The 57,671-nt window shown below is 62.7% G+C and carries 37 protein-coding genes and 2 pseudogenes (1 of these 39 running past the window's edge); 15 read left to right on the top strand and 24 right to left on the bottom strand.

Annotation, left to right across the window (positions count from 1 at the left end):
* Nucleotides 1-454 carry the 5' portion of a histidine phosphatase family protein gene (locus VJZ71_09505; GenBank protein ID HKQ48290.1) on the bottom strand. 152 nt of this gene lie to the left of the window's left edge, so only the first 454 of its 606 coding nucleotides appear in the window; the start codon lies at nt 452-454; its stop codon lies off the left edge, out of view.
* A gap of 121 nt (nt 455-575) precedes the next feature.
* On the opposite strand from VJZ71_09505, the gene ppk2 reads away from it, so the two are divergent.
* From ppk2 to VJZ71_09490, 3 genes are all read left to right on the top strand, one after another.
* Nucleotides 576-1,349 (top strand): polyphosphate kinase 2, encoded by a 774-nt coding sequence (gene ppk2 / locus VJZ71_09500; protein HKQ48289.1) that lies wholly within the window; start codon nt 576-578, stop codon nt 1,347-1,349.
* A 217-nt stretch (nt 1,350-1,566) separates the two neighbouring features.
* Nucleotides 1,567-2,763 carry an efflux RND transporter periplasmic adaptor subunit gene (locus VJZ71_09495; protein ID HKQ48288.1) on the top strand — a complete coding sequence of 399 codons (1,197 nt, stop codon included), beginning with the start codon at nt 1,567-1,569 and terminating at the stop codon, nt 2,761-2,763.
* 59 nt (nt 2,764-2,822) lie between these two features.
* On the top strand, nt 2,823-6,026 hold the full coding sequence (locus VJZ71_09490; protein ID HKQ48287.1) for a multidrug efflux RND transporter permease subunit: 3,204 nt from the start codon (nt 2,823-2,825) through the stop codon (nt 6,024-6,026).
* Nucleotides 6,027-6,038: 12 nt separating this feature from the next.
* Here the strand turns inward: VJZ71_09490 and VJZ71_09485 are convergent, their stop codons facing one another.
* The 5 genes from VJZ71_09485 to VJZ71_09465 all read right to left on the bottom strand — a co-directional run bounded on the left by VJZ71_09485 (nt 6,039) and on the right by VJZ71_09465 (nt 12,464).
* Nucleotides 6,039-9,227 (bottom strand): multidrug efflux RND transporter permease subunit, encoded by a 3,189-nt coding sequence (locus VJZ71_09485; GenBank protein ID HKQ48286.1) that lies wholly within the window; start codon nt 9,225-9,227, stop codon nt 6,039-6,041.
* Complete coding sequence (locus VJZ71_09480) at nt 9,224-10,468, bottom strand: efflux RND transporter periplasmic adaptor subunit (GenBank protein ID HKQ48285.1); 1,245 nt, start codon at nt 10,466-10,468, stop codon at nt 9,224-9,226. The genes VJZ71_09485 and VJZ71_09480 overlap by 4 nt, the downstream gene beginning before the upstream one ends.
* A gap of 69 nt (nt 10,469-10,537) precedes the next feature.
* Nucleotides 10,538-11,191: an NAD(P)H-dependent oxidoreductase gene (locus tag VJZ71_09475; GenBank protein ID HKQ48284.1), complete on the bottom strand. Its 654-nt coding sequence runs from the start codon at nt 11,189-11,191 to the stop codon at nt 10,538-10,540.
* A gap of 25 nt (nt 11,192-11,216) precedes the next feature.
* Nucleotides 11,217-11,915 (bottom strand): pirin family protein, encoded by a 699-nt coding sequence (locus tag VJZ71_09470; protein HKQ48283.1) that lies wholly within the window; start codon nt 11,913-11,915, stop codon nt 11,217-11,219.
* 72 nt (nt 11,916-11,987) lie between these two features.
* Nucleotides 11,988-12,464: a MarR family transcriptional regulator gene (locus tag VJZ71_09465; protein ID HKQ48282.1), complete on the bottom strand. Its 477-nt coding sequence runs from the start codon at nt 12,462-12,464 to the stop codon at nt 11,988-11,990.
* Nucleotides 12,465-12,637: 173 nt separating this feature from the next.
* On the opposite strand from VJZ71_09465, the gene trpS reads away from it, so the two are divergent.
* The 6 genes from trpS to VJZ71_09435 all read left to right on the top strand — a co-directional run bounded on the left by trpS (nt 12,638) and on the right by VJZ71_09435 (nt 17,209).
* The gene (gene trpS, locus VJZ71_09460) at nt 12,638-13,609 is read left to right on the top strand and encodes a tryptophan--tRNA ligase (GenBank protein ID HKQ48281.1); all 972 of its coding nucleotides are present in this window, start codon (nt 12,638-12,640) and stop codon (nt 13,607-13,609) included.
* A 53-nt stretch (nt 13,610-13,662) separates the two neighbouring features.
* Complete coding sequence (locus tag VJZ71_09455; GenBank protein ID HKQ48280.1) at nt 13,663-14,640, top strand: segregation/condensation protein A; 978 nt, start codon at nt 13,663-13,665, stop codon at nt 14,638-14,640.
* Nucleotides 14,641-14,646: 6 nt separating this feature from the next.
* Complete coding sequence (locus VJZ71_09450) at nt 14,647-15,114, top strand: RidA family protein (GenBank protein HKQ48279.1); 468 nt, start codon at nt 14,647-14,649, stop codon at nt 15,112-15,114.
* Nucleotides 15,115-15,149: 35 nt separating this feature from the next.
* Nucleotides 15,150-16,250: an S-methyl-5-thioribose-1-phosphate isomerase gene (gene mtnA / locus VJZ71_09445; protein HKQ48278.1), complete on the top strand. Its 1,101-nt coding sequence runs from the start codon at nt 15,150-15,152 to the stop codon at nt 16,248-16,250.
* A 257-nt stretch (nt 16,251-16,507) separates the two neighbouring features.
* Nucleotides 16,508-16,813, top strand: a complete 306-nt coding sequence (locus tag VJZ71_09440; protein ID HKQ48277.1) for a hypothetical protein — start codon at nt 16,508-16,510, stop codon at nt 16,811-16,813.
* A 60-nt stretch (nt 16,814-16,873) separates the two neighbouring features.
* Nucleotides 16,874-17,209 (top strand): hypothetical protein, encoded by a 336-nt coding sequence (locus tag VJZ71_09435; GenBank protein HKQ48276.1) that lies wholly within the window; start codon nt 16,874-16,876, stop codon nt 17,207-17,209.
* Nucleotides 17,210-17,417: 208 nt separating this feature from the next.
* Here the strand turns inward: VJZ71_09435 and gspE are convergent, their stop codons facing one another.
* A complete protein-coding gene (gene gspE, locus VJZ71_09430; protein HKQ48275.1) occupies nt 17,418-19,175 on the bottom strand; it encodes a type II secretion system ATPase GspE in 1,758 nt (585 codons plus the stop codon).
* A gap of 191 nt (nt 19,176-19,366) precedes the next feature.
* On the opposite strand from gspE, the pseudogene VJZ71_09425 reads away from it, so the two are divergent.
* Nucleotides 19,367-20,005, top strand: a pseudogene (locus tag VJZ71_09425) (DedA family protein).
* A gap of 183 nt (nt 20,006-20,188) precedes the next feature.
* On the opposite strand, the gene VJZ71_09420 reads toward VJZ71_09425, so the two are convergent.
* From VJZ71_09420 to VJZ71_09365, 12 genes are all read right to left on the bottom strand, one after another.
* Entirely contained in the window at nt 20,189-22,003 is a 1,815-nt protein-coding gene (locus VJZ71_09420; protein ID HKQ48274.1) for a hypothetical protein, read from the bottom strand.
* 69 nt (nt 22,004-22,072) lie between these two features.
* Nucleotides 22,073-23,761, bottom strand: a complete 1,689-nt coding sequence (locus VJZ71_09415) for a TolC family protein (protein ID HKQ48273.1) — start codon at nt 23,759-23,761, stop codon at nt 22,073-22,075.
* Between the two features lie 702 nt (nt 23,762-24,463).
* The gene (locus tag VJZ71_09410; GenBank protein HKQ48272.1) at nt 24,464-27,130 is read right to left on the bottom strand and encodes an O-antigen ligase family protein; all 2,667 of its coding nucleotides are present in this window, start codon (nt 27,128-27,130) and stop codon (nt 24,464-24,466) included.
* 337 nt (nt 27,131-27,467) lie between these two features.
* Complete coding sequence (locus VJZ71_09405; GenBank protein ID HKQ48271.1) at nt 27,468-29,222, bottom strand: endonuclease; 1,755 nt, start codon at nt 29,220-29,222, stop codon at nt 27,468-27,470.
* Between the two features lie 54 nt (nt 29,223-29,276).
* The gene (locus VJZ71_09400; protein ID HKQ48270.1) at nt 29,277-30,431 is read right to left on the bottom strand and encodes a ChaN family lipoprotein; all 1,155 of its coding nucleotides are present in this window, start codon (nt 30,429-30,431) and stop codon (nt 29,277-29,279) included.
* Nucleotides 30,428-31,492, bottom strand: a complete 1,065-nt coding sequence (locus VJZ71_09395) for a hypothetical protein (GenBank protein HKQ48269.1) — start codon at nt 31,490-31,492, stop codon at nt 30,428-30,430. Before VJZ71_09395 ends, VJZ71_09400 begins: the two co-directional genes overlap by 4 nt.
* Before the next feature lie 61 nt (nt 31,493-31,553).
* Nucleotides 31,554-35,432, bottom strand: a complete 3,879-nt coding sequence (locus VJZ71_09390) for a glycoside hydrolase family 38 C-terminal domain-containing protein (GenBank protein ID HKQ48268.1) — start codon at nt 35,430-35,432, stop codon at nt 31,554-31,556.
* A 75-nt stretch (nt 35,433-35,507) separates the two neighbouring features.
* Nucleotides 35,508-36,503 carry an ABC transporter permease gene (locus VJZ71_09385; protein HKQ48267.1) on the bottom strand — a complete coding sequence of 332 codons (996 nt, stop codon included), beginning with the start codon at nt 36,501-36,503 and terminating at the stop codon, nt 35,508-35,510.
* Complete coding sequence (locus VJZ71_09380; GenBank protein ID HKQ48266.1) at nt 36,500-38,008, bottom strand: sugar ABC transporter ATP-binding protein; 1,509 nt, start codon at nt 38,006-38,008, stop codon at nt 36,500-36,502. The genes VJZ71_09385 and VJZ71_09380 overlap by 4 nt, the downstream gene beginning before the upstream one ends.
* Before the next feature lie 4 nt (nt 38,009-38,012).
* A complete protein-coding gene (locus VJZ71_09375; GenBank protein ID HKQ48265.1) occupies nt 38,013-38,933 on the bottom strand; it encodes a substrate-binding domain-containing protein in 921 nt (306 codons plus the stop codon).
* Nucleotides 38,934-39,012: 79 nt separating this feature from the next.
* The gene (locus VJZ71_09370) at nt 39,013-41,427 is read right to left on the bottom strand and encodes a tetratricopeptide repeat protein (GenBank protein ID HKQ48264.1); all 2,415 of its coding nucleotides are present in this window, start codon (nt 41,425-41,427) and stop codon (nt 39,013-39,015) included.
* A 53-nt stretch (nt 41,428-41,480) separates the two neighbouring features.
* Entirely contained in the window at nt 41,481-42,095 is a 615-nt protein-coding gene (locus VJZ71_09365; protein ID HKQ48263.1) for a sigma-70 family RNA polymerase sigma factor, read from the bottom strand.
* Nucleotides 42,096-42,259: 164 nt separating this feature from the next.
* On the opposite strand from VJZ71_09365, the gene VJZ71_09360 reads away from it, so the two are divergent.
* From VJZ71_09360 to VJZ71_09350, 3 genes are all read left to right on the top strand, one after another.
* Nucleotides 42,260-45,211, top strand: a complete 2,952-nt coding sequence (locus VJZ71_09360; GenBank protein HKQ48262.1) for a S8 family serine peptidase — start codon at nt 42,260-42,262, stop codon at nt 45,209-45,211.
* 138 nt (nt 45,212-45,349) lie between these two features.
* Entirely contained in the window at nt 45,350-48,574 is a 3,225-nt protein-coding gene (locus VJZ71_09355; GenBank protein HKQ48261.1) for an immunoglobulin domain-containing protein, read from the top strand.
* 111 nt (nt 48,575-48,685) lie between these two features.
* Nucleotides 48,686-49,591 (top strand): SDR family oxidoreductase, encoded by a 906-nt coding sequence (locus VJZ71_09350; protein ID HKQ48260.1) that lies wholly within the window; start codon nt 48,686-48,688, stop codon nt 49,589-49,591.
* 131 nt (nt 49,592-49,722) lie between these two features.
* Here VJZ71_09350 and VJZ71_09345 read toward each other — a convergent pair whose 3' ends face one another.
* Nucleotides 49,723-50,721 carry a BON domain-containing protein gene (locus tag VJZ71_09345; protein HKQ48259.1) on the bottom strand — a complete coding sequence of 333 codons (999 nt, stop codon included), beginning with the start codon at nt 50,719-50,721 and terminating at the stop codon, nt 49,723-49,725.
* Between the two features lie 283 nt (nt 50,722-51,004).
* Here VJZ71_09345 and VJZ71_09340 point away from each other — a divergent pair, with 283 nt between their 5' ends.
* Complete coding sequence (locus tag VJZ71_09340; GenBank protein ID HKQ48258.1) at nt 51,005-51,649, top strand: 2-dehydro-3-deoxyphosphogluconate aldolase; 645 nt, start codon at nt 51,005-51,007, stop codon at nt 51,647-51,649.
* Here VJZ71_09340 and VJZ71_09335 read toward each other — a convergent pair.
* The 3 genes from VJZ71_09335 to VJZ71_09325 all read right to left on the bottom strand — a co-directional run bounded on the left by VJZ71_09335 (nt 51,622) and on the right by VJZ71_09325 (nt 54,870).
* The gene (locus tag VJZ71_09335; protein ID HKQ48257.1) at nt 51,622-52,668 is read right to left on the bottom strand and encodes a hypothetical protein; all 1,047 of its coding nucleotides are present in this window, start codon (nt 52,666-52,668) and stop codon (nt 51,622-51,624) included. The two genes, VJZ71_09340 and VJZ71_09335, sit on opposite strands and share 28 nt — an antisense overlap.
* A gap of 176 nt (nt 52,669-52,844) precedes the next feature.
* Complete coding sequence (locus VJZ71_09330; GenBank protein HKQ48256.1) at nt 52,845-53,489, bottom strand: hypothetical protein; 645 nt, start codon at nt 53,487-53,489, stop codon at nt 52,845-52,847.
* 52 nt (nt 53,490-53,541) lie between these two features.
* Nucleotides 53,542-54,870, bottom strand: coding sequence for a hypothetical protein (locus tag VJZ71_09325; GenBank protein HKQ48255.1), 1,329 nt, complete (start codon nt 54,868-54,870; stop codon nt 53,542-53,544).
* Nucleotides 54,871-55,041: 171 nt separating this feature from the next.
* On the opposite strand from VJZ71_09325, the gene VJZ71_09320 reads away from it, so the two are divergent.
* On the top strand, nt 55,042-56,202 hold the full coding sequence (locus VJZ71_09320; GenBank protein HKQ48254.1) for an alpha/beta hydrolase fold domain-containing protein: 1,161 nt from the start codon (nt 55,042-55,044) through the stop codon (nt 56,200-56,202).
* 558 nt (nt 56,203-56,760) lie between these two features.
* Here the strand turns inward: VJZ71_09320 and VJZ71_09315 are convergent.
* Nucleotides 56,761-57,192, bottom strand: a pseudogene (locus tag VJZ71_09315) (Clp protease N-terminal domain-containing protein).
* Between the last annotated feature and the right edge of the window lie 479 nt (nt 57,193-57,671).

Here is a 57,671-nt window from a genome sequence, read left to right as displayed (position 1 = left end):
CCGTTGTGCCCAGCATGGTCGAGCCGACGTTTCCGACGAACAGCACGGTCTGTCCGGCGTAGTTCGCGAGGATGTCGTCGGCGACGGCCGCCGCGAAAGCTCCGGTGCTGCCGTACGACGCGTTGTTCCAATGCTTGATTTCGATTCCCAGATGCGCGGCGATCGGCTCCACCGTCTGCATATTGCGGATCAGCTCCGGCGAGAAGATCGCCGTCACGCCGTGCTCGCTCAACACCTCTTTCAGCACCTGGGCCCGCGCCTGTCCCTCGGCGTTCAGCGGCGGGTCCGCCCCGGGGTCACGCTCGGCGTGGCGGATGAGAATGAGCGTCGTGGTCGTGCCCGGCGGCGAATTGGCGAAGCTGATCAGGTTGAGCACGTCGCAGCTCGTGGAGGCGACCGACAGACTGGCGGCGACAAGCACGACAAAAACAAACCGGCGTTGACCCAGGCACATGTCAGAACCCTCCGAGAAATCGATTAGTGGTAAAGACGCTCCGCTAACGGCTATTATGTACGCGAGGACCCGCGGGCGCGAAGCCCCGCCCCATCGCGGCGATCCCGGAGGGCAATGGCCAATGAAACGCAAGGAATATGAAAAAGAACTCCGCAGACTCCAGGCCGAGCTTTGCACCCTCCAGGAATGGATCAAGCACAAGGGCCTCCGCGTGGTCATCGTCTTCGAGGGCCGCGACGCCGCCGGCAAGGGCGGCACGATCCGGGCCATCACCGAGCGCGTCAGTCCCCGCGTTTTTCGCGTGGTCGCCCTGCCGGCCCCGAGCGAGCGCGAGAAGAGCCAACTTTACATCCAGCGCTACATCCCGCACTTCCCCGCCGCGGGCGAGGTCGTGATCTTCGATCGAAGCTGGTACAACCGCGCCGGCGTCGAGAAGGTCATGGGCTTCTGCACCCCGGAGCAATGCGAGCGCTTCCTGGAGTTGTGCCCGATGTTTGAAAAGCACGTCGTCGATGGCGGCGTCCAGTTAATCAAATACTGGCTGGAGGTCGGCGACGACGAGCAAAAGCGCCGCTTCGAGGCCCGGCTGGATGACCCGATCCGCCAGTGGAAGCTGAGCAACATGGACCTGCCATCGCGCGAAAAGTGGTACGACTATTCACGGGCCCGCGACGAGATGCTGGAGGCTACGGACACAAAATTCGCCCCGTGGCATATCCTGCGCTCCGACGACAAGCGCCAGGCCCGGCTGAACTGTATCACGCACCTGCTCAGCCTGATTCCCTACAAGGAAGTAGCCCGCGAAAAAGTATCGCTACCCAAGCGATCTGAAAAGCACGCGTACGACGATCAAGCATCACTCAAGGGGCGGCGCTTCATTCCGGAAGTTTTTTAGAGACGATTTCGCAAGTCCCCGGTCTCCGAGTATGGGCTGGGCCTTCCCCTTGACACCCTGACAGGCCGCCATTGTAATTCCATCAGGAGCGAGGATTACTTCAAGAGCTTGTTCCACCACTCGCCAGGAACCGCCTTTGCGACCGCCGCTCCGAGGTGGACATCTCATGGCGGCAACTCTTCCCCGGGTCCGATCCTGCCTCCTATTGATGACTTTTATGGTCGGCAGCGCAGGCTGCGAAGGTAAGCCGGCGCCCGCCGCGGCAATGCCCGCCGAAGTGACCGTCTGCCAGCCCCTGCAACGCCAGATCACTGACGCCGTCGAGTACACCGGCACGACGTCCGCGCCCGAATCGGCGGACGTCCGCGCCCGCGTAACGGGATTTCTGGAGAAGGTCCTTTTCGAACCGCGCGCCCGCGTCAATGCCGGTGACCCCATTTTCGAAATCGACGCGCGGCCCTTCAAAGCGGCCCTGGAGCGCGCCGAGGCGGACGTGAAGGCCAACGAGGCGCAGCTCGTCAAGGCCGAGTTCGACGCCGAGCGGATTATCGAACTGCAGGAGAAAGGCGTGGCGTCGCCCAGCGAGTTCACCAAGGAGATCGCCAATCGCGATATGGTTCGCGCCTCCCTGGCCGCGTCCAAGGCGATCGCGGAGCAGGCCGCCCTTGAGTATTCCTGGTGCAAGGTCACGGCCCCGATTACCGGGCGGATCAGCCGCAACTACATCGACACCGGCAACATCGTCACGGCGGACCAAACGGTCCTGGCGCGGATCACGAACGACGATTCACTTTTCGCCTATTTCAATTGCAGCGAGCGCGATGTTCTGACGCTCCGTGAGTGGGCCCGAAAGGAGTACGTCGGCGACGGCGGTTCTCCAACCTCCATGCCGGAGATCCGCCAGGTAAAATGGCCGATGTACCTCGGCTTGATGACCGAGGAAGGCTTTCCGCACGTCGGCGTCATGGACTACACGTCCCCCGAGGTAGACGCCTCGACCGGGACGCTTCAGGTTCGTGGAGTCTTTCCTAATTCTAACAACATATTGATCCCCGGCTTGTTCGTTCGGCTGCGTCTCCCGATCGGGAAACCCTATCCCGCGACGGTCGTCCCGGAACGCGTCCTGGGTTCGGACCAGGGGCAACGGTACCTGTTCGTGGTCAATGCCAAGAACGTCGTGGAGTACCGCCCCGTGGCGGTCGGGACGCTTGATGCCGGTCTGCGCGTAATTACACAGGGTATCAGCGATAGCGATTGGGTCATCGTCAGCGGCATGCAGCGCGTGCGGCCCGGCGCGTCGGTCAATGCCCAGCGCGTCCCCATGGAATCGGTGTTGAAACCCGGCACGGCGGGAACAGCCGCGACGACGCAAACCGCGGAGCGCATCGAATCGCGGGGTGATACGCAACTGTGAGCCACGCTGTCCATTTGGCGTAGAGCGGCCGCCCTCGGCTGCTCTGCCGGAGCCTTTTCTTGATCTCCCGTTTCTTCATCGATCGCCCCGTCTTCGCGGCCGTGACATCGATTGTCATTACGATCGCGGGCGGCGTCTCGCTTTTGGTCCTGCCGGTCGCGCAATACCCGGAGATTACGCCGCCGACGGTGCAAGTGACCTGCACGTATCCGGGCGCCAACGCGAACGTCGTCACGGAGACCGTCGCGGCCCCTATCGAGCAACAGGTCAACGGCGTGGAGGACATGCTCTACATGTCGTCCATCTGCACGAATGACGGCGCCTACACCCTCACCGTGACCTTCAAACTGGGCGTGGACCTGAACATGGCCCAGGTGCTCGTGCAGAACCGCGTCTCCATGGCCCTGCCGACACTGCCGGACGTGGTCAAGGCGACCGGCGTAACCACCAAGAAGAAGTCGCCGAACATTCTGCTGGTCGTCAACCTCTTCTCACCGGACCGCCGCTACGACCAGCTTTACATCAGCAATTACGCGACGATCCAGATCAAGGACGAATTGGCCCGCCTGTCCGGCGTCGGCGATGTGTCCTACCTGGGCCAGCAGGACTACAGCATGCGCGTCTGGCTGGACCCGGAGCGCATGGCGGCCCGCGATCTCACCGCAACGGACGTGGTCAACGCAGTCCAAGAACAGAACGTGCAGGTCGCCGCCGGCCAGATCGGCCAGCCGCCCATCCCCGCCGGACAGGATTTTCAGTACACGATGAGCACGCTGGGACGCCTGACGGAGACGGATCAGTTTGCCGACATCATCGTGAAAACTGGGCAAAAGGGAGAAGTCGTCCGCCTGCGCGACGTTGGAAGGATCGAACTCGGCGCCAAGAATCAGGACCAGTCCTGCACCCTGGACGGCGGACCGGCGGTGGGTTTGGCGATCTTTCAACTACCGGGTTCCAACGCCCTGGCGACCGCCGATGGTATCCGCGAAAAGATGGAGGAGCTCAAGAAGCGGTTTCCCGCCGGGATGGATTATGCCATTGTCTACGACACGACCCCCTTCATCGACGAGTCGATTCACGAAGTCTTCAAGGCCCTCCGCGACGCGATCATCCTGGTCGCCATCGTCATCCTCGTGTTCCTCCAGAGCTGGCGCTCGACCGCCATCGCGCTGATCGCCATCCCCGTCTCCTTGGTGGGCACATTTGCCGTCATGGCCGTGCTGGGCTTCAGCCTGAACAATCTTTCGCTGTTCGGCATCGTCCTGGCCGTGGGAATCGTCGTGGATGATGCGATTGTGGTCGTCGAGAACGTCGAGCGCTGGATCGAGCAGGGCCTGTCGCCGAAGGAAGCGGCCTACAAGTCGATGGACGAAGTGACCGTCGCCGTCATCGCCATCGCCTTCGGGCTCAGCGCGATTTTCATCCCGACCGCGTTCCTGTCCGGCATCACGGGGCAGTTCTTCCGTCAGTTCGCCCTGACCATCGCGACGTCCACGCTGATCTCGGCCTTCAATTCGCTGACCCTGAGCCCGGCTTTGGCGGCCCTGATGCTCAAGCCGCATGGGGCCAAGAAGGATCCCTTCGCCCGGCTGCTTGATCTCTCGCTCGGCTGGTTTTTCCGGGGTTTCAACAAGCTGTTTAATCGGTGTACCGAGGTCTATGGCCGGATGGTCACCCTTTGCCTCCGCGGCGCGGCGGCTGCCATGCTGGTCTACGTCGGCCTGCTGGGGTTGACCTATTTCGGCTTCATGAAGATCCCCATGGGATTTATTCCGCAGCAGGACAAGGGCTACGCCCTGATTAACATCCAGCTTCCGGACGCGGCGTCACTGGAACGCACCCAAGCCGTCCTGGCGCAGGTGAATGACGTGGTCCTCAAGACGGCGGGTGTCAAGCACACGATGGGGATCGCCGGTCAGTCCTTTCTGCTGAACGCGAATGGGTCCAACTTCGCGTCCATGTTCGCGGTCTTTGATGAATTCGAGCATCGTCACGATCCCGGCGTTGGGGCTCCTGCCATCATCCAGAAAATCAAACGGGAATGTGACCGGCTCATCCCGGACGCCGTCGTATCGGTGTTCGGCGCGCCGCCCGTGGACGGCCTCGGCACGGCGGGCGGATTCAAGTGCATGGTCCAGGATCGCGGCGATCTGGGACTGGAAATGCTCCAGGGGCAAACGGACAACTTCGCGGCGAAGGGGAGCCAATTGCCGGGGATGCTGGGGATGTTCTCCATGTTCCGCGCCAATACACCGCAGGTCTATGTCGACGTCGATCGCACGAAGTGCAAGACGCTGGGCGTTCCATTGAACGACGTCTTTCAAACGCTGCAGGTCTTCATGGGCGGCTATTACGTCAACGACTTCAACCGCTTCGGCCGGACGTGGCAGGTCAACCTGCAGGCCGAGCCGCGCTTCCGGGCAACCGTTGAGAGTATTCGTGCGCTAAAGGTGCGGAATCCGGCCGGCGAATCCGTGCCACTCTCAACGGTCGCCAAGATCGACGACATGACCGGGCCGGTCATGATCACGCGCTACAACATGTATCCGGCAACGGCGGTCAACGGCGCAACGCTGCCGGGCGTCAGCACGGGCGAGGCGATTGCCATGGTGGACGACTTGGCGAAAAGCGAATTGCCGGCGGCGATGAAGCTCGAATGGACGGAATTGACGTACATGCAGCTCCTGGCCGGCAACACGGCAATCTTGATCTTCCCGCTCTGCCTTCTGTTTGTGTTTCTGACCCACGCGGCTGAATACGAAAGCTGGCTGCTGCCGCTGGCCATCATCATGATCGTGCCCATGAGCATCTTGTGCGCCTTGGGCGGCGTGTGGGCCCGCGGGATGGACAACAACCTGTTCACGCAAATTGGGTTCGTCGTCCTCGCGGGTCTGGCGTGCAAGAATGCCGTCTTGATCGTCGAATTCGCCAAACAGAAACACGAGGAAGGCGACAACCGGTTCGAAGCCGCCCTCGGGGCGTCCAAACTGCGCTTGCGGCCGATTGTCATGACCAGCTTTGCTTTCATCCTCGGCGTGCTCCCGCTCTATGTGGCCAAAGGCGCCGGCGCGGAGATGCGCCAGACGCTCGGCACGACGGTGTTCTGCGGCATGCTCGGCGTCACGTTCTTCGGGATTTTCCTCACGCCCGTGTTCTATTACCTGCTGCAATGGTTCGCCGATCGCCGCGAATCCGCTCACCAGAGCGTCTCCTCTCCGGCAACCCACGGGGCCCATCACGTCGAGACCCCGATCGAAGCCTAACGCGCTTCCGAGTCAATGAACGACCGGCCCCGCGGACTCATGATGGCGGGCGTCTGGGGGCAGTACGTCGCGTCCCGTCCATCGGCGGATCACCGTGAAGAAGACCGGCGTAAGGAACAAGCCGAAATTCGTCACGCCCAACATGCCGAAAACGACGACCGTTCCCAGCGCCTGGCGCATCTCCGCGCCGGCGCCCCGGGCGAATAAAAGCGGAATCACCCCGAAAATAAACGCGAACGAGGTCATGAGGATCGGCCGCAGTCGCAGGTGCGCGGCTTCGATCGCCGCCTCAAAGCTGTTGGCGCCTTTTTCCTGCTGCTGTTTCGCGAACTCCACGATGAGGACGGCGTTTTTCGCACTGAGTCCCGCGAGGACGACGAACCCGATCTGCGTGAAGATGTTGTTGTCCTGTCCGAGCAGCCAGACCCCGGCGATTCCGGAGAGCAGGCACATGGGGACGATCAGAATGATCGCCGTCGAGAGTGCGAAGCTCTCATATTCCGCGGAGTGCACCAGCCAGACGAAGAAAACGCACAGAGGAAATATAAACAGCGCGGTATTGCCCGCCAGCTTTTCCTGGTAGGACAGTTCCGTCCATTCGTAGGAGTAGCCCGACGGAAGCGTCTGACGGGCGAGAACCTCCATGATGGCAATGGCCTGTCCGCTGCTGACGCCCGGAGCGGTGTTCCCCAGAATGTCGGCGGACTGGTACAGGTTGTAACGGTTGATCCGATCGGGCCCGATGATGTCCTTCAGGTTCGCGACGGCGCCGAGCGGGACCATCTTTCCGGCACGGTTGCGCGTCTTGAGTTGGGAAACCGCCGCGACGGTCGCGCGGAACGGGGCGTCCGCCTGTGCCTTGACGCGATAGGTGCGGCCGAGGTAATTGAAGTCGTTGATGTAGAGACTGCCGAGGTACACCTGCAACGTCTGGAAGACGTCGGTGACCTGCACGTCCTGTTTCTTGACCTTGGCGCGGTCGACGTCGGCATAAAGCTGCGGCACATTCGACCGAAAGGTCGTGAACACCGAAGTGAGTTGAGGATTTTTCCGCGCCTCGGCGATCAGTCGTTCGGTCACGGTCTGCAATTGTTGAGGCGTGGCGCGACCGGTATGGTCCTGGACCTGCATCTTGAAACCGCCGGCGTTGCCGATCCCGCGAACCGGCGGCGGCGGAATCACCAAGGCGAGCCCATCCTGAATCTGCGAGAACTCGCGCATCATCTTCGCGGCGATGGCGTCGGCGGATTTCTCCGAGTGCGCCCCGCGATTTTCGAAATAGTCCAGATTGACGAAGATTGTTCCGGCATTGGTCTGGTTCGTGCTATTGAGAATTGAAAAGCCGGAAATGGCGGCCGTCGCCCTTACGCCAGGGATACCCCGCGTAATATCCGCGAGCCGGCCCATGACTTTTTCCGTTCGGTCGATCGTGGCCGCGTCGGGCATTTGCAAGGCGACGATGAGATATCCCTGGTCTTGGGCTGGAATGAACCCGGTGGGAACCGACTTGAAGCCCCAACCCGTCAGGACGAGAAGCCCCGCGTACACCAGTAGCGCCATCGCCGATACGCGCACGACGCGGCGCAGGACGTTCGCATAAGTCCGGGCCCCCGCCTCAAAACTCCTGTTGAAGATTCTGAAAAACCAGCCAAGCAGTGCGTCGAGAAGCCGAGTGAACCAATCCCTCGAATGGCGCGGCCGCAACAAGATGGCGGCCAGCGCCGGACTAAGCGTGAGTGAATTGAAGGCCGAAAGCAGCGTCGAAAATGAAATCGTCAGAGCAAACTGGCGATAAAACTGCCCGGTAATCCCGCTGATGAATGCGACCGGAATGAAGACGGCCGACAATCCGAAGGCGATGGCGATCACTGCGTTCGTCACCTCGTCCATAGCCTTGTAGGCTGCGTCGCGAGGCGAATATCCTTTTTCGATCCAGCGCTCGATATTCTCGACCACGACAATGGCATCGTCGACGACGATTCCGATCGCCAGCACGATTCCAAAAAGCGACAGATTGTTGATGGAAAACCCGAAGGCCCACATGACGCCGAAGGCCCCGATCAGCGAGACGGGGATGGCCAGCAGGGGAATGAGAGCTGCCCGCCAATTCTGTAAAAAGACAAGCACGACAATGACAACGAGTCCGACGGCTTCGAAAAGGGTCCTGACCACGTCCTTGATGCTCGTTCGGACGAACACGGTGCTGTCATAGGGGTAGGCGTAATCCATTCCCTCGGGAAAAGTGCGTTTCAACTCCTCCATCTTGGCGTAAATGGCGCTGGCTGTTTCCAGCGCGTTGGAGCCGGGGAGTTGAAAAATCGGAATTCCGACCGACGGCTTGCCGTTATAGGCGATCGACGAGCTGTAGTCGGCCGCGCCCAACTCCACACGAGCGATGTCGCGCACGCGCGTGACCCGTCCGTCATCACCCGTCTTGACCACGATGTCTTCGAATTGCTCGGGTTCGATGAGCCGACCCTGCGCGGTCACGGTGTATTGAAAACGGGTCGTTTCGGGCGGGAGCGGCGGACCGCCGACGATTCCGGCGGCGACCTGGACGTTCTGTTCCTGCACCGCCTTGATCACGTCGCCCGCGGTCAGGCTGCGCGACGCCAATGCTTGTGGATCAAGCCACAGGCGCATGGAGTAATCGCGCGCGCCGAAGATAAAGAGATCGCCCACGCCCGGCAGTCGGGCGAGTTCGTCGCGAACCTGCAGCGTGGCGTAGTTGCTCAGATACAGCGTGTCGTAACGGTTGTCCGGGGAATACAGCGCGACAACGAGCGTGATGTCCGGCGACGCCTTTCGCACAACGATTCCCAGGCGCCGCACGTCTTCCGGCAGGATGGGTTCGGCAATGGACACGCGGTTTTGGACCTGCACCTGGGCGATGTCCAGGTCCGTGCCGAGCTTAAAGGTGACCGTGAGACGGTAATTTCCGTCATTCGAACTCTGGCTCGACATGTACAACATGTGTTCGACGCCGTTGACCTGCTGTTCAATGGGCGTCGCAACCGTCTCCGTGACCACCTTGGCGCTCGCGCCGGGGTAACTGGCCGTGACCGTAACCGTCGGCGGGACGATCTCCGGATATTGCGCGACCGGCAGGGTGAAGATGGCGAGCCCGCCCACCACCAATATGACGATGGAAAGCACGCTGGCGAAAACGGGGCGATCGATAAAAAAATGCGCGAATCTCATGGCGCAGTTCCCGTCGAGGGGGTCGACGTGGGCGCGGGAGTCGTCGCGGTAGCATCGTCGTCGTAAAACACCCGCGTGGTCGGTCGATCCGGCGATGCCGACTCAAACGCCGTCATCGAAATCTCCGCCTCGTGCGAACTGACTTTCGCACCGGGGCGCGCCTGCATCAGTCCGTTGATGATGATACGATCACTCGCACCAACCCCCGATAGAATCGCCCGCAAGTTTCCAAACAGGGCACCCAGCTTGACCGGGCGCGGTTGAACCACATCATCCGGACCGACCGTCATCACCAGCCGTTGGTCCTGGTCGGCGACGATCGCTTCGTCGGGGACCAGGACCGCCTGGTACTTACCGCTTCCGGGGATCCGGATGCGGCCGAAGAACCCCGGCAGGAGGTAGCCTTTGGGATTCTTAAAAACGCCTCGGCCCTGAATCGTTCCCGTGGTCGGATCGATCCGGTTATCGACGAAATCGATGTACCCTTCATGGGGAAAGTTCGTCTCGTCGGTCAATTGCAGAAAACAGGGTATGTATGCATCGCGCGCGCTCGTGCGCGTCCCCTCGCGCGACATGCGTTGATACTTGAGGACCGAACGTTCATCGGCGTCTACATAGCAATAGATGGGATCGATGGATGCGATCGTGGTCAACAGCGTTCCCGTGCCGCTTCCGCCGGTGATCAGGTTCCCCTCGGTGACGAGTTTTCGGCTTATTCGGCCGGCGATGGGCGCCGTGACCCGGCACCACTCGACGTTCAAGCGCGCCGACTCAACGTTCGCCTTGGCTGCCGATAGCAGCGCCTCTGCTTCTTTGAGTCTGGCAGCCGCCGTGTCGTATTCCGTGCGCGAGCGAGAATCTTTGGGTATGCCCTCGATCCGGTCGAAGTCGACTTTCGCCAAATCCACCTGCGCGGCGGCCTGGGCTTCCGCCGCGATTTTGGCATCCAGATCTGCCTGGAACGGCCGAACATCAAGCTCGACCAGCAGATCGCCCTCCTTCACGATCCCGCCTTCCTGAAAATGGGAGTACATGATCAATCCGCTGACGCGCGCACGAACCTCGACGAAGTCCACGGCGTCGAGATATCCCGTGTATTCGTCCCATTCGATGACTGTTCGCTCGACCGGCCTGGCGACCGTCACCGCCGGCGGGGGTGGCACAGGAGAATCCTTCTTGCGGCAGTTCCCCGATGCCGTCAGCAGTGCCCATGCCGCCAGAGATACGCAAATGCGATTCACGTTGAGGCTCCTAATCCCGCCCGCATTTGTGCCGTAGCATAGCGAGGGTCCGGCAGTCGAGCGAACGCCTTACGCGATTCGCTGAATGACGTCGCTCGCGGAAAATCGAACCTTCGGCAACAGTGCATATTTGTCGTCCGCCGCGCGATACCCTGCCGTCGCGACGACCTGTGCCGCATAGCCATCTTTGGGCAGACGGAGAATCTCGTCGTATTGGGCCGGCTCAATGCCTTCCATCGGACAGGTGTCAATCCCGAGCATCGCCGCCGAAAACATGAAATGGCCCAGTGCGATATAGACTTGTCGCGCCGACCAATCGTTGACGTCAAACCCCGCTCGTGGCGTCGTCAGGCTGCCCACCATCATCTTGCGGAAACCATCCAGCGCGTCGAGCCCCACACCGCGCACCGCGGCGACGCGCGACAGATAACGATCAATATCATCCGCGCTGAGGTTCCGCCGAATCGCGAACACCACGACATGGGACGCATCGGCCACCTGTCGTTGATTCCATGATGCCGCGACGAGCTGGTCTTTGACACGCTGATCGGTGACCACGACGAACCTCCACGGCTGCAATCCGAACGACGAGGGCGTCAGGACCAGCGCCTGTTCCAGCGTCCGCCAATCCTCCGGAGAAATCTTCCGCGTGGGGTCAAACTTTTTCACGGCATAACGCCATTGCAGTTGCTTCAAGACAATGTCATTGTCCACGGGTTTCATGATAATCCTCGTATTTTACGGGCGGCTAATTCAAATCGAACAACAATATTTCGGCGTCGCTGGCGGCGAGTAACTCGACATCAGACTGGTCAACCACCATCGCACCATCCCCTGCTTGCAGAGACTCTCCATTCAGCGTGGTGCTCCCGCGCAGCACCTGAACCCAGGCGCCCCGGCCCGCGGCCAGGCGATGCCTCGCGCCCTGTCCCGCCCGAAGTGTCGCGGCATGGAGTTCGGCGTCCTGTTGGATTTCGATGGAACCGCCGCGACCGTCCGCAGATGCCAGGAGCGTCAGGGACCCCGCCGCACTCAGCGAGGGAAACTTTCGCTGCTCATATCGCGGCAGCGTGCCCTTCCGATTGGGACGAATCCAAATCTGCATCAGATGCACCGAATCCGTTTTCGAGGGATTGAATTCGCTGTGCAGGATGCCCGTCCCCGCCGACATGTACTGCACCTCGCCCGGCTGAATGATCGAGCCGTTCCCCAGGTTATCCCGATGTTCGAGCGAACCCGAGAGCACATAGGTCAGAATCTCCATGTCGCGATGCGGATGCTCACCAAACCCCTGGCCCGGCCGGACGCGATCCTCGTTGATCACGCGCAGGGACCGGAAACCCATGAACCGCGGGTCGTGGTAATCCGCGAACGAAAACGAGTGGTACGTATCCAGCCAACCGTGATCGAAATGCCCGCGATCGTTGCCTCGTCGTATCGTCATCATGATCGTCAACCCTCAATTCCATCCCGCTCCACATACACTTGTTCAGACAACTAAACGTCGAAAAAAACCTGGTCAACCGGGAGCGGACCTTGCTTTCTCCAACAGCCGCGTGAGCGTCGCCAGTTCCGCGCGGTTCATGTGCCCCAACTGACGCAAATGAACCTCCCGCACCGGCGCTCGAAGCCGATCCACGAGTTTCTGCCCCCGGTCGGTAATTCGCAGAAGGACGACCCGGCGATCCTTCTCCGTCCGCTCCCGGCGGACGAGCTTCTGCCGCACCAGCTTATCGACGAGCCGCGTAATATCCGGCACCGGAGTGATGAGGCGATCCCGAACCTCCAGCACGGGTAGCCCGTCCACGCCCCCCGATTTTTCGCCGGCCAGGATGCGAAGAACGTTGTAATGCGCCCCGCAAAGCCCTTGTGCCCGAAAAAGGGGCTCGAACGCCGCGCCCACCCGGGCCGCCGTCCGAACGAGATTCAGCATCGCCTCCTGCTCCGGCGACTCAAAAGGGTCTCGTTTCTTGATTTCCCGGGCCAACGTCGACATCGCAACGAACTCCTATCCGTCTAAACAACTATACGATAAACAATAATTGTTGCAACACGTATGTGAAAGAAATTGCTAACTAATGACGATTTCACGGTTTACCGGGGCCCGACGAACCCGTGGTCGCGCCGGGGCCATTCACGAACCGCTTTCTTCGCCTTAAGATGCCCCCCATGCGAATCCTCAGCGGTGTCCAACCCTCCGGCAAGCTGCACCTCGGCAACTACTTCGGGGCGATGAAACAGCACATCGAGGCCCAGGAAAAGCACGAGTGCTTTATCTTCATCGCCAACTACCACGCCCTGACGACGATTCAGGACGCCGGGTTGCTCGCCGATCTCACGCGCGACGTGGCCATCGACTACCTCGCCCTCGGGCTCGATCCGAGCAAAGCGTGCCTCTTTCGCCAGAGCGATGTGCCGGAGGTCTGCGAACTGGCCTGGATCCTCTCGACCGTGACAGGCAAAGGCTTGCTCGAACGCGCCGTCAGCTACAAGGACAAGGTGGACAAGGGGCTGCCCGCATCGATGGGCCTTTTCAACTACCCTGTCCTCCAGGCGGCTGACATCCTCATTTACCGCAGCGACGCCGTGCCGGTCGGCAGGGACCAGGTGCAGCACATCGAGATGACCGCCGACATGGCCGGGTATTTCCATAACACCTATAAGTGCGAGGTGTTCACGATCCCCAAGGCGCAGCTCAATGACGCCGCGATCGTTCCGGGCATCGACGGCGAGAAGATGAGCAAGAGCTACGGCAACACGATCGACCTCTTCGACGAGGCCAAGATCGTGCGGCAGAAGATCATGTCCATTAAGACGGACAGCACGCCCGTCGCTGATCCGAAGAACCCGGACACCTGTAATGTCTTCGCGCTCCTGCGGCTCTTTGCCACGCCGGCCGAGACGGCCGAATGGCGCGAGCGTTATCAGAAAGGCGGCATGGGCTACGGCGACGCGAAAAAACGGCTGTCGGAGCTCTTTGAAGAACGCTTCGCCGTCCCGCGGGAGCGGCGGAGAAAGCTGGTGCAGGATGCGGCGCCCGTGGAGGCGATGCTCGCCGACGGCGGCCGCAAGGCGCGGGCCGTGGCCCAGCAGGTGATGGCGGACGTGCGAAAAGCCTGCGGCATAATCACGGCGAAATAACGCCTTAAGCACTTAACTCGCGGCGGTGGTGGGATTCCGGTAAAATTCGAAAAATGCCCGACTACTCCGTCCAAATCGACGTCTACAACGGTCCCCTCGACCTGCTGCTCTACCTCATCCGCCGCGAGGAAGTGGATATCTACGACATCCCCGTCGCGCGGGTTACGGAGCAATATCTCGCCTACGTCGACACGCTCAAGATCATCGATCCCAACATTGCGGGGGACTTTCTCGTCATGGCCGCGACGCTCATGGAAATCAAGAGCCGGATGCTCCTGCCGCACCCGCCCGCCGAGCAGGTCGAGGCCGAGGACCTCTCCGACCCGCGGCTGGAATTGGTCCGCCAACTGCTCGAATACAAGAAGTTCAAGGATGCGTCCCTGGAGTTGGGCTCGGCCGCCGAAATCGCCGCCCAGCGCTGGCCACGCGTCCCCGCGGGCGGGGCGCCTCAGCCGCAAAGCGAGATCGACCTCGAAGAAGTGCAGATCTGGGACCTCGTCGCCGCCTTCAACAAGCTCATGTCGGCCATCGGAGCCGGCGCCACCTCGCACGACGTCGTTTTTGACGACACTCCCATCGCCCTCCACGCCACGGACATCCTCGACCGCATCCAAGGCGAAGGCGGCGAGATGAGCTTCGAGCGCATCTTCGCCGGTCGCACCCGCGCGGAGATGATTGGTCTGTTTCTCGCGCTCCTCGAACTGATGCGCCAGCAGCGCGTCCGCATCACGCAGTCGGAAATCTTCGCCCCGATCATGATCGTCCTGCTCTCGGCCGAACCGATCCAGGTCGGCTCGGAGTGGGAACCGCGGACGGTGCTCGGCGCAACGACGACGCATGATCCGGGGCCCGCGCCGGGCAGTGCCGCCGAGGTGACCGAATCCCCGAAGCTCGAAACGGAGTCGTCCGAAGGGGCTGAAGAGGAAGAGGACGACGAGTCCTTCGCCGAGCTGGATCAGATCAAGACCGACGTCGATATCGACGCGATCCTCCGTGAAGAGCCGCGCGATTCGACAAAGGAAGGGAGCTAACGCATCATGAAGCCGTCAGAGAAACTCGCGTCGCTGGGACTGAAGCTCCCGCAGATGCCCGCCCCGATCGGCTCGTACATCCCGGGCACGCGGTGCGGCGGTCTCGTCCTGACCAGCGGCCAGCTCCCCTTCGTCGACGGCAAACTCACCGCAACCGGCAAGGTAGGGAAGGACCTCACGCTAGAGCAGGCCAACGCCGCGGCCAAGCAGGCCGGTCTCAACGCCCTCTCCATCGCCGCGCAGGCCGCCGGCGGCATCGACAACATCGCCCGCATCGTCCGCCTCGGCGTCTTCGTGAACAGCGCGCCGGGCTTCTTCGACCAGCCGAAGGTCGCCAATGGTGCGAGCGATCTCATGGTCGCGATCTTCGGCGAATCCGGCCGCCACGTCCGCGCCGCGGTCGGGGTCGCCGAACTGCCCATGAACGCGGCGGTGGAAGTAGAGCTGATCGCGGAATTGATCGGCGGGGAGTGACACGGCGGCCCACGTTCACTGGTCTTCATTCCAAGATGTCCCCAACAACACCAAAAGCCGACAACCTCCGCCCGCTCTGGTGGAATGACTCCATCCCGCCTCATGGCGCGCTGGAAATGATCGACCAGACACTCCTGCCCAACCAGGTTGTCACGATTCAGTGCACGAAATTGGAGCAGGTCTGGCAGGCGATCAAGCGGCTTCAAGTCCGCGGGGCGCCGGCGATCGGCGTGGCGGCGGCGTACGGCGTCGTCGTCGGCTGCGGTGAGGCGGCGCCAAGCGATTCGGCGTGGCTGGTTGCGTTCACCAAAGTCTGCGACCACCTGGCCACCAGTCGCCCGACGGCGGTCAACCTCTTCTGGGCATTGGACCGGATGCGCCGCAAAGCGACGACGCTCGTGGATAAACCGTGGCGCGATGCGCGGGCGGTGTTGCTCGCCGAGGCTCACGCCATCCGCGACGAGGACGCGGCAATGTGCCGGGCGATCGGCGCGGCTGGTCAGCACCTCATCCCCGAGGGTGGCGGCGTGCTCACGCATTGCAACGCCGGCGCGCTGGCCACCAGCGAGTACGGCACGGCCCTGGCCGTCATGTACGCGGCGCAAGAAAAGGGCCGGCGCTTCAAGGCCTACGTCGACGAGACTCGACCGCTTCTGCAAGGCTCGCGACTGACCGCCTGGGAGCTGCAGCGCGCGGGTATCGACACGACGCTCATCTGCGACAACATGGCCGCCGTCGTCATGGCCGAGAAAAAAGCGAACCTTGTGGTGACCGGCGCGGATCGCATCGCCGCCAACGGCGACACCGCCAACAAGATCGGCACCTACGGCGTCGCCGTACTGGCGAACGCGCACGGTATCCCGTTCTACGTCGCCGCGCCAAGTTCGACCTTCGATCTGTCCATCTCCGACGGCTCGAAAATCCCCATCGAGCATCGCGACCCCGCCGAGGTCCGCACCATCGCCGACCGGCCGATCGCCCCTGCGGACGTACCGGTCTACAGCCCGGCGTTCGACGTCACACCCGCCCGGCTGATCGCCGGGATCATCACGGAGCGAGGCCTCATCTCCCCGGTCACGACCGACAGGATTCAACAAGTGATCGGCGGACCGGCAAAGCGCGATAATCCCAGGTAAAACCGGCTATTTATGGGCCTTCCACGGGTAGTTTCGGATCGCCCCGAATCGCGAGAGATCTCCCGAGTCGGCGGTCGTCCCAACCGGCTCCAATTTCCGGACGAAGCGTTGCCAACTCGACGAGGCGGTGGCCTTGAAACGCGGGCCGCGTGGGGGTACGATAAGACGAGTGGTCAGGGAGTGTCCTCCGCGACCGGCCACGGTTGTGCCCCGCCAAACGAACCAACCCAGGGGAAGTGAAAGAGCGAGAACCTACCATGAACCGGCGTGTCAAAATCCTAGGCTTGGCAACGTATCTGACCGTGGGAACGTATCTGACGCAGCTCGGCGGTTGTTTCACCATCGGCGCGAACACGGCCGTCGCTTCGTTCCCGTTTTCGAGTCTCCTCGATGAGAACGAGCTGTTCCTGGGTGTCTTTGCGCCGTGCGGGACGCCGAACTTCGTTATCATCGATGAGAATGGAGCCCAGCAGGGCGAAATCTTCAATCAGGCCGATGACCTGATCTTCTTCTGTCCGGTTAGCGTGGTGGTGCAGACCGGCGGAGGCGACGGCGGCGGTTGACCCGGTCGCCGAAAGAGCATCGCGGGAATGATCGATAGTCCGAACCAAGTGGGAAACGCCATGAAAAATTACAAGTCGATTCGGAAGATCACGCTGGGGCTCACCGTCTTGTTGAGCGGCAGCACGGTCTTTGACAACGGATGTTTCAACACGATCGCCAGCATTAATGTCTGCGGCACGATCCTGACGTTCTGCACGCCGGGCGATCAGCTCAATCTCCTTTTCCCGTATTTGGAAGTGCCCGACTATGCGGCCGATCCATCCTGCACGATCCCGCTGGGCTGCGGGGACGGCGATCTCTTCCCGGACGAATTCACCCCGCCCAACTTCCCCGGCGGCGATGCACCCGATCAGCCGACGGACGATTCCGGCGGTGCCGGCGGCGGGGGCGGTTGATTACCGCGCGGTGATGGCCGCAAGGTCACCAGTCGCGGTTCGACGCCTTTGATCACGATTTCTTTCGCGCTGCGTCATCAGCCATGGCCGACTCCGCGCACCCGGCAACGACTCGACGAGGCGAGTTTCAGGCCCTGAATCGTCGCGCCGCTACGCTTTCCGCTCAAGCGGTTCCGTCCTGGGAATATGGCCCCCTGTGATTTCGGCGTCAGCCCTTCGTCGCCTGCACGACCTCTTTCAGCGTCGTGATCCCCTTGCGGACCTTGTTCCAGCCGTCCTCGCGGAGTTGGATCATGCCGCCCTTCTTCGCCTCGACCGTGATCTTCCCGGAGCTGGCCCGCTGTAATACCAATTCGCGAACGTCATCGTTCACGACCATCAGCTCGAAGATGCCCTTGCGGCCCCGATAGCCCGTATTACGGCACTCCCGGCAACCGCGTCCGCGATAGACCGGCTCGCCCTGGTAGTTGAAGTCCGGTGGCATCTCGATCTTTTCCGGCTTGTAGGCCTCCTTGCAGTCGGGGCAGATGACTCGGACGAGCCGCTGGGCCAACACGGCCTCGACGCTGCTGGCCACGAGAAAGGGCTCGACGCCCATGTCCAGCATGCGCGTGATCGCGCTCGGCGCATCGTTGGTGTGCAGTGTGGAAAGCACCAGGTGACCCGTGAGTGACGCCTGTACCGCCGTCTCCGCCGTCTCCAAGTCGCGAATTTCGCCGACCATGATGACGTCGGGGTCGTGCCGCAGGAAGGAGCGCATCCCTCGGGCGAAGGTCAATCCCGCCTTGATATTCACGCCCACCTGGTTGATGCCGTCCAGATGGTATTCGACCGGGTCCTCGACCGTCAGGCATTTAATCTCTTCCGACACGATGCCGTTGAGCGCGGCGTAAAGCGTCGTCGTCTTACCAGAGCCGGTCGGGCCGGTCACGAGCATGATGCCGTGGGGCTGGCTGATGATGCCCTTGAAAATCTCGAGCATGTCGTCGTCAAAACCGAGGTCGGTCAGCGACAGCAGGATGGACTGCTTGTCGAGGATACGCATGACGACGCCCTCGCCGAACACCATGGGGATGATGCTCACGCGAAGGTCGATCTCGCGGCCCTGCGCCCGAATCTTGAAGCTTCCGTCCTGCGGCAGGCGGCGCTCGGCGATGTTGAGGTTGGAGAGAATCTTGATGCGGCTGATGATCGCGGCCTGAAGCTGCCGAATCTGCGGCGGGACGTTCGTATTCCGCAGAACGCCGTCCACGCGATAGCGAATTTTGAGGTCGTTCTCGAACGGCTCAATGTGCACGTCGCTCGCCCGCTCGTTGATCGCCTCCAGCAGAATTTCGTTCACCAGCTTGATGACGCTGGCGTCCTGGGCCATCTCCGCCAGGTCGCCCGAAGACTCACCGACATCGCTGACAACTTCCAAGCCGTCCTCGTCGATGAGCTGGCTGACCGTGTCGCCGCCGACGCCGAAGTACTTCTTGATGATCTCGTTGATCTCGCTTTCCTTGGCGAGAACGGGTTTGACCTCCAGCCCGCAGAGCATCCGCAACTCGTCGAAGGCGTAAATCTGAAACGGGTCGGGCGTGGCCACCCGCAGCGAGCCGTTCACGCGGTCCAACGGGATCAGCTTGGCTCGATGCACCAGCTTGGACGGCATCTTGCGGAGCAGGTCCACGTTGACCGGCACGTCCGGGCCGACCAGGTCCACGACGTCGAAGTGATATAGCGACCCCAGCGCGGCGAGAACGTTCGTCTCGCTGCAATAACCCATCCGCACGAGCACGCGATCCAGCCGGTCGGTCGGACCGCACTGCTCGTTGGCCGCCTTGAGCTGCTCGGGCGTGAGGATTTTTTTTTCGAGCAGGATGTCGCCGAGATTCACGTCAATGCGCCCTTCATCGAAAAGCCACTTTTCGCCGGCCCGCCCTCCGCCCACCCTGGCTACGGACAGACCCCGACCGTGGTGCATGGAATCTTACCAAGAGCGGGGTAATGGGTTGCATGTCCTGACCGAAACGAAGGCGGACTTTGGGGTGACAGCCCCTATTATCGTGCGAATTCCCCGCAACTCTATCGGGATAAGGGCCGAAGCGATAAGATATTACCGCTGCCTCGGGCGTATGAGCTTACTGCCCTTTTGGGGATCCAAGGCCGTTCAGCATGGAATATCTCAACCAGCTCCTGGACATCTTCCTCCACATCGACCAGCACCTGCACGATCTGTGCACGACCTACGGCGGCTGGACCTATGCCATCCTGTTTCTGGTGATTTTCGCGGAAACCGGACTGGTCGTAACGCCGTTTCTTCCGGGCGATTCTTTGCTCTTCGCCGCTGGGGCCCTGGCGGGAAGAGGCTCGCTCGACGCCATCCTCCTGTTTGTCCTTTTGACGACCTCGGCAATTCTCGGCGACGCTGTCAACTATACGATCGGGAAGTACCTTGGGCCCAAGATCCTCAAGAACGGCAACTCGCGGTTCCTGAAGAAGGAGTACCTCGACAAGACCCACGCCTTCTACGAAAAGTACGGCGGCAAGACGATCATCATCGCCCGCTTCGTGCCCATCGTGCGGACCTTCGCCCCCTTTGTCGCCGGTATTGGCACGATGACCTACCGCCGCTTCTTCGCCTACAACGTGATCGGCGGCGTGGCCTGGGTCGCAAGCTGCGTCTCCGCCGGCTACTTTTTCGGCGGCCTGGAGTTCGTCAAGAAGAATTTCGAGCTGGTCATCCTCGCGATCATCTTCATTTCCATCCTGCCGATGCTGGTCGAGTACCTCAAACACCGTCTCGAAAAGCGCCGCGCACCCAGTGGCGGGTTTCCCGCAGTCGTTGACGACGATCTTGCTGCGGACAATCGCCGCCAGGCCGCCGCCGTATCTCCCCCCACGGATTAGTACCACTGGAAAGTTAATCCGCTTGCTAAATATCGTTCGAAAAGCGGCGTTTGAATTTTTGGCAGCGAACCTCTTAAGAGGCTTCCATCAACTGTCACCGGTCGCCGTTCCCGCAAGAGAATATCCCTGAAGATGCCAGGCCATGCGCCCCGACCCGCGGTACACGCTTGTCAACGACGCGATGAGCAGCACCGCTCCCAGAACAAGAAACGCGCGACGGTGTTCGCGGCGGCCGGCGAGACAATAGAGGGCGCCGAGCAGCGCGAGGGCAGTCGGTTGGACCCATTCGGCCGGCGGGGCCTCGCGGGAGAGCAATTCCGAAATTGCGGCCGCGGGAAGTACGAGCAGGGCGAGCCACCAGAGCGGCGCCGCAAAACTTCGCCAGCGATGCCTGCCGAGCGATTCAGATACGAGGAGCGCGGGGACGGCGAGGGCCGCCAGCACGACCGCCAGGTGCTGCAGGATCCAGCCGCGTAAAACTGGCGCGGGCATGCGGACAAAAAGAAAGATGATCCCCGCGGCCAGAAGAGCGACGGAAAGGGCGGCGCTGGAACCGGACGCTTCGCGGGCGGCATAGCGCAGCGTCATGGCCGTGAGCAGTCCGATGGCGACGAGGCCCGCGACGATCCGGCCGATGGAATCATCGGACTCGCTCGCGGCGACGAGAAGGGGCCACAGCGCCATTTCAAAGGCCAGTAACATGGCGAGCGCGCTGAGAATGAACGCGGTGCGGCGGCTATAGGGGATCATGCGCCCGGCGGTGGTCCATGGGACGTTGTCGAGAAGCTGCTGATTCCAGACTTTGGCCAGCCATCGCCACCAGGCGATCATGAGGGCGAGGGCGAAAAGTATCGCGTTAAAGAGCGCGGGGATCCTCGCCGCATACTCGGTCGATTCGCGCGGCGCGGTAAACAGGGCGGCCGGGACGCAGAACAGGAGCACGGCGGCGAGGCTGAGCAGGGACATGCCGAGACCGGCGGTGTTGGCGCTCCAGCGACGGTAGGTCATGAAGACACAGGTCGTGCCCGCCGCGGCGGAGACGATCGCGGCGGCCAGGGCGTGCGGCCAGACGGGAGGGGCGAATTGCACGATCTGGTACACCCCCAGGACGAGGATCACCGCGGCAAGAAACGCTTCGATCTGAATAAAGAGCGGCCAGAGCGAGTACGGTTCCAGGAGATCGTCGAGCCGGTCGGGCCAGGCGCGGTTGCGGCGAGAGCGGAAGCGAAGGTCCTGCAAGACGGCGGCGACGATCAGTACGGTCGTCAGCCCGAGCTGCATCTGGAAAATCCAGTTCCACCATACCGGTCCAAACCCGGGGGCCACGTTCTGGACTGGGGACGATGCGCCGAGGAAAGGGTGGATGCGCAGGCTGCTCCACCAGACGGCAAAGGCGCAAAGCACCAGCAAAAGGACCGGCTGCTGCGGGCGCGGTCCCGCAGCCGCCCAGAGGAGGACGGCGCCGAGCAAGGCGGCAATATCCCACAATACCCCGGTGTCCGCGACGCGCGCGGCGGCGCGCGGGACGTCGAGCACTCTGGTCCAGGTCAGAGCGGTCAGATGGTTGAGCGTCAGGATGGCGGCGACGATGCCGGCGACGAGAGCCCAGGCAAAGAAGGTGGCGGAAGAGGTCGGCGAAGGTTCGGGTGTGGACCGCTTCGCGGCCATCCAGCCCAACCCAGCCCAGATCAGGGACAGTGTCGCACAGAGGTGGCCGGCGGTCGGCAGGTTCCACGGCGTCGTGCCGCGATGGCCGTAGGCGACGAGGGTCACGCCGACGCTGACGGCGCCGACGAAGAGCGACGCGCCCAGGCCGGGCGGCATGCGGCGGTGAGAGAATTGAAAGAGAATGCCGAGGACAAACAGTGCAAGGGCGACAAGGTCGCTGGTGGCGAGTGGCATGATGCGCTGTCGATCCTCGGTCGCCGGCCATTAGACGACGGACAACGAGGGACGAAGTCTCGGCAAAGATTACGGTTCTTCAGCGAGAATCACGTTGTCGTATTCGAGGAGCGTACCCTTGGCCCGTTCCACGTCAACGATGCCCTGGTTGTAGGCGACGACGGCCTGAAGCAGGGCGCGGCGCGAGACGGCGAGGTTGAGCTGGGCGTTGAGGATGACGTCCAGTTCGGCGGGACTCTTTCGCTCCTGGCGCTCCTGAAGCGAGCGGAGGTTTTCGCTATTGGACGTGACGGCTTCGTGGCTGGGGGGGATCTGCTCGAGGTTGGTCTCCAGGTTGCGCAAGGCAACGCGGCAGTCGGTGATGATGTCGTCGAGCGCCTTTTTGTAGGCCACGACGGCCTGGGATTGCTGCAACTTGGCGATGCGGATGCCGGCCCGTTCGGCGCGCTCGCCGAAGTTCCAGGCGAACTCGACCCCGACGAACTGATCGACGAAGTTGCCCGTGGTCATTTCATCAAAGCCCTGGTCGGCGTTGCCGCCGACGCCATTGAGGGTCATGCGATAGACCGCGTCGAGTCGGGGCAGGGCCTGGTTCTTGGCGACGCCGAGCTGGATGCGCGTCGTGTCGACGATGTAACGGGCGCGAAGGATTTCGGGCCGGTGCTCCAGGGCGGTCTGCACGGCCTGGAAGCGATCGCGGAGAATGCTGACCGTGGTCGGGTTGTCGATGGGGATGATCTCGTAGTCCGCGGAGAGCGGCAGGTCGGGATCGTTGAGGAGATTGAGGAGCTGGTCCTCGGCGTTGCGGACGCGGTTCTTCACATCGATGTATTCAAACTCGCGGGCCTTCACGGCGGCTTGGCTGCGGTAAAGCAGGGTCTGGTAGGCGTCGAAGTCGATACGAGCCTGCACCTGCGAGAGCGTCAGGATGGCTTCGGCGAGCAGTTCGGCCGAGATGGTCACGTCGCGGCGCGCGCCCACGAGTTCCCAGTAGGCCCGTTCCGTGTTGTTGAGGGTCTCGATGACGCGGGCGCGAAAGGCCTCGCGGTTGGCCTCACGCTCGTTCTTGCGGATGTTGATCTGGGCTCGGTTGAAGTCGATGCCGAAGTTACGGAGGACGGGCTGCCGAAGCTCGGCGATAAAGTTCTGCGACCAGGTCGGATAGAAGTTGGTGTACTTCGAAGAGGGATTGTCGAGCCGGGTCATCTGCTGGGTGAGCGTCGCCGTCGCACCGGTGGCCAATAGCTTGCGAATACCGCCGTTGACGATGGTCGTGTCGTTCTCGAAGCCGCGTTGCTGCAGCGGGGTGCGAATCAGGAAGGGTTGCGGCTGATCGGTGTTGTTGCGACTGGCGTTGGCGAAAAAGGCCATGTCAAAGGCGGCCTCGGCCTGGACGATCTGGGCGGTGCTGATCGCCGGGGCGTAGCCCTCGATCTTGATGGCATAGTTGTGCGCGAGCATCCGCCGCAGGGCGTCGCCCAGTGAGATCGTGAAGACCTTCGGTCGCTCGATCTGCTTGATATAGGCGAGGGCATCCCGATAGATCCGCTCGTATTCGCGCTTGATGCTGTCGCTGAGGCGGGTGATTTCCAGCCGCTTCTTGAAAACCTCCTCGGCGTGGATCGGATCGGGCAATTGCAGCCAGATCGTGGTGTCGACGGCGGGTTGCGTGGCGGGAACTTTGCCGGTCAACTCGACCGGCGTGGGACCGCCCATTTGGGTGAGTTCGGGGGCGGGCTCGACTTGGTCGGCCGACATTCGGCCTTCGAAGCGTTCGGGAGTCGTCGAAGAAACGTCGGGCTCGGGCGACTGGCAGCCGGGCAACAGCACGGCCACCAGCGACAGCAAGTATATGTTTTTAATAATGTTATGGATTATCTGGTGCATTAACGGATTCGTCGGTATTCCCTTGATTGAGTGCGTCGGACGGCAATGTTACTGTGCCGATCGTGCCCGCCTCCGCCGGATCGGGGTGAAGCCGTTTGCTTCTAAAGAGGTCCCGGGCCGCTGTCAACGCAGTTTCCAATATTGATTCAACGGCAAACCGGGGGATCGTCCTGTAACCCGACTATCAGCGCAGTGAACGGGGCGGGCGGCGACGGTTCACGAAGCGGATCAGGAGCGGTCCAGCGCAGAAGCTGCGCATGGAGCAGAGGACTGCGTTGTTTGATGGAAACCACGGCAATCAAAGAGCTATCCGCGGGCCAGGAAGGTATATGATTGAATTGGTTGCCCTTTTGGAGGTTGACTGACCATGGCCAGGAAAAAGGCGGCACGAACAAGGGGGTCAAGAAAACGCGCAATATCGATCAAGCCCTCACCCAAGGCGGTGGACGAGACGCTTCGGGACGCCCTCAGCGTTCCACCATTGTTTGGCCGGGCTTCCCCAGGCAAACGAAAGGCCAAGAGCCCCCGCAGGCGAACCGGCCCGAAGCGCTGAGTGCGGCTGCCGGATTGGACCTAAGGGCTCGACCGTTCAACGGGCGCCGGGCGAGGGTAGTTGGCCAGGGCGACGAGATTCGAGAAGCTGGGCGGTCGGCGGGCGGATTCGAACGGGCTGAAGATCTCGACCAACTCGGCGGCGATTGAGCAAATCAGCGCGAGGCACTGCGGCGGCGATCGTTGACCATCGGGCAGACTCCATTCCGCGCGCACTTGCACCAGCCTCGGGTCGCTGTCGGCGGCGAGGTGAAGCATCGCTCCGAATCTCCAAAGAGGCCGGAGTCGCGACGGAAATTCGGCGGGGACCACCCGGCCGCCGACCCATTCGGCCTGCGGATCGGCCCCGTCGACGGCGCGCTGGGGTAGTCCGCCGAGGGCGAGTCGCTCCGCTTCGCGGAGACTCTCCAGAGCGGGGGCGGTACTCAAGGGCTCCGCAAGGAACCGGTAATTTGCGTGACGAAAAGAAGCATCGGCCTCTGCGAAGGCGATTCGGCGATAAGGAGAGTTTTCTTTTTCGAGCTGCGCGTAGGCGCGAACGGCAACGGCTTGGAGGCGCGCGGCCGAGGGGAAGTCGCCGACGGCAGCGAAGCGAGCCGCTTCCAGCCGCAGGGTTTCGGGGACGAGTGAATCCGCCCAATGTTTGCTGGATGCGGCACTGACCGACTGCAAGGCGGCAAGGACTTCGCCGGGCCAGGCTGCGGCGATATCCGGTGCCGCGAACGCCGCGGCCAGCGCCGGCTCCAGCGCGGTGGTCCACTCGCCATCTCGGAGCGCGCGGCGAACGTGTTCGAGGATCTCGTCGGGCGACACGCGGCATGCGCCGACGTACAGCGTATTGGCGGGCATGTCGTAGGCATTAATCGTGGAAAGGTACTGCTTCAGCGTTTCGCAGGCTGCGGAGGTGTCGCCCGCGAGTTGCTGCGCCTGAGCCAGTCGGATGGTTGCCCCGGGAAAGGCGGGACAAATTCGATGCAATTCTTTCCAGGTCCGGGCGGCTTGCGCGGCGTCGAATTGCGACGATCGCGCGGCGGCAAGTTGCGCGTCGGCCAGGTCAGCCCGCGCCGCCAGGGCCTGCCACGCGCCCAGCCGCCATCCGGCCTCACCGAGTGTTTGGGCGGCAAGCACGTCATCCTGACTTCTTTGCAAATTGCCGCGGGCATGGGCGATCCGGCGGCGGGCTTCGTTGGAGACACCGAGCGCCAGCGCCAGCGCCACGGCCACGGCACCGAAGCGTCCGACCTTTGACACGATGCGTGACTGCGCGGCTGCCCGGACCGGACGATCGACGCTCGCGCGCGTCCATGCCGCCACGGCGCCGATCAACGTCCAGTACCAGACGTTCATGCCTCCGCGTCGCAGGCAGATGCTCCCGAATTCGGACACGAAAACGGTGAGGAGACCGGCGGCGAGGGCCATCGGCACGGCTGGAAATCCCGTCGCAAGCGATCCGCTTTCGGATCGCCCCGTGCGCAGCCAATGGCGAGCGGCCAGATAGATGGCGATCAGGGGAATGGCCAGATAGACCAGACCCCCGGGCAGTCCGAGTTCGAAGATCGCCTGCAGCCATTCGTTGTGGGCCTCGGGGTCGATGCTGCCGTGCAGGACGCGGGGCATGCGGGCACGCTGCCCGGCGATAATCGCGGACATCTTGCACAAGAATGAGTCGGGGCCGTGGCCGAGCAACCAGGCCCCGCCGAGATTCGCGATGGTGTTCTTCCAATAGAGATAACGATAGGTGAGGGGGATACTGGCGCGCGGATCGGCGCTGCGGCTTTGTGCGACGACGTAGCTGATGGCGAGTGCGATGATGGCAGCAGCGGCCAGGAGAATGAGCGCTCGCGCGCGTTTCGTGGGCCAGGACCGCCATGCCACGAGGATTGCCGAAAGACCCGCGGCACCGATGACCGCGAGCCACGCGCCGCGCCGGGCGGCGATGAGCAGCATGAGGAGTGCGCCGACGCCGACCAGGCCCATCCAGACGACGCTGGGCCAGGTAACCCCGGCGCGCGCGGTTCGCGGGGCGGAGGCAATCGCGAAGGACAGGGCCATGCCCGCCCAGATCGCGGCCAGGCCCGCCGACAGGGTGACGGGCCCGATGGGCCAGGCGAAGTATTCGACGTGGTGCGTTTGTCGGTGCCAGAAGGAGAGCCCCATCGCGAGGACGGCGATCAGCGAACCGGCGACGAGAATTCGCCGGACCCCTTGTCGGTCGGCCAGACGCGCAATGAGAATCGCCCAGCCGCAGCCGGCGGCGAGCTGCAGGAGCCATCCACGCGAGATCAGCCAGGAGCCATTGGTGAAGGTCGAGGCGAGCGCGAAGGCGATGGCGGCGGCGGAGAGGAGTTCGAGCCAGTAAACCACGGCGACGCTCGCAGTGGGCCCGGCTGGCAAGGGTGTAGAGGCGGTGCGGACTCTCTTGGGCCAGGAGGGTGAGTTCGTCGCTGACGCACTTGTGGGAAACAAGGCCGCGATAAGAAGCAGTCCGGCGAGGCCGACCGGCAGAACCAGGAGCCGCAATTCGGCGGGCTGTGCCCGCGCGATCGGCATCAGCAGAAAATCGAGGGCGCTCGTTGATTCGGACGCGCGCGGAGCGGACCGTTCGTCCCCGGGGTTGGACAGCAGCAGCGTCGCGAGGATGAAGACGACGCCCGTCCAGCCGGTGAGTGCCCGGGCTCGCCAGGACATGGTTCACCGTCGGCTCTCCGCGCCACCTCGTACGAGACGCGCGCGGTCCGATACCATGGCCGCGACCGCGCATCCCCGCGCGGCCCAACCATCGGTATCATTCGAATTGTCTTCCCAGTCGGCCCTACGCTCGCCGACTCCACCACATGCCGGACGCCGTTCGATCGCCCGGTTGGCGGCGATCTTTGCGGCGCCCCTGTCGATTCTTCATTGCCGGCCGATTCACGCCGGCAAGTTACGTGACGAGATTTGCCAATGCCCGGAAACCGAACGAACGCCGGTGCCGGACTATAGAATCGTAACGGAAAGGTCTTGCCGATTACAAGTGACCGACGGGCTAAATGCCCAGGAGGGCGTCGACGAAGAGCTGGACGTCGGCCGCGTTGCGGAAGTTGTCGTTATTGGTGTCAACGGCGCAGGACGAGCAGGGGGAGGCCAGCTCCAACAGGACATTGACGAAGGGTTCCACGTCATCGAGCGTGACGCCATCCGCGCAGTTCGTGTCGGCGGCCGCGCAGGCCGAAACGACCTCACCGACAAGCGTCAGAACCAAATCCGACGTGGGCTGCGCGCCGGAGAGATCCTGGTCCGAGCCGCTGATCGTGTAGGTCGCCGAAAAACTGCCGACGGATGCGGAATCGAGCCAGGCGGTAAAGGCCTGGCCTGTACCTGCCGGAAGATTGCTCAGCGGCGCGGCGTCGGTCGTCAGCGCGGCGGTGTCGCCCGTTCCCCCGATCGCATCCAAATCGAGCGCGGCGGTGAAGCCCGGAGTCGATTCCAGGCTGTAGATGGTGAAACCCAGATTGTGAAGACCGGTGCCGGCGTCGACCGTGCCAAAGTCGAGGGTGAGCGTGTTTTGATCGACTGCGTCGTCAAAAGAACCGTTGGCATGATCGAGTACGCGAAGCGAGACGTCGGCGACATCGTCGCCGTCCGCATCCCCGCGACCAGCGCCCGAAGAGGTCAGGTCGGTATTGTTGACAGTGAGTTCGCCGGACTTGACGCCGGCAGTTGCGGTCGACGTCGTCAGGCCGACGGCGATGACGCGGTTTTGCACGCCGCCCAAGAAGGATTGTCGAGTCCCCGCCGCTGTCGAAGATCCGTCGCCGCTGAGGGCGATGTCGTACGTCGTGGGGTTCGTGCCCACTTTATTGAGGGTGACGTTTTGCGGTCCGGGAACCGTACCGTTGACGATGACTTCGCCGAGATCGACGGCAACGAGCGAGGCGCCGTCTCCCGGTTCGGTCGCGCCAAGGTAGAGCCGCGAGTCGTTGGGCGTCGGCCCCCAGATCGCCCATACATATTCGGGATGGTCGATGAACGGATTGCGATTCTGTTGAAACGTCACGCCCAGATAGGTGGTTTGATAAATGATGTGATTCCGCTGCCGCTCGCTCTCATCCACGGCGTCGGAAAAATGCCAGTTGATCAGCGTGGAGAGCTTGCCCATGTTGGTGGCGGTTCCGGTGATCAGCGCCACGTTGTCCGTCAAAGTGAGGTTGTTCGCGAAGCCGTCGGTGGCGAGATCGCCTTCGTAGCGCGTATCCATGTAAAACATCGAGCGAGCCAGATCGCCCTTTTCAACGGGGCGCGCCTCCCACGAGTCGGCATCGTCTCGGCAAAGCGGCGCCTCGGGGTGAGCGGGCAGCGTCCCGCCATCGTCGTAATACTTGTTCGCGCGTTCGCTGTTCACTTCAGTATCGCAAGGGCGCAAATTGAACAGGTCACCATACGCGGGATTGACGTCATCGATGCCGTAGGCGTTGGGCCAGAGGTGCTCGGTATTCGCCGGCGTCACCCCCGGCAGGAAATCCGTCTTGGGAACAGAGTACCCGGAATAAACCTCGATCACGTTCGCGGAATTCGCCGGATCCTGGTCGAGGATTTCGAGCCGCGCCTCGCGATTGGCGTAAGTGATCGTCGTGTGACCGTCGATGATCGCGTTGAGGGCCGACTTAAGCGGCGCGCCGGTCAGACCGACCGCGGAGTTATAGTACCCCGCCGGCGGATCGTATTGGGCCACGGCGGGTGCGACCGCTATGCACACGAAGACAAGGCCCCGCAAGGGCGAATAACCAGACCGTTTGAACATGGATGCTTCGTCGCCCCCTCGCGGCTGCGGAAATCGTCTCCAGGGTTCCACCTATTATACTCGATCGACGGGGGCATTACTGGATGTTTTTTCGCCGGTTGAATGCGGGGCGGGGGCGGTCGCCGGGGCCGACGTCGGCGCGGAGGTGGTCGGCGGCTTGGCGGGTTCTGGGGGATCCTCGGGCTTGACGCCATAAATGACGATATCGCCGGCCCCGCGATCGGCCTCATCGAAGGCCAGCGGCGTTTTGGACGTGCCGCGATAAACAATCGTCAGCGCCTGGTCGGTCGGCCGCCGTCGATGAAGCTTGATCGCCGTGCCTCCCCCGCCGGCGACGTGAAACGCGCCGACGACGAGCAGAACGCGGCGTTCCGGATAATTGCGGCGATGGGCCGCCATCCACTCGGCCATCGTGTCATCCCAGAGCGACTGAGTTCGATACGCTCGCAGGAGTTGCTCTTCGCGGTCGGGTTGGGTCGTCGGCTGGGACGCGGCCGGTGCGCTCGTCGCGGAGGTCGGCTGCGACGATGGAGCGGACGTGGGCATCGCATGATCGGCCATCGCTTTGACAAAGCGATCATAGTAGGGACCGTCGAGCAGGTCGCTGGTCCGCGGGAGCCAGCTGCGGTCGGCCGGATCGAGATCGGCGCGGAATTCGTCGTAGGGCCTTCCCGATTCCCGAAGGGCGCGAATCAAGCGGCGCGGCGTGTTGGCGGCGATGACGGGAATTGATGCGGCGCGGCAATACTCGATCAGCGGGCGATGCGTCGTGGCGTAACCGCGCTTCTGCCGCGTCTGCTCGCGGAACTCGGTCTCACTGATACGGCCGAATAAGTATGCGTCGAGGGCGGCCTGCGTGTCGGTCTCGAAGAACTCCATCGCCAGGGTAATCGGTCGGCGCTGCCGCGAGAGGGCCGAAAGCAGCTGCGCCTCGAGGGCATTGCAGACGATATCCGAATGTTCCTCGCCGAAAAGCAAGACATCGGCGCGGTCCGCGCGGCTAACGACGTCTTGGAAGGAAATCGCGGCGCCGGTGCGGCCGTCGAACGCCTGGAATTGTTCGAAGAGCGCTGCGCTGCCGCCCGTTCGGTGGAGCAGATTGACGCGATCGCCCGCCGTGCAGCCCGCGAGCGATAGGAAAATGGCGAAGATACCGGCGAGGCGCGGCTTTGTGGCGGCGGTGCTTCGGCACCGATACGAATGGCTCATCGTAAACTCCGTGCAACGACACCGGACGCGGCGGATGTCCAACGCAGAATTGGATCGTAGGTGCTGAGACGGTGGATGGATTCGCGATGGCCGCAGGCGATGACCGCCTGGACCTCCAGGACGAGGGGATTGAAAAGGGTCCATTGAAGCTCGATGGCCTGCGGCATTGACAACGTAGGATACGATTGCACCACCCGGACGCGGGTGGTCCAGGCGCTGCGCCGTTGCCGTCGGGCGGAATTCGCGGCGCCATCCGGTTCCAGGTCGAGAAAGTTGAGACTTGTTGCGTGCGGTTCGACGTGTCGGCCGTTGATCTGCATCGGCAAGCGACCGTGGAGGAATTCCTCAATAGCACGTTGGGCGGCGAGGTGCTCCGAGGACTCAAGAAAGTCGCGACCAGTGCGTCGGACGGGGAGGAAAGTCTCTAACAGGGGAACCGGCAGGTCGATCAGTACACGTGTCCCAGCATCATCGATTTCAACTCGCGTCGCGATGGACTTCAGCTCTTCCAGAGGTCCCACAATCTCCGATCGATCCCCGGAACGAGCCCCGTTCGGCCAATGGAGTTTCAGCGTTTCCACGTTGCCGCCGCTGGTCAGCCGAAGCGCCGTCGATTCTTCGTTATCCTCGGTGCGAACATCGAGGTAAAGCTGCGAGGGCAGCCCGGCATCGCCCGAGCCAAGCGTTTGTTGAAACGACAGATAGCGCGGCGGAGCAGTCAAGGAGTATTCGAGGAGGTAAACGATGCGCGAATGGCGCGAGCCGTTCTCTGTTGATGCCGCTTCGACTGGAATTGTGTCAAAAGAGACCACCCTGCCGGACAGGCGTTCGCCGTCGACGTCGCGAATGATAAAGTGCTCGAAAAGGTGATCGGCATGGCGGACCGCAGCGCGCTCAATGGCCGCATCGGACCGGGAATCCCCTTGTGCGGCCGAGGCGCCGTAATAATGCACGAAGTCCTCCGCGTTGACGGTCAATTCAACGTCGATTCGGTCAGGGAATACTAATGCCGTGCCGTGGACGATCGAAATGACATGGGCCGGCACCGACGGAGCGAGCATCCCAACCATACAAAAGGCCGCGAGCGCCCCTATTCGAGGCCGTCGTTTTTGGCATGTGGTCTTACTTGGCGGCATGAACATCAATCTCCGTGAAGAAGGTGCCGGGGGCGGACTCTTCGACGATCCACAATAGATGCCGGAATGGTCCAAGTGTGCCCGTCGCGGCGGCAACCGATGAGCCGTGGATTTCGCCTTGACCCAGCGGGCGAGTATCCACGACGGCGATCAGCGTCCAGTCGCCGTGACCGCCCCGTGCGAAATCGACTTTCGGCAGTTTCTCGTCGTTGCAACCCCAAAGCGAAAAATACTGCGGCGCGCGGTTGGCGCTGTGCCAGGAGTAGGTGTTGATGCGTTCGAGTCGCCGGCTCGACTTGAGGTCGATAAAGAATCGGGCCTGATTGTCGAACCAGACGCAATGTTCGATGTCGTCGTCGTTGTTGGCGGCCAGGCCGTCGTTGAGCCGTGGCAGGCTGCGGCCGTCCGCGCCGGATCGGGAGTGCGGCGAGAATTCGCCGTCGCGATCGAGAAACTCGAACATTGGGCCGCCCTTCGATCGATCGGTGTCGTCCGCGGCGGAAGGCGGACCCATGCTCAGCGCGTCGAAGGCGGGCTTCCGGTCGATCGCCACCGCGGCGATGGGTTTGAGACCGTCGTAGATGGGCGGCGGGGGCGGAGGATAGATATGGCGAAATTCGAGCGGGCCACGCTTGGAAAAATCGTCGTAAAGCGGCTGAACAGGCCGTGCCGCGTCGTTTTCGTTTTTTGCCAGCGTGACCGCGAGGATCTTGATCTTCTCGTTGTCGGGCAGGCGCAGTTCTCTGGCGCTTGGCGGCAGGTCGAATCCGTACTTGTACAGATAGCTGAACTTGTAGGCCTCATTGTCGAGTTTCGGGTGATGGCGATGCGTAGCGAACCACGCAATGGTGTCGCGCTTGATGAAACCGGGCGTCAATCCCACGACCTTGCCCTCGCAGACGTAGTCCACCTCGCCGAACGAGCGATCCCAGACGCGATCGTCAAACTGGCCGACGAAGCCGGTCCACGACTGGACGGCCACTTCATGCGGATGGCCGTCAATATCGAACTGCCCCGTTGTAGCTTCAGTCGCCGCCGCGAGGAGATGGATCCGATTGAAATCGCCCGCTGGCAGCGCGATCGTTTGGCCGCGACAGGTCACGGCCTGCGGCTTGCCATCGGCGGTCGGACCAAACTCGAAAGTGATGCCCTCGCTCGTCATTGACTTTGGCAGCATTTCGGCGGGCATGGTGCGGCCCTCAGCGTCCATTGCACCGTCGCTACGTTTGGCATCCGAACTTACGACATCCTGATCAAACGGCAGGGTTACGGGTATGCACTGCGGCGGCTTGAGCGACGTAGCGGGCGCCGACAAACGAACGGCAAAGCTTCGGGGGCTATTGGGAGAGAGGCTCGTCACGAGCTTTCCGTCCTTAACAACGGCATCCCCGATCCGCCGCTCCTGCCCATCCACTTCATGGGCCTCTTTTATTCCGGTGCCCAAGCGGACAGTCACGCCCTCGGCCTTGCGTCCCCAAAGCTCCTGGAGGCGAACAATGGTCCAATCGCCCTGCTCCGCCTTCTTTACCGCGCGGATATCCACTTGTCCCGGCGCGCCGGGATCGATAGACGCGATCGAGAACGATTTGCCGAGCGGCCCGTTGTGCATGGGCGCCTGAAACGCCACGAGCGGCTGATTGAGCCGACGCCCCTGCCATTCACTTTGTCCTTTGCGCCAGTCCCCCGCGTGGGCGTAGAGCGCGTAGAGCATGTCGTGTCGCCCCCAGTCCTGGCTGTGCTGGTCGAGGTAGCCCTTGCGGACGCCGGGCGTGTAGAGCAGCGTCAAGCGCACAATATGGTCCACGGGCTTGTCCGAGCCAAACTTGCAGTCTTCAAGGATGGAGACGCCATGTTCACCCGAGTAGTCAGTCAATTCAAACCACTCATGCGACGGCACTTCATACTTGGTCGGCTCGTTGTTGCCGCGCTCGATCGTGCCCATGCCCCAGTTGTACGTCGCCATCGGGTTGGAGGCCTTCAATGGAAATGCCGCTTTCAGCGCGCACTCCGTCGATTGCCAATCGATGGCGGTCCTGAACTCCACGCGCCGACCGGCATCTCCCGCGGCGAGCCGGATCTCCTGCACGATGATCGAATTACGGGCCTTTCGCTCAACGCGGATGCCGACGCGAACCGGCCCCTTTTCAATGATCTGAATCTTCGCGGGGCCGCGGACGGTATCGATCGGCGGTTGCTGGCGATCGGCCCAGTCCATGTTCCACGCGGGCCAGTTGCGCGGCTTTTCATACGTGAACACCAATTGGGCCGGCGCGGCGAGGAGTTCGCGACCGTCGCTACTGGCCTTGTCGCGAATGGATGAAACGTCGCCATTGCCGTCCAGCGAGACGTGGTATTGCTCATTCTCCAATTCGGCGTCCGCGACGCGAAGCCCCGTTTTCATTTGACTCGGCGAGTCGCTCGCTCGCACATCGAACACGGCCAAGCCGACCGAGGGGGCACGCGCAACAAACAGCACCGTAATCGCGCGATCGCCACGGCCGACAATCTGCGACGGCGTCTCCTTGCCGGTCCCATCGAAGACTCGTACGGACTTGGGCGGCAATTCGTCGAAGAGGATTTCGGCCTCGACAAGATCCTCGCGGTCCATGGCGAGCGGGTTGTACACCACGAGCGCCGTACCCTTCCCGCGCGTATCCATGGCTCGAACGATCGCCCCGACTGAGTCGCTCAGTACGGCGGCAAACCCGTTGAGCGCCACGACCTCGTCATTCCACGAATACGTGTAAGCGCGGGGAATGCTCGTACCAGGCAGAATATCGTGCATCTGATTGGCGAGCGCCCGCACCCAGGAACGATTGAGCTTCTCGCGCGGATAGACCGCCCCACCGAGCCAGTCCGCAGCGACGGCAACTCGCTCGGCCGCGTCGGCCAGTTGCTCGTTCTTGCGGTTCCAGCGCTTCATGTACGCCTGCGAAGTCAGTGTCCCGGCGGAGTGCTCGGTCAGCAGCAGGTCGCCCTTGTAACGCGGCAGCCGCTTTTCCTGCTCGGCCGTAATGTCCTTGTACATCTGGTCCGATGCGACGAGGGCCACCTTAATCTTGCCGTCCGCATTGCCGATGCTGGCGAGATAGTTCTTGATGTCCTCCTCGCGCGGCGCCCCGCCCTGGTCGCCGACGCCGTAATAGTGGTAATCCGCCCACACGCCATACTGGCGGCCGTTTTCCTCAACCCGCTTCACCCACTCCTCATTCGTATCCACGCGTCCTTGGATTGCCCCGACGTATGGCCCGGGATCGAAGGCCGCGATGACAGACTTGCCGTCCGGCCCTTCCCAGACGCCGATCTTGAAAGGAATCCCGACGGCGGAGCCCCAGGTGAGCTTCTGCGTCGAGAAACCCTTTAGACCGCAGTGCGCCCAGATGGACGGCATGGACGCCGGAAAGCCGAAGCAGTCCGGCAGCATGAAGTCGATGCTCTCCTTGCCGAACTCCCGCCGGAAGTACTCGTTGCCGTACAGGACTTGGCGGATCGTCGCCTCGGCGGACGGCACATTGACATCGCCCTCGTCGACGGACGACCCCGAGACGAACCAGCGGCCCTCGGCGATGTACTTCTTCAGGCGCTCGTACTTCTCGGGGTAGTACTCCTTCATCATCTCGTAGCGCACGGAGCCCGTGAAATTAAAAACGTAGCCGGGATATTTCTCGAACCGCTGAAAATTGTCGTCCAAGGTGTTCTTGATGTACTGATCAATGGTCGTGCAATAGTCCCACCGCCATTGCGTGTCCAGGTGTGCATAGCCGACGCAATACAGGACGCGGTCTTTGGAAAGATCATACTTCGGCGGCTCGGCGCCAATACCACTGGGGACTACAAACAGGAAAGTCCCACACCACAGAGACACAGAGGCTCCGAGAGTACATTTCTTAAGTACGCTCTGTGCCTCTGCGGTGAATCTCTTTTTCATGGGCAATCCCCTTCATCTCGATTCCAGCCGCCGAAGCCCTGCATCCACCAGGCTCGCCGCCAGGATCACGCCGCCCAGCACCACCTTCTGCCAAAAATGCTCGACATGCAAGAGATTGAGGCTGTTATTGAGGACGCCGATCAGAAGCGCGCCCAGCAGCGTCCCGGTCATCGTCCCGCGACCGCCAAAAAGGCTCGTTCCCCCGACCACGACGGCCGCGATGACATTCAGCTCCCACATGTCGCCGACCTTGGGGTCCGCGGCCATCAATTTGCCGACGTGCAGCACGCCGGCCAGCCCGCAGAGGGCGCCGGTAATCATGTAAACCAGGACCTTCGTGCGGCGCACCGGGATTCCCGCCAGTCGCGAAGCCTCTTCATTGCTGCCGATCGCGATGACGCCGCGCCCAAAAACGGTGCGACCCAGGAGCACTGCAAAGAATCCATACGCGCAGATCAGGACGACGACCGGCACCGGCAGCAAGCGTCCGAGGGAATCCTCGAATAAGAATCCCCGGCCAAGCGTGATGAGTTGCTCGGGCAGTTCATAGATGGGCTGGCCATTGCAGAATATGAAGGCAAACCCTCGGGCCATGAGCATGGCCGAGAGAGTGACAAGGAACGGTGGAATGGAGAATCTTGCGACGATCGCGCCGGACGACGCTCCGATGGCGGCCCCGCCAGCGACGCCGCAGAGGAGTCCCAGCGATATGGCGACCGTGGGCGGCGAGCCGTCGGCTGCGCGCATGGCCAGCGCGGCGATCACGCCGGTGAGGGCGACCAGCGAACCCACGGAGAGATCGATCCCGCCGGTGACAATCACCAGCGTCATTCCGAACGCGATCAGACCCTCGAACGAAACCTGCCGCGCGACGTTGACGAGATTGTCGAGTTGGGCGAACTGTCCCTTGGTCATCACTGAGGATGCCGCCGCCAACAGAAGCAGTATGACGAGCATCCGTGCCGCGAGGACGTAGCGCCAGAACGAGACTTGCGTAGAAGGCGTCATGACGCGGATTCTCCGAGCGCCAAGCGAAGGACCTGTTCTTGCGTAACCTGCCGGTCGCGATTGGCGAGGATGCCGGTCAGGCGGCCGCGCGACATGACGGCGATGCGATCGGCCATGCCGAGTGCCTCGGGTAGGTCGGAGGAAACCATCAGGATAGCGGTCCCTTGAGCCGCGATCGCGTTGATCATGGCATAGATCTCGGACTTCGCGCCGACGTCCACGCCGCGCGTGGGTTCATCGAGAATCATGACGCGAAATGGGCGATCGAGCCACCGCGCCAGGAGCAGCTTCTGTTGATTGCCGCCACTGAGCGTCGCGGCCGCGATTTCCGTTCCCGCCGCCTTAATCGCGCATTGGGAAATCCTGCGCCGCGCAATGACTCGCTCGCGCGAGACGCTCAGCAGTCCCCACACGGCCGCGTCCTCGCGACGCGCCAAAGTGAGATTCTCTCGAAGCGATCGGGCCATGAGCAGGCCCTGATGGCGACGGTCTTCCGGTACGTAGGCGATGCCCGCGTGCTGGGCCTCGATCGGGGATCTGAACGGCCCGACGGCGTCGCCCACGACGATGCGACCCTTCGTGGCGGGCAACGCGCCGTAGATGGAGAGGGCGACTGAACTTCGCCCCGAGCCAACGAGACCGGTCAACGCCAGGACTTCTCCCTCGCGGACATCAAAGGACACATCGCTGAAGATGCCCGTGCAGGAGAGTCGTTCGACTTGCAGCGCGACCGCTCCCTGTTCGACGAGGCGAGGAGGAAACTCCTCTTCCAGCGGCCGGCCCACGCATTCCGCAATCAACTGCCTGCGATCCACCTGGCGAATTGGGCGCGTGGAGATGTGTTGCCCGTCGCGCAGGACGGTCACATCGTCCGCGAGTTCGAAAATCTCGTCGAAACGATGGGAAATGTAGAGGATGGTGACGCCCCGCGCGGCCAATTCGCGAATGACGCGAAACAGGGCCGCCAGTTCGTGCGGCGTAAGGACGGCCGACGGCTCGTCCAGGATCAGCACGCGGGCGTCCAGCGACAGGGCTTTGGCGATCTCGACCATCTGCTGCTGCGCGACGCTGAGGTCCGCGACCGGGGCGCGCACGGGGACAGGTAATCCCAATTCGTCGAAAAGCCGCTGCGCCTGGCGGTTCATCTCACCGTTCCGGATGATCCCCATCTTGGCTCGCGGCCAGCGGCCCAGATAGACGTTTTCGCTGACCGACAGGTGCGCGATGAGATTGAATTCCTGGTAAACGATGGCAATGCCGAGCCGTTGCGCGGTCCGCGCGTCGGTCATCATCGCGGGGGCGCCATCCAATTCGATCGCACCGGCGTCGGCGCGGACGGCCCCGGCGAGGATCTTCATCAGCGTGCTCTTTCCGGCGCCGTTCTCTCCGACGAGGGCATGGATGCAGCCTGGCCGTACATCAAAACTGACGGCGTCGAGGGCTCGCACGCCGGCGTAGGACTTGGAGATACGATCGAATCGAATGCGCGGAGGGACGGAGTCCATAACATCACGGCGGCGAATCGCCAGTGAAGACGCCGACTTCGACGGGAATCACTTCAGGTGGCTTCCGCCCCGCGAACGAATCACGAATGGCCTGAATGGTAAGGACTCCGATCCGTCGAGGGTCTTGAATAACATCCCCGTAAATCTGGCCCGCCTTGATCTTCGCCCGCGCCTCGGGCGTCGCGTCGTATCCGACGATCTTGATTTGCTTGAGTTTTCCGGCCGCCTCGATCGCCGCCAGCGCGCCCAGCGCCGTATCGTCATTGATGCCGAAAACGCCGCTCAGATCGGGATAAGCTTGCAGAAGGTCCTCCATCACCCGCACGGCCTTGTCGCGCTTGCCATCGGAAGACAGCTCGGCAACGACCTGCACGTTCGGATGCGCGGCCAATTCCTCCTTGAAGCCCCGAACGCGATCCGCGACGCTGGCCACCTCGGGGTGGGACAGCACCACGACTTTTCCTTTGTCGCCGATGGCCTTGGCCAGCAGCCTCGCGGCCGCTCGGCCCCCGGCGACGTTGTCCGAGGCAATGTGCGCCGCGACTTTTCCGAGCGGTGACACGGACGCGATGTCGGCCGTGAACACGGGGATATTCGCCTGATTCGCCGCGACGATGCTCGCCCCGACGCTCCGCGAGTCGCAGGGACAGACGATCATCGCGTCCACCTTCTGCACAATGAATTCATCAATCTGGTTGGCCTGCCGGGCCGAGTCGAATTCCGCCGTGCTGATAAGCAGCCGGTAGCCGTGACGCACGGCCTCTTCCTCCAGACCGGCCCGGAGTTCCTGGTAGAACTGGTGCTGCACGGTCAGCAGCGTGACGCCAATAATCTTTTGTGAGGGTTTGCGAACTTCGGATTCGGAGCGCGTGCAGCCCGCGCCAAAAAAGAGCAGCAGCGCGAGGGCCATACCGAGCGGTCGCATTCGCGGAGGATATCGAATCGCCGATAGGGGGGCAATCGAAGCGGAGCGGGATGGACCCTATCGCGATCAAATTCGGCGATTACCGCGACTTCGGATTTGAAGTGCTCTGTGTGGCCGGTGTAGCCGCTTGCGTCGTAGGGAGCTTCGCGCGCCACTCCGCGGCCTTCTCCGCCTTGCCCGTCCCCGGCGCGGCAGCCTCCCAAGCCGCATACAAATCCGCTAGTCCCGCGATCGTCTTTTGCTCATGTCTTGGTTGGGTTCCGGCCGTGCGGTTCAATGTCGCGTGCGACTCGAGCAGGAGTCGTTCAGCCTCTTCAAAGCGTTCGAGCTGGGTCAAAGCTAGTCCCAAGTCGCACTGTGTAACGGCGATTCGCCAGCTTCCCGCAGGCAACGTCGCCTGGTGAATGCCCAGTGCTTCTCGAAACAGCGGCTCCGCGGCCGCCGCGTCGTGCTGCGCCAGCCGGGCGCGTCCCAGAACTTGCTTGGAATCGCCGATGAGAGTGTGCCCCGCGGGCAAATGCCGTTTTCGCTCCTCCAGGCACGCGCGGGCCACTTGCTCCCCCTCCTCGACCTTCCCGACTTTCACGAGGAGGTTGGCAAAGGCCACCTGGGTGCTTGTCGAAATTTCTCTGTTGCTCCAGCTCGTCGACCGGTCCATCTCTAGCGCCCGTCGAAAGTGGGCCTCCGCCTCGGCGTCGTGCCCCGCGACCATCAAGCCGAAGGCGAGGTTGCTCAGACAGTTGCGTGTGGTCTCATGGTTGGGTCCGAGCACTCGCTCCGCCGCGGCGAAGGCGCGGCGGTTCAATTGCAGGGCCTCTTCCGGTCGGCCCGTCCGCTTAAGGACGCTGGCCAGGTTATCCATCATCGTGATGGATTCAACATGGTCCTCCCCATGCAGGCGCAGCTCCATTTCCAGCCCGGAACGCATCAACGGCTCCGCCTGATCAAACTTTCCCTGGATCCAGTAGTTGGCGCCAAGGGCCGAGACCATTGCTCGAGTATCTTGATGCTCCTCCCCCAGAAACTGCCGCGCGATTTGAAGGGCCGCGATGAATTCCCCTTCCGCCTCAGAATACTGCCCAAGGCCAAAGTACGAGCTCCCCAATGCTCGGCGAACCGCGACTTGTACCTCCGGCTGCTTCGCCAACGCCTCCGTGGCCTGACCTGATGCCCGTTTCAGGACGTCAACGACCTTCACCTCATGCCCGCTGCCCTCTTCCGGGTCGGCGGAGGATAGCATGTTCTCGAGGAACTGGGTGACGGCACTCGCTTGGCCTGCCGCCTTCTCCGCCCGATCGCGCGCCATGACCGCCTCTCCCCGCTGCCGCTCGGCGCGGGCGTACTCTGCGGCCTTTCCTCGATACATGATCCCGAGCGCCAGCGCCGACCCGCTGACGAGCACCACAAACCCCGCGGCCACTGCAACCGCCAAGGTGTGCCGACGCAGCGACTTGGTCAACACGTACCAGGCACTGTCGCGCTTGGCCTCGATCGGCTCGCCCTTCAAATACCGCCGCAGGTCCCGCGACAGTTCGCCGGCCGTCTGGTAGCGCCGCTCCCGATCCTTGCTCAGACACTTGAGTATGATCGTTTCCAGTTCATCGTCGATTTCTCGGCAAAGCGTGCGCGGCCGAATGGGCTCCGCTTTCGCGATGTTGTCCAGCACCGAGCGGACGCTCCCCACGACCTGATACGGAAACTTCCCGGTCAGCATTTGGAAAAGCAGGACGCCCAACGCGTACACATCGGTGCGCGTGTCGATTCGGCTCGGGCTGCCCTCCGCCTGTTCCGGCGCCGCCCACGGCATCGATCCGAGAAATTGACCGGTCACGGTCATGTTGGGAGGAGACATGGCTTCGGAGCCGGCGCCTTCCGGCGCGCTGACCGTGAACTTCGCCAATCCAAAATCGAGAACGTACGCCCGCCCCTCCGCATCGACGCGGACATTCGCGGGTTTGAGGTCGCGGTGAATAATCCCGCCGATGTGCGCGGCATTGACCGCGTCGCAAATCTGGATGAACAACTCCAGCGTCTCACGGATCGAGCGCGACTGACTGGCGATGTAGACATCGAGCGGCTGTCCGGCGATGTAGTCCATCACCAGGAAAAATCGCCCGTCGTGGCTGCCGCCGTCGTGGATCGCGACGATGTTGGGATGGTGCAGCGCGGCCAGCACGCGGGTCTCGCGCTCAAACCGCGCGCGCTCCAGAGGCCCGCTGAAGACATTGTCGTGCATCAGCTTGACCGCCACTCGCCGGCCGGTGCTAAGCTGCTTCGCGCGGTAGATGGTGCCCTGCCCGCCACGATGAATCTCCGTCTCCAGGGCATAGCCTGGAAAAAGGTCGGGCCGCAATGTCGTCTTCCCCCCCGATGAATCACCGAGAGCTAGTCCCAGGCCCTCCTCGATCAGATGGCGCTCCGCCTCGTCCGACTGCGCGCGCGCCTGCCGGATCCAATTCTGGTGCGATTGTCTGTCCGGGCTGGGCGCGGGCATAGTCTCCAAGCCTTCAGAGCAACGCTCTCAATGCGTATAAACCGTGCGGCCACTCACGACCGGGACTCAAGAATCTGCGAAGCACGGCCCAACAGCTCCCGCAGCCGGTCATGGGCCCGCATCCGCAGCATGAAAACGGCGCCCGTCGAGCGTCCAAGCTGCGCCGCGACGTCCTCGACGGGATGCCCCTCCAGGTCGTAAAGCTGAATCGTCCGGGCATAGTCCGGAGGCAGACACCGCAGCGCCTGGGCCAGCCGTTCGCGGGCTTCGTCTTTCCGCACGATGCGACTCGGCGTTTCCCCCCCGGAAGTGAGGACATCAAAGAGCGCCAATCCATGATCCGCGCCGTACGCGTCCAGTTTTAGATGCGGAGGCGGGTTCTTCTTGGCCTCCAGGGCGCGGATCGCGTCGCGGAGGTTGTTCTCCGCCATGCGCCCAAGCCAGGCCGGAAATGACTCGGCGCGAGCGGGATCAAAATCGCGGATATGCGCAAAGGCCTCCAAGTAGGTCACTTGCATGACGTCGGCCGCGTCGATCATGCCTTGCCATTTGGGGCTGATGCCGAGAACCGCCTCCACCTCCGGGCCGAAAAGCTCCAGGAGCTCCGCCAGCGCGTCTTTGTCGCCGGCGCAGGCACGAACCACCATTAGTCGCTGCTCATCGGTCACAGGTGTCTTCCGGTCGAATGGGCCACGGCCAGTATACCACGCCCCAAAGAATTCAGGGAAACCGCGTGAGTAAAGCGGCACCCTGTACGCAGGGTAGTTGGCGGAGGCCGGTCCATCCCAGGCTGCCCCGTATTGGGCAAGAAGCCCCCGCGAAAGGAACTGCCATGAAAATCGTCATCAGCCGCAGCGTATGGGTATTTATTCTGTCCCTGAGCGTTTTCGCACAGGTGGCCGCTGATACTCCGCGGATCACCGATTCTCCGGAGGCGTCGAAGGCAAAAGCCTTGCTCCATGATTCTCGGAAGGCCACCTTCGCCCGGGCCCCTGCGGAAACAATGGAGTCCCCGGCGGCATTGCAACAGGCCAAGGACGCGCCCGTCGTGGAGTTTCCACTGGTGCCGCTCACCCCGGACGAGATCAGGGCGCGGAACGAAAACAATCCCAAGACGGACGGCGCCCTGACCCTCTCGCACCTGGACCTTTCCACGCCGATGAGTGTCGATGTGAATGTGCCCAACTATTACTACTACCATGGGCAGCCGATTCCCCTCCCGCTGGACAAAGACCGCCTCGCGATTCGCGTGGCGGCCGGGCTCGATCTGAGCGACGCACAGGCCCGATCCCGCGCGCTCGGCATCGAGGTGTCGGACGTCAAGCCGACCGGCATCGAGCGCTGGAATCTCGTCACCCTGACTCAGCCCCTCGCCGACCTGGCCGATGGCCGGCGCAAGATCGAGGCGGCCCTTCAGGCCGGCAGCGTGGAATTCGCCTCGCCCGTCTTCAAGAGTCTGCTGCTGCCGGATGGATGGATTGCCATGGCGCCGGACGTCCTGGTCCAGTTCAAAGAAGAGCATGGCGCGCGGGCGGCGTCGGCGCTGGGCGAGTTGGCCGCCGGGTTTCAGATCAAACAGGAGAACTTCGGCGGAATGGCTAACGCCTATCGGCTCGCCGGCGCCGCGCGGAACGGCTTTGAGGTTCTGGCAGCGGCGAACCGGCTGGCCCAGGACCCGCGCGTGAAGTGGGCGGAGCCGGAGATGTACTTCACGGGCCGCGGCGACATTTTTCCAAACGATCCCGAATGGGGCAACCTGTGGGGCATCCGGAATACAGGCCAGACGGTAAACGGTACGGCGGGGACCGACGACATGGACATGGACGGTGACGAGTCCTTTAACATTTCCCTGGGCAACAGCGGCGTCCGCGTCCTCATCATCGACACGGGCGTGCAGCAGAACCATCCGGACATCAACCAGAATGCGGGCCGCGATTTTACAGGCGGCGAGGCCGATGGCGTCGCCGGCGGTGGGCCGGTCAATGCCTGCGACAACCACGGAACGGCGGTGGCGGGGTGCGTTTCCGCTCACTTTGACAATGGCACGGGCATTGTCGGGATTGCCCCGAGCAGCCGCGTCGTGTCGGCCCGCTGCATGGTGGCCAACCTGACGTGTAACAACCTTTGGAGCGGCAGCAATACCTGGACGGTGAATGCCCTGAACTGGGCGGTCAACCAGGGCATCCTGATCACCAACAACAGCAACAGCTATGGAACTACGTCCGACGCCATCGACGCCGCCTACCTGAACGCCTACAACAACGGGCAGACGCACTTCGCCTCCAGTGGCAACAACGGCACGGCGGCCATCGCCTACCCTTCCTCGGCCGACACGGTGAACGCCGTGGGCAACCTCCAGCAGGATGGCACGCTGAACCCGACGAGCCAGACTGGTACCGGCCTGGACTTTTCCGCCCCCGGCACAAACATCCGGGCCACCGACCGCACCGGGGCCAACGGCTACAACAACGCCAGCGACTACGCCTGGGTAAACGGCACTTCCTTCGCGTCTCCGTACGCCGCGGGCGTCGCGGCGATCGTGAAGGCGGCGCACCCCACGTGGGGGCCGATCAACATCGAAACCGCGATGAAGTCCGGGGCGATCGACCTGGGCGCCAGCGGCTATGACACGACGTTCGGCTGGGGCTTCGTCAACGCGTATCGCTCGATCACGATCTTCGGCCCGAGCAATGACGAATGCACCAACGCCTACGCCATTCCCGGTACCTTCTACAACCCCGGCTCGATCTTTACTTACAACGCCACCGTCTCAAACTTCTACGAGCCCGACGAGTCCTGCGAAGCGGGCAACGTCGGGGTGAGCAACTCGGTCTGGTACAGCTACACGCCGCCCGGCAACGGGACCATCGACCTGAATACCTGGGGCTCGAACTACGACACGGTGCTGTCCGTCTTCGACGGGTGCGGCGCCTACATCGGCGCGACGCAGATCTGGTTCCCCACGCAATTAGCCTGCAACGATGACGTCGATGGAACCCTGCAGTCCCGCATCCTCGGCCTGCCGGTCAATGGCGGCCAGACCTACATGATAAAGGTCTCGGACTACGACACGACATCGGAAGGCGGCGAGCTTTTCGTTGATCTGTACTTTTTCTATTCCTCCCCACCGAACGATCACTGCTTTAACCGCCTGCCGATCCCCGGCACAGCCGGCACGCACAACATGACGCCGCTGAACACGACTTCGGCGACGGTCAGTCCCGGCGATTGCTACGAACTGTCCGAGGCCGGCTGTGGCCATCCCAGTGGCAACAGCAACTCGGTGTTTTACAGCTTTATTCCCCAGGTCAGCGGCACGGTGACCATGGACACCTACGGCAGCGACTATGACACGGTCCTGACACTGTACAACGGCACGGCCTTCGCCAACCCCTGCGGCGACGGGAACGGCGAGTTCTGCATGGGCCCGGACGACTTCGGCTACTACATCTGCAACGATGACTCCGCCGGCGGATATCAATCCTTCGTGACGCAGCCGGTCACGGTGGGCCACACCTTTGTCGTGCGGGTCAGCGATTACAACCCCGATCCCGGAGGCGGCTGGCTGTTCCTGAACGTGACGCTCACCCCGCCTCCCCCCGAAGAGGGCGACGTGAACGACGACGGGATCGTGAGCTACGAAGATCTCCCGTATATGGTCGATGTCCTGATCGATCCCGCCAACTGCCCCCCCTGCAACCTCCAGCAGGCCGACATGAACGATGACGGATTTGCGGACGGCAAAGATCTTCAGCTCTTCGTCAACGCCGTCCTCGCTGGATGAAGCGGGTTTGACGATTGACCGTCGTGGCGGGCGCCCCCGTCGAAGCTCCGCCGTCGCGGAATTCGCGTGAGTGGCCGCGCCGTTTCTCCGCATTGAATCCAGCTCGTTCGCCTCGAACGAACAAACGAAGGAGTCGCCATGAATCGCTCAAAGCTCCCGATCATTGGTCTGTTCATCGTTCTTTCTAGTTTCCAGTTTCCAGTCCCCCGTCTCTTGGCCCAGTGCAACGGAGCATGGTCGCTACGGACGCCCGCCGCGAAGCCGTCGGCCCGCAGCGCCCATGCCATGGCCTACGACTCGGTCCGGAGCGTGTCGGTCCTCTTCGGCGGGGGAAGCCCTGCCTACAACGGCGAGACATGGGAGTGGAACGGCGCCAACTGGTCGCAGAAGATGCCGGCGAATGCTCCCTCCGTGCGGCGATTGCATGCGATGGCCTATGACGCCGCCCGAGGAGTGACCGTGTTATTCGGCGGCCGGATCAGCACCGGCGGCACAAACGCGGAGACGTGGGAATGGGATGGCACGAACTGGACGCAGCGGATGCCCGCCGTCTCGCCTTCGGGCCGCGAGGAACACACGATGGCCTACGACTCCGCGCGCCGAGTAACGGTACTCTTCGGCGGCGAAACCGACGTCGGCTACAACGCCGAAACATGGGAGTGGGACGGGACCAACTGGTCGCAGAAGTCGCCCGCCACCGCGCCCTCAGGTCGCGCTCGTTCGGCGATGGCCTACGATGCCGCTCGTGGAGTGACGGTGCTTTTCGGCGGCTATACGCCCACCCATGATGGCGAAACGTGGGAGTGGGACGGCACGAATTGGACCCAGAGACTTCCCGCCGCGGCGCCATCGGCCCGCTCCGAACATGCCATAGCCTACGACTCGTCGCGCGGCGTGACCGTGCTCTTCGGCGGCTACACAGACGCAGGCCGCAACGGCGAGACCTGGGAATGGGATGGAACCAACTGGTCGCAACGCGTGGTTATTCCCGCGCCCGCGGTTCGATACGACCACAAGATGGCTTTCGACACGATCCGGAGTGTGACGGTGCTCTTCGGCGGCGCCTCGGACTCCACCCCCGCCGGAGGTCCTGACAACGAGACATGGGAATGGGCCGGTCCCACGCCGGCCATCTCCCCACAACCGGTCGCCCTGACCATCGCCCCCGGTCAGCCGGCCGCTTTCTCCATCAGCGCGAGCGGGCTCGCCCCGTTGAGCTATCGCTGGCGAAAGGACGGTATTCCGCTTTCCGATGGCGGCGCGATTGCCGGCGCGACGACGGCCGCGCTGACCATCAACCCCGCAGCGGAGTCCGATAGCGGTTCCTACACCTGCGTCGTAACCAACCCCTGCGGAGACACGCTCAGCCGCGCGGCGGCGCTCGTCGTCGATCCATGCATCGCCCTCGATGAGGTGACCGATTGCAACGGCAACGGCCGAATCGACTCCTGCGACATCGCCGCCGATCCCGCGCTCGACGCGAACATGAACGGGACGCTGGAATCCTGCGAGTCCGGCTGCGGTATGTGCGGCGCCGGCGTGCCGATGACCATGCCGTTCGCGATGATCGGCGTGTGGGCCGCGCAGGGCCGTCGACGCATACGTCGTCCCCCGATTGTCCCCATGGGGAGGTCGAGGCTTCTGCCGAGCCATTCATCCGCTCTTATGGCGATCGCCTTTCTCGTCACGAGTTTCCAGTTTCATGCCTCCAGCGCACTTGCCCAATGCACCGGTACGTGGACCCCGATCATGTCAGCCTCCGTGCCCTCAGCCCGGAACAATCACGCGATGGCCTTCGACTCCCTCCGCGGTGTCACCGTGCTTTTCGGCGGCGATACCGCCGGAGGTTTGAGCGCGGAGACGTGGGAATGGGACGGCTCAAACTGGTCGCGGAGGTTGCCCGAAAATTCGCCGGCGCCGCGGGGATATCACGCCATGGCCTATGACTCCGCGCGGGACGTGACCGTGCTGTTCGGCGGGGATACCGGCGCCATCGATGTGAACAACGAGACGTGGGAATGGAATGGGACCAACTGGACACAGCAATTGCCGCCCGCGTCGCCCTCCCCGCGGCGTCGCCATGCGCTCGCCTACGACTCCGCACGCGGCGTCACCGTGCTCTTCGGCGGTCGGCTTGATAACGGTGGCAGCGCCGAAACGTGGGAGTGGGATGGGACAACCTGGTCGCTAAGGTCGCCCGCCATCGCACCCTCGATCCGCCAATATCACGCGATGGCCTACGATTCCTTCCGCAACGTGACTGTGCTCTTCGGCGGCGACACCGGCGCTGCTTCTGACGAGACGTGGGAGTGGGACGGCACGAACTGGACGAGGCGAATGATCCTCGGCAGCCCGCCGGCCCGATCGGATCACGCCCTGGCCTACGACTCTGCCCGCCAAATGATCGTACTCTTCGGGGGCTGGACCGGTGCCGTAGCGGGCGACACGTGGGAGTTTGATGGCAGTGTCTGGACCATGCGTTCTCCCGCTCCCGCGCCGTCCGCCCGCGATTCGCACCGTCTGGCTTACGACAGCATTCGCGGCATGACCGTGCTCTTCGGCGGTTTCACGAACAACTACAACGGCGAGACGTGGGAATGGACCGGGCCCGAACCCGCCATCCTTCAACATCCCGCCAATCAAACCGTCGCGCCGGGCCAGTCCGCCGTTTTCTCCGTGAACGCCACCGGCCCCGGCACGCTGTCCTACTTTTGGGGCAAGGATGGAGCGCAACTCGCCGACGGCAACGGAATCTCCGGCACCAACACGGCGAATCTCACCATCAGCTCGGCCACTGCCGATCACGTCGGCGTGTATACCTGTATCGTCGTCAATTCCTGCGGAAATACACGCAGCCGCGATGCGACGCTGGTCGTGGATCCCTGCAAACCGATCGATGCCAACGGCGATTGCAATGGCAACGGAGTATTGGATTCATGCGATCTCGTCGCCGACCCCGCCCTCGACGCCAACTCCAACGGAACGCCCGATTCCTGCGAGCCGCCGCCGGACGCGGCTTGCGGCGCGTGTGGCGCAGGCGTGCCCCTAATGATGCCACTCGCGCTGTTCGCTCTCTACGCCACGACTCGCCGCCGCGCGAATCATGGCCGACTCCCGACACCAGGAAGCGCGAGGCTCCCGAGCCGCGCGCCGATCAACAGAAAGATCATTACGCCAGTCGTCCTCCTGATTTCCAGTTTCCAGTTTCCGGCCTCAAGTTCACTCGCTCAGTGCACCGGCGCGTGGTCCCGTCTGCGAACCGCCGCCCCAAGGCCTCGCCGGCTGCTGCGGCGCCGAATGCCGATGACGATGCCGCTTGCGCTATTGGGACTGGTCACTTTCCGTCGACGCCGGACGTCATAATTTCAATAAAGGGGCTTCCACCATTTCTGGTATGGCATTTATTTCGAATTCATAACGCAGATAGATTCCCGGTCCTAGCATTTCGTGCCCACCGAAGGCAGCAATGCGCCCATGAATAAATCCCTCCGACCATTAGAAGAGCAAGTCATCGTCATCACCGGCGCCTCGAGCGGCATTGGCCTGGCCACCGCCGAAACCGCCGCGGACGCGGGCGCCACGATCGTCCTGGCAGCTCGCAGTGAAAACGCCATTCAGGCCATCGCCGAGCGGTTAACGGCGAGTGGCGCGCGAGCCCTGGCCGTCTGTTGCGATGTGTCCCAGCGAGCGCAGGTGGAGAATCTAGCCAATACGACGATCGACCATTTCGGCCGCATTGACACCTGGATCAACAACGCCGGAACATCGATCTACGGCCGGCTCGATGAAGTCAGTGAGGAAGACAGCCGGCGTCTTTTCGATATCAACTTCTGGGGCGTTTATTACGGCTCCCTCGCCGCCTTGCCGCATCTGCGGCGAAACGGTGGCGCGTTGATCAATGTCGGCAGCGAAGTCTCCGAGGGAGTCATTCCCCTGCAGGGCATGTACTCGGCCTCCAAGCACGCCGTGAAGGGCCTGACCGACGCGCTGCGGGTGGAGATTGAAGAAGTTGACCATGCGGCCGTCTCGATCGCGCTCATCCAGCCGACCGCCGTGGATACGCCCTTTCCCCAGCACGCCCGCAACTACATGGCCAAAGAACCCAAACTGCCCTCGCCGCGGATCGACCCCCAACGAGTGGCCGATGCGATCCTCGCCGCCGCGGTCATGCCGGCGCGCGATCGAAAAGTCGGAGCGATGGCGAGATTCAACACGATGCTCAGCAGAATCGCGCCGCGCCTGGGCGACCGAATGTCCGCGAAGCAGTTTTACCGGCAGAACTACGAAGAGCCTCCGCGCCATCCGGAGGGCGCGCTCTATCAATCCAGCGAGACCACCCGCGTTGTCGGCCAAACGCGTGGGACCGGCGGTTGCGAATAAGGAGTCGTTCTGGGCGGCCTCTCCCCCTTTGATTCCGTAATCCCGCACGGAAAAGTCGCCCGCGGCGGCTGGATCTTCCAGCCGTCGCCGGCTGACATTTTATCTTCCACGTCGCTGCGGCGTTTCCGCTGCTACGACGAATACGACATCGAGGACTTGCGGCTGCCCGTCGACCCCCGCTGAGACGATGTCCCGCCGGAAGTCTGGCCTCCTGAGCCGTCGCCAGCCTCACGGTCCGACTCCCGCTTGATCTTGATCTCGTTGTTGACGTCCTTGACGCCGCCGATGTTTTCCGCGAGTTCCTCGATCTGATATTTCGAATCGCGGCTGTCCACCGTCCCCTTGAGCGTCACCACGCCGCTGGACACATCGATCTCCACCTCGCTGGCGTCGAGGTAGCCTTCCATCAACCGGTCCGAGAGATCTTCCTTGATTCGCTCGTCTGAGCGGGTGTATCCCTTCGGGCCGCGATTGCGCTGCCGGCCCTGGGAGGAAAATCGCCCCTGGCTGCGCTGCCCGCCGCCGAAACTCTCCCGACCGCGACCGCCATTCCAGCCCATTCCGCGCTGGCCTTCATACGTTCCGAAGGCGCCCTCTGAGCGGCCGCCGGAGTAGGAACCGCCCGAACCGAACTGACCGGAGTAACCTTCGTCGCGACCCAGTCCCTCGCGATACGATCCCGCCTGGGACGAGTACCCCCCGCCCATGCTCCCGCCATAACCGCCGCCGTACTCGCCGCGATAGCTGCGGCTGCTGTAATCTTCCATGGATCCCTCTTCATACGGTTCGTACTCGGTGCCGTATTGCGATGAGCGTCCCATTTCACTCCCATAACGACCGGATGAACGATAGCCCTCGCCGGAGCGCCAACTTTCGCGCTCCCCCTGGCCCCCTTGGCCGTAACGCCCGAATTCACGCGACCCCTGACTGCCGCGATAGCCCCGGTGGCCGCGTTCACGCCGGGCAAATTGTCCGTACTCATCGCGCGGCTGCTCGCGCTCCGAATATTCTCCGCCTTCCTCGAAGCCCTGGGACTCAAAGGAACATTCGGCCCCGCAGGTCGGGCAGGAATGCTGCGATCCGCGTGACGAGCGATAGTGAGAACTCGGTCGGTCAGATTGTCGCATCATGGGTGAACCCTCTCTACATAAAAAAAGTTTGGATTTCATGGCCGGACACTCCGGCCAGCCCCCAATTATGGACGGGGCGATTAAAAATTTTCTGAATTCGCGATGACGACGCACCGCTCGTGAGCTATGCGCGCGTCAACATCGCGCCGTCATCTGCTTTCCCAACTTTCGCCGCGGCGATTTCCCGACGAACAGTTCAGTGCATTGCGGAGGGACTATGGGAAATTTCCGGTCCCTGAAGTAGAATGAGCGCTGCGCCGGTATCCCTTGGCGCCGAGTTGATATGAACATCGGACGTCGACAATCCACTCTCTCCGAAATCAGCCGCCTCCGGCTCAGCGCCATCATTCGTGCAAAGTCGTCGGAGACAGCCCGCGCGGCCATGGAGGCCGCCGTCGCCGGCGGCTTTCGCATGGTCGAGTTTACCCTGACCACTCCCGGCGCGCTGGAACTTGTTCAACAATTCGCCGTCCGACCGGAAATGCTTGTCGGCGCGGGTACGGTCTTGACCGTCGACGATGCCCGTGCCGCCGTGAGGGCCGGCGCCCGTTTCCTTGTCTCGCCGGTCACCGACGCCGCCGTTATCAAAGAGGCCGCCGCCCTTGACGCGGTGTGCATCCCCGGCGCGTTCACGCCCACCGAGATGATGACGGCGCATCGGCTCGGGGCCGACATCGTCAAGCTCTTCCCCGCCCCCGCCGACGTCGCCGAATATGTGTCCGCGATTCTGGCACCCCTGCCGCATCTCAAGATCTTCCCGACCGCCGGCGTGACCGCCGAAAACTTTCGCGCCATCCTCCGCGCCGGGGCCTTCGGCGTTGGCTTCGTCAAATCCCTCTTCGACCCCGCCCTTTTGGCCAAGGGCGACTACGCCGCTATTCAGCGCAAGGCCGCCGAGATTCACTCGCTTTTCATGGATGTGGGCTGACCGTCCGCCCGCTTCGCCGCGATCAAGTGCATCTGAAATCGCCGCTTGGGGTGATCGATCAACCGCCCCTCAAAAGCCACGATGCCGGCGCACAAATCGAACGGGCTGTCCGGTGGCGTGATGGTCATCCTGCATTGCAGCGTCTGCTGTCCATCCATCGAGATGGTCAGCGGCAATTGCCAGGCCTTGCGGCCTATGGCCAGCGCCGGAAGTTCGCGCGTCTCCGGCATCGGTTCACCAATCTCGAATTCAATCGTGGGCTTGCCGAACAGCCAGATCCCAAACTGCTTGGAGCGCGGCAGGATCTGTTTCATGAGCGGCAGGGCGACCGGCGAGGCATTCGCCACGGCCCCGAAGCTGTACAGCGCCGCCTGGGCTTGGAGGAAGGCGCGGCTGGGCGCGGACGATTCTCCTTGCGGGGGTTCCGTCATCTCTGCCCATTCGCAGTAAGCGGCCAGGCCTTCGCGCAAGTGCGCCTCGGGCAGAAGCGCGTAGTGCGACTCCAGCCGCTGGCCCTGTTCATCGTGCAGACCCAGCCAGACAGCGACCGAGCCCGAGGTGATCGTCTCCGTTCTCTCGTGAGAGCCGTCAGCTTCGGCTGGGTAGCTCCAATCCTTGACCACAAGTTCACCGGGTTTTTCGCCGGGATCGCGGATATCGAAGACCTTCCCAGGATTTTCCGCGGGTCCGGCCGGATTGATGCGTACGGTCTGGATCCCGGCGAGCGACTTGGATTTCAGAATGAAATGGACAAGCCGCACCATCGGCTCGCCGCGCCCCTCGATCCGCACCGAGTAGACCGCCTCCGAACCCACCTCCCAGGTTTCGCGGGGCTGCGGTGGGTCGATGCCCTTGAAGTCCTTTTCGAGGGACTTCTCCGTCTCGGCCAGCCACTGCGTGCCGCCAAGGTCCGCGTCGCTGAGCGGCTTGAGCGGGGTCGGCGGCTCCGGCCTGGCACACGCGGCCGCCCCGATGCCGAGGACCCAGGCCAGGCTAAGTATCGAAAAAGAACGGATCATGTGCCGCCACGGATTCCTTTTGGTCTTGTTCAACTTCGCGGATTCCCGAATACGGGTTACAGACCGTAGCCGCCGCGCGGACCCGGATCAATCGGGATTTGTGATCGGCCCGAAAAATGTGGACGCGAGACGATTTCCGTTTCGCGGCTGGGGGGATCGTACAGCATCGCCGGAGGCTACCCCTGGTCCGTCGCCAGTGGATCCTTGAGGCTGGAGGCGCTCACCCCGATCAGATTGATCTTCTTGCAGCGATCGTTCTCATCGAACCGCAGGACGCAATACCGCGCTCCCCGGCTGTTCGTCCAGTTGCGGATGTCGTACACCCGCATGACCTCGCCGGATTCGCGGCAGCGCAGCGTGGCGATCGGCGGCTTGAATTCGGCGTCCCGGCAGCAATCCTCCGGCGACTTGCCCATGACCTTCGGCTCGATCGCCGCCGATTTGATCACGTCCTCCACGCCGTCGATGTTTCGCTTCACCCGCGACAGAGCGACCAGCTTTCCGTTCTGCGACTCGACCACCCAATTCTGGGAATCCAGGAGGTCGCCCTTCACCGGGTACATGATCAATTCGCGCTTGGCGTCGTCCGCATAGACCAGCGTCTCTTGCCGCTCCCCGAACATCGCATCCGCAGCCGAGACCGGCTGGTTGTGCAGCTCCTCCTGGCGCTTCTTCACGTCGGCGTCGTTGATGACGTCGCCGATGGCCATGGACGCCAGGCTGACGGGATGCAATCGGCACCCAGACGCCGACGCCACCAATAGACCGCACACCAGGAGAGGGTTTGTCCGCGCACTCCACCCGCCGTTGCGACGCTGCATGCTATGACTCCTTTTTCTCAATAGAAAAATATCCTTCCGCCTAGTTCCGCCATCATTGAATCGACGAACCGATGTTGTAGTCGACCGCGCGTCCGGCAACCTTGATCGGTTGGCCATTCAGTTCGGTGTCAAGTTCGATCCGCGCGATGCCGCCGGGGATCTCCGGGCTGGAAACCACCATGGCCTTGACGTTGTGGCCCCAGACCGGGAAATCGCCTTCGATCTCCACGCTCTGCGCCTTGCACGCAATAATACGGCGGCTGCCAATGGTCACGGCCTCGGAGGGGAGCGCCTTCCGTCGGGCGCCGCGTTGCGTAAACGGATGCTGCGCAGGATCGATGTGGCGCGTAACGTAGAACGACTTGGTCAACGCTTCGGCTATTTCGCCGCTTCCTTCCGCCTCCCGCTGAATCAGCAGGCGATCCGGCTCTTTTTCCACCAGCGTGACGCGCACTCGGATCGGCTGTCGGGTGCCGCCCTCAATCTGATCGCCTTCGAAAACCACCCACGAGCCGGCGGCGAACCGCGACCAGCGCGCGTAATCCGGGTTCTCGACATGGCCGGTTCCCGCCGACGCGACCGCCGTGCTGCTGCGCGACGTGCCCGTCACGACCAGGGGCGCCACGAACTGCTGAACGAACGGGGCCGCGACGGTGTCGGTGTGGCCGCCGCGATTTCCGTAGCGCTCAAACTGCGGGTTCCACGGGATGGTGACGATCTTGCGATACTGCTCGCGTGCCTCGGACGTGGCGGTGCGCGGCAGCCGGGCGCCGTTCAATCCGATCGTTCCGCTGTCGGCGGAGGTTCGATCGGCGGTCCCGGCGAATGGCACCAGGGCGAGGAGCACTTCGTCGCGCTGCGACGTGAAGATGTACATCTTGCCTTTGACGCGCCGCAGGGCATTGGTGAGGTTGTGAGTGGAGCTCAGCGAGCCCGAGAGCATCACAACATTATCGACGCTGGCTTGTGGCGGCAATGCCTCCAAGGCATACGCCACGACCGCCGTCCCGGCCGACAGGCCCATCAGGTGTACGGCCGCTCCCGGATATTTGGCTTGATACGCGACGATCTCGTTGGCGAGCTCTTTCGCCTTCTGTTGCTTGTATTCCACGCTGGAGACCTGGTCCGCGTACACGCCGAAGCCCGTGTTCCATCGGAAGATCTCGCCGGCCCCGTTGTAGCCGGCCTCCGCCAGACCGCTGCGCACGCCGCCCGCCCAGTTCGACACCAGGCCTCCCCCGCCCGCGCCGTCGCAGTAATAGAGGTAACCGCGCGTCATCCGCTCCGCCCGGTCGGGCTCGGCCATGGAGCAACCCTGGGTGCCGGCGGCGGTCAGAAGGACGACCAGTCGTAAACGCTGGAGATACTTGCCTTGTCGCATGATTGGACCTCCCTCTCTTTGTCCGTCGTGGCGAGTGGAGGCTATCGTACGTCCGCGCACCTATGCACACAAGGAGTGATCCGTTCCTCGGTGACCTCAAGAGAGGCAATATTTCAGCTACAATGGCGTTTGGTGAAGGGAAGGCGCTCCGTAGGCAGTGGGAATCCAGCCGTGTCCTTTTTTCGAATCGCATACCTCGCACTCCTCGTCGCGCTTGCCGTTCTCCCGGTGCGCGCGTCGGGCCAAATCACACCCACCTACGACGATGTCGTCTTTGGCGTCGTGCCGCGCGATGCCGGTGGGACGGTGACGCTTCTGATGGATATCTACCTGCCCGCGGCCGGGTCGGGTCCGTATCCGTGCGTACTCTGGATTCACGGCGGCGGTTGGCAGGGCGGGACGCACAACACCGTGCCCGGCAGCGCGCTGCAACTGCCGACCGCGGGCGTGGCCATCGCCAGCGTCAGCTATCGCTTGTCCGGCGATGCGATCTTCCCCGCGCAGATTCACGATGTGAAGGGCGCGGTCAGGTTCCTGCGCGCCAACGCCGCGACGTACAACCTCGATACCACGCGCTTCGGCTCATGGGGCAGCTCGGCGGGCGGTCATCTCTCCGCGCTGCTGGCGACGTCCGGCGATGTCGCGGAACTCGAAGGAACCTCCGGCGGCAACCCCACCTTTTCCAGCCGTGTGCAGGCCGCCGTCGATTACTTCGGCCCGACCGACATTCTGAACATCAACCTTGACACGACCACGCCCCCCGGTAGCGGGATCAACCACGACGCCCCGACGTCGCCGGAATCGCACCTCGTCGGCTGGGACGATCCCGGTCAGGGCATCGGCGATATCCGCGCGAACATCGCCAATCCCAACCCGCCGTATCCCGCGCTCGTCACGCTCTGCAACCAGGTGAATCCCATCACGTGGCTGACGGCCGACGACCCGCCGCTCTTCATCGCCCACGGCAACATGGACACGAGCGTGCCGATCAAGCAGAGCGTCCGCCTGACCGACGCCATGCCCGCGGTCGGCGTGTTCCACGACTATCGCTCGATCAACGGCGCCGGTCACGGTTTCCTGGGCAACGACACCGACGCCTCGGCCCGCAACTTCCTCCTGACGCAGTTCTTCGACCCGCCGCTGTCCGGCGATACCAATTGCGACGGCGCCGCCGACGCATCCGACGTGACCGCCTTCGCCCTGCGCCTGGTGAACCCCTCCGCCTACGACGTGCAGCACCCCCTCTGCAACACCAGCAACGGCGACCTCAACGGCGACGGGCGGACGGACGGAAAGGACATCCGGTCGTTTGTAACGCTTCTCATCCCCTAGAATCGCTCTCACTTTTGGTCCTTTCGGTCCCTTTAAGCGGTAAGCTGAACGAAGGCGGCGGCTTCGCTACCTTGGTTTTGTCCTTGCCCTTAATCTCTAATCAGCGCTCCCTCTAAACAGAGATAAGGGGACAGGAATCTGAGGGCACTGGGCCTATGGCTCGGCGGCTTTACGGAGTTCTTTGATAATGTCGCCGAGCCTCGCGGCGAGGTCGGGGGAGGATTCGATGAGGGCGGCGAGGAGTTGGGCGAGCATTCGGGCGTAATGTTCGCCCCAGGGTTGACCGGCGACGGGCTTGGCATCGATTGGCGTATCTAAAACCCGCTTAATGACGAGTTCCTTGAACCAGACAAGTGCGATGGCTTTGTCGCGCGCATCGGCTGCGTTTTCGTAGTCCGATTTGCGAACCCAATCGTCCTTTTGCTGATTCAATTCGTCCAATTGTTTTTGAAAGCCCGTAACAAGTGCGCCGATGAGCGGTTCCAGCCCTGCATCACAAAGTGAAGTTACTGTGGGTTCAGTTGGCCCTTTGGTTCGCTCGGCGGATGGCAAAACCACACCGAGAAGGTCCATGACTTCCTCGCGGGCTTTTTGAAGATCGATGCCCAGATTCTTGAGCACCTGCGACGCCAAGCCCTCGCGCTCATGGAGCAATCCCAGCAGGAGGTGTTCGGTACCGACGTAATTGTGATTGAGGCTGCGGGCTTCGAAGATGGCATTTTCGATGACCTTTTTGGCACGCGGCGTCTGCGGGACCTTTTCACCTTGAGAGCCGCCGGCGCCGGGTGTGCAGAGTTTTTCGATCTCCTTCTTTAGCTTACGCAGGTCGACGCCGAGGTTTTTCAACACGTTGGCCCCAACGCCGCTGCCTTCCTTGACCAAGCCCAGAAGGATGTGCTCCGTGCCGAGGTACTCATGACCGAAGTCGATCGCCTCTTGATTGGCGAGGGCCATCGTCTTGCGAGCGCGGTCGGTGAATCGTTCGAACATGGGTCGCTCCTTCGCACAGAGTGTAGCGGAGGGGAATGGACAGGATGAACACGATTGACAGGATGCAGGCGATGGTGGATTGCGGATTTGTCGCTTGGGCGACTGGACTCCATGCGGATCGAGCGGGCGATGAGGAGAGACATGATTGGGGCCTCCATTTTTTACACGGAAAATAGTGGAAAATAATGCAACGCCCGGCGGGGGCGCGGCGTTGGTGTCCCCCACCTCCACCATAAAGAGGCCCATGGAGCCGCAAAGAGCCGTAAACGGGTTCGCGGATAGAAACCAGATAGGGATGCACCACAGAGGCACCGAGGACACAGAGGCGTTTTTTGTTTGTGGAACAAGATGTTCTCTCCGTTTGCAAGGCTCGTTTTCGGGTTTTCATTCACAGTCTCCCAAGGGACAATTCACAAGGCCGCCGCTGGGCAGGCCACAGGCGCGGGGCGTGCGGCGTCGGGTAGCAGGGCGATGATCCA

Source organism: Phycisphaerae bacterium (assembly GCA_035275405.1).
GTDB lineage: Bacteria > Planctomycetota > Phycisphaerae > UBA1845 > UTPLA1 > DATEMU01.
This window is presented reverse-complemented; position numbering and strand designations above follow the sequence as displayed.

Coding starts and splice junctions, on each gene's coding strand:
- VJZ71_09440 (HKQ48277.1), top strand. CDS start 16,508: ATGAACCGGCGTGTCAAAATCCTAGGCTTGGCAACGTATCTGACCGTG.
- VJZ71_09350 (HKQ48260.1), top strand. CDS start 48,686: ATGAATAAATCCCTCCGACCATTAGAAGAGCAAGTCATCGTCATCACC.
- VJZ71_09345 (HKQ48259.1), bottom strand. CDS start 50,721: ATGATGCGACAATCTGACCGACCGAGTTCTCACTATCGCTCGTCACGC.
- ppk2 (HKQ48289.1), top strand. CDS start 576: ATGAAACGCAAGGAATATGAAAAAGAACTCCGCAGACTCCAGGCCGAG.
- VJZ71_09465 (HKQ48282.1), bottom strand. CDS start 12,464: ATGTCGACGTTGGCCCGGGAAATCAAGAAACGAGACCCTTTTGAGTCG.
- VJZ71_09360 (HKQ48262.1), top strand. CDS start 42,260: ATGAAAATCGTCATCAGCCGCAGCGTATGGGTATTTATTCTGTCCCTG.
- VJZ71_09450 (HKQ48279.1), top strand. CDS start 14,647: ATGAAGCCGTCAGAGAAACTCGCGTCGCTGGGACTGAAGCTCCCGCAG.
- VJZ71_09420 (HKQ48274.1), bottom strand. CDS start 22,003: ATGCCACTCGCCACCAGCGACCTTGTCGCCCTTGCACTGTTTGTCCTC.
- VJZ71_09370 (HKQ48264.1), bottom strand. CDS start 41,427: ATGCCCGCGCCCAGCCCGGACAGACAATCGCACCAGAATTGGATCCGG.
- VJZ71_09340 (HKQ48258.1), top strand. CDS start 51,005: ATGAACATCGGACGTCGACAATCCACTCTCTCCGAAATCAGCCGCCTC.
- VJZ71_09400 (HKQ48270.1), bottom strand. CDS start 30,431: ATGAGCCATTCGTATCGGTGCCGAAGCACCGCCGCCACAAAGCCGCGC.
- VJZ71_09330 (HKQ48256.1), bottom strand. CDS start 53,489: ATGCAGCGTCGCAACGGCGGGTGGAGTGCGCGGACAAACCCTCTCCTG.
- VJZ71_09475 (HKQ48284.1), bottom strand. CDS start 11,191: ATGAAACCCGTGGACAATGACATTGTCTTGAAGCAACTGCAATGGCGT.
- VJZ71_09495 (HKQ48288.1), top strand. CDS start 1,567: ATGGTCGGCAGCGCAGGCTGCGAAGGTAAGCCGGCGCCCGCCGCGGCA.
- trpS (HKQ48281.1), top strand. CDS start 12,638: ATGCGAATCCTCAGCGGTGTCCAACCCTCCGGCAAGCTGCACCTCGGC.
- VJZ71_09325 (HKQ48255.1), bottom strand. CDS start 54,870: ATGCGACAAGGCAAGTATCTCCAGCGTTTACGACTGGTCGTCCTTCTG.
- VJZ71_09435 (HKQ48276.1), top strand. CDS start 16,874: ATGAAAAATTACAAGTCGATTCGGAAGATCACGCTGGGGCTCACCGTC.
- VJZ71_09380 (HKQ48266.1), bottom strand. CDS start 38,008: ATGGACTCCGTCCCTCCGCGCATTCGATTCGATCGTATCTCCAAGTCC.
- VJZ71_09395 (HKQ48269.1), bottom strand. CDS start 31,492: ATGCTCGCTCCGTCGGTGCCGGCCCATGTCATTTCGATCGTCCACGGC.
- VJZ71_09355 (HKQ48261.1), top strand. CDS start 45,350: ATGAATCGCTCAAAGCTCCCGATCATTGGTCTGTTCATCGTTCTTTCT.
- gspE (HKQ48275.1), bottom strand. CDS start 19,175: ATGCACCACGGTCGGGGTCTGTCCGTAGCCAGGGTGGGCGGAGGGCGG.
- VJZ71_09335 (HKQ48257.1), bottom strand. CDS start 52,668: ATGATCCGTTCTTTTTCGATACTTAGCCTGGCCTGGGTCCTCGGCATC.
- VJZ71_09485 (HKQ48286.1), bottom strand. CDS start 9,227: ATGAGATTCGCGCATTTTTTTATCGATCGCCCCGTTTTCGCCAGCGTG.
- VJZ71_09375 (HKQ48265.1), bottom strand. CDS start 38,933: ATGCGACCGCTCGGTATGGCCCTCGCGCTGCTGCTCTTTTTTGGCGCG.
- VJZ71_09470 (HKQ48283.1), bottom strand. CDS start 11,915: ATGATGACGATACGACGAGGCAACGATCGCGGGCATTTCGATCACGGT.
- VJZ71_09410 (HKQ48272.1), bottom strand. CDS start 27,130: ATGTCCTGGCGAGCCCGGGCACTCACCGGCTGGACGGGCGTCGTCTTC.
- VJZ71_09415 (HKQ48273.1), bottom strand. CDS start 23,761: ATGTCGGCCGACCAAGTCGAGCCCGCCCCCGAACTCACCCAAATGGGC.
- VJZ71_09385 (HKQ48267.1), bottom strand. CDS start 36,503: ATGACGCCTTCTACGCAAGTCTCGTTCTGGCGCTACGTCCTCGCGGCA.
- VJZ71_09455 (HKQ48280.1), top strand. CDS start 13,663: ATGCCCGACTACTCCGTCCAAATCGACGTCTACAACGGTCCCCTCGAC.
- mtnA (HKQ48278.1), top strand. CDS start 15,150: ATGTCCCCAACAACACCAAAAGCCGACAACCTCCGCCCGCTCTGGTGG.
- VJZ71_09405 (HKQ48271.1), bottom strand. CDS start 29,222: ATGTTCAAACGGTCTGGTTATTCGCCCTTGCGGGGCCTTGTCTTCGTG.